Genomic DNA, 52,652 nt, shown 5'->3' with positions numbered 1-52,652 from the left:
GGCTCGACAACCTCTCTGGCAAAACCGGGTTGGCGATGCTCCGGTATCGCTCCGGTCCGATCGTGGCGGTGGTGGACCCGGACCACGCCGGGGAGTCCCTCGAGGCGGTCACCGGGATTCAGCGCTCCGTTCCCGTGCTGGCGAATTTGGAGACGGCATTGCCCTACGGCCCCGAGGTGGCGGTGGTTGGGTTGGCGCCCTCCGGTGGACGGCTGCCCATGGAGATGCGGGGCGATGTGGTCCAGGCCCTGCGGGCTGGGCTGAGCCTGGCCAGTGGTTTGCACAGTCGCCTGGCGGATGACCCGGAGTTCGCGGCGATTCCCTTGGCTCCAGGCCAGTGGATTTGGGATCTGCGCCATGAGCCAGCGGATCTTGAGGTGGCGACAGCCCGTTGCGCCGCCTTGCCCGGCCGGCGTGTGCTGGCGGTCGGCTCAGATATGGCCGTTGGCAAGATGAGCGCCTGCTTTGAACTGCAGCACTGCGGGCTGCAGCAGGGCCGGGACGTGCGCTTTGTCGGCACCGGCCAGGCAGGGATTTTGATCAGTGGCCAAGGTGTGGCCCTGGATGCTGTGCGCGTCGACTACGCCGCCGGTGCGGTGGAAGCGGCGGTGCTCAAGGCTGCTGAAGGGGCCACGGCCGACACCTTGGTTTTGGTGGAAGGGCAAGGGTCCCTCTGTCATCCGGGCTCGACGGCCACCCTGCCTTTGATGCGCGGCAGCCAACCCACGGCCCTGCTGTTGGTGCACAGGGCCGGACAGACCCATGTCCGCACCCGTCCCGGTGCCGCTTTGGTGGCAATTCCGCCGTTGCCAGAGGTGATTGCGGCCAATGAGGCCCTGGCCGCCTTGGCGCGCCCCGATGGATGGCGTCCCAAGGTGCGAGCGATCTGCCTGAACACTGCCCTCTTGAGTGAGGACCAGGCTGAGCAGGAACGCTCTTCTTTGCAGGCGCTGACAGGCTTGCCGGTCTGGGATCCCGTGCGTCAAGGACCCTTTGAGCTGCTGGAGGCCCTGGGCTAATGCCGCACTTTGCTCCAAATAGGGCGAATCCCCTGATCCTCAGAGAGAATCAGGGGATTCTGGAAGGGGCGAGCGAGGGGACTTGAACCCCCGAATGCCGGGACCACAACCCGGTGCCTTAACCACTTGGCTACGCCCGCCAGGGCGTGCGAATCCTACCAATGCAACAGTTCTCGATCGATGACTGCCTCCGCGGGTGATGGACGTTGGACCTGGGCGGCGGCGGCTGGTGTCGCCGTTCTGGCCTTGGCGGTGACGAACCCCGGGACAGAGGATTTCGAGTCATTTGCTGGCGATCAACTCGTGCGGGCTGCTTCCCGCGAGCTCTGCGCTCCTGGATCACTCCCTCTGTTGGCACGCTTGGTGATTCAGGATTGCCCCCAGCTGGTGGCGAGTCAGCGCACGGCGTTGGGTCAGTTGGCGGCGGCTTCGAGCCGCCGATACAACGCCGGTCTGTTCAGCATCTACACGACCGAGTTGGGCGGCCAGACCCTGTTGCCGGGACTCACCATCCCCCGCTATCGCGCTGTGACCTTGGGGGGCGCTGGCCAACTCTTGGTGGTTCAGAGTTCAGAGGGAGCGGCGCCGGGTTTGGCGCAGCGTTGATCGCATTCGGGATGGATTTAGGCATCGAGCAGCGGCTGCAATGTTTGGTGCCGCGGGCCCTGCTGGATCCCGAGCGCAGAGATCTGCCCTGCGGCGATGCCCAGGGATTACTGCCGGTCGAGTTGCGCTGGCAGGGCGATCAGCTCCGATCGATCGAACCTTGCAACCAGCCAGGGTTGCCCTTGGCGCTGACCCCCTTGGTGGACCCCCATGTCCATCTCGACAAGGCTTTCAGTTGGCCGGACTTTCCCAACTACAGCGGCCGGATGCAGGCGGCGCTGGAGCAGAACATGCAGGAGGGGCAAGAGCGCAGTGCTGAGCAGGTCCTGCAGCGCGGCGAGAGGGCCCTGGATCAGGCCTGGCGTTATGGCCTGCGGGGGCTGCGTAGTCACATCGACAGCGGTGGCCCCTGCGCGCGGCCCAGCTGGGATGCCCTGCTGCAGCTTCAGGAGCGATGGAGGGATCGGATCCGCTTGCAGTTGGTCGCCCTGGCCCCGCTTCCCCTCTGGGGCCAGGGCGAGGGTTTGGCGTCGGCGCGGCGGGTGTCGGCCGCGGGTGGGCTTCTCGGTGGTGTCTTGGGACCTCCATTCCCCAGTAGTGGCCGGGATGGGACGGACCTGGATGTGCTGCTGCGGTTGGCCGGAGAACTGGGCTGCGGCATTGATCTGCACATTGACGAGTCCTCCGAGGCCCCCGCCGCTGGGGTCCAGCTTCTGGTTCAACGGCTCGAACGGTTTCACCCGGGGGTGCCCATCACGTGCAGTCACGCCAGCAGCATGGGGTTGCTGACTGCGCGGCAAGCTCGGCCGCTGGCGCACCGGTTGCAGCGCCTGGGGGTGGCTGTTGTGGCCTTGCCCACCACCAACTTTTGGTTGTTGGGCCGTGAGCAAAGCGTGAGCTCTGGTTTCCGTCCCCTGGCCCCCCTGCGCCTGTTGCAGCAGGAGGGGGTCGCGGTGGCGCTGGGGGCTGACAACGTCCAGGACCCCTGGTACCCCGGCGGTGACTTCGACCCGTTGGATTTGCTGCGTCTGAGTTTTCGCGCCACCCACACCCCCCCTTGGGAGCGCCAGGGCCTGATGCCGTTCACGACAACGCCTGCGCGCCTGTTGGGGTTGGCCTGGGACGGGGTGCTGCGGGTCGGAGGACCGGCGGATCTGTTGCTGACCAGCGCCGGTAGTTGGCCGGAACTGCTGGCCCAGTCCCCGCAGCGCCGGGTGTTGCGACAGGGCCGTTGGTTGCCGCCACCGGAACAGGCCCATCCCGATCCTCGGCTTGCCAATTTGGTCTGATGCAGAGCACCTCTGACCTGCCGGGCTCCCTGCCCCCGGGCCTCCCTGATCCGGCGACGTCCGCCCAGCTCGAGGCCCTGGCCTCGGATCTTCGCGCCGCTGGATTGCCCTTGCTGCGGAGTGCGGGGGAGCTGGAGAGCCTGGCGGCGGATGGATTTGTGTATTCGCCCGTGCTTCAGCCCCTGCTCTGTGGTCTGCGCGCCCAGATCGGCGTTCAGGTGAATGCCCCTGAGCAGGTGCTTCAGGTGGCCGCGGCATGCAGCCGCCATGGGGTCAGCCTGACGGTGCGGGGTGCTGCGACGGGGAACTACGGCCAGTGCATTCCCTTGGCCGGTGGCTTGCTGCTGGAGACCAGTGGCCTGAACCGCCTGCGAGGGGTTGATGCCACCTCGGGGGTCTTCACTGCTGAACCCGGGATTGTCTTGGCGGAGCTCGATCGCCAGTTGCTCGCCCATGGCCGGGAGCAGCGTCTGTTGCCGAGCACGGTGCGCACCGCCAGCCTCGGCGGCTATGTGGCGGGAGGATCCGGCGGCATTGGTTCGCTGCGCTGGGGATTTCTGCGGGACCCCGGGCACCTGCTGGGGGTGGAGATGGTGACCTTGGAGGCCGAGCCGCGGCTGCTGCAGCTGGACGCCAGCGCCGCCCGTCCCCTGAACCACGCCTACGGGACCAATGGGATCTTCACGGCCTTGACCATGGCCTCCGCTTCGGCGGTGGCCTGGCGGCAGTGGGTGCTGGAGTTTGACGAGTGGTCATCGGCCCTGGCTGCGGCCCAGCAGCTATCCGCCTCTGCCTTGGAGTTGAAGGCCTTGTGTCTGCTGGAGGCCGCCGTCGCTGCGCGCTTGCCTTGGCCCCAGGGTTGCCCGGGCGCCACGGGCGAAGGCCATCGGGTGTTGCTCCTGGCGGCGCCGGATGCCACGAGCGTCCTGGAGTCCTGGACGCTTGAGCTCGGGGGGCGGCTGAGCTGGAGCGCTCCCCAAGGGCAGAGCCGGGGAATTCCGCTGCGGGAGCTGACCTGGAACCACACGACCCTGCATGTGCGCAGCCAGGATCCCGGTTGGACCTATCTGCAGCTGCTGTTGCCACAGCCGGAGGCCCCGGCTCTTGAGGCCCTAAGGGAGCGTTGGGGCGACGATCTGCTCTGGCATCTGGAGGCGGTCCGCAGCCAGGGCCGGCAGCGCTTCGCCTGTCTCCCGTTGGTGCGGTGGCGTGGGACCCGAGCTCTCCAGGACCTGATCGATCAGGCCCGAGAGCTCGGTTGCCTGCTCTTTAACCCCCATGTCATCAGCGTTGAAGACGGGGGCCTTGGGGTGGTGGATGCCGATCAGGTGGATGCCAAACGGGCCTATGACCCAGCGGGGCTGATGAATCCAGGCAAGTTGCGCGGCTGGACTTAGCAGCCGAGGCTGGCCCGGGTGTCGACTCCCGTGGTGGGATTGGTGCCAGACGCGCTGATGCAGAGGCTGCGCTGATCGGCGCGATCAAGCAGGGCATCGCTGAAGTCGGCGTTCTCCACCTGGGCGCCGGTGAAGGTGCTGCCGGAGGCGATCACCCCCACCAGGACGGCATTGCGCAAGTCGGTGCCGCTCATGTCGGTGCGATCCAGCAGCACATCCGAGAGGTCAGCGCCGTTGAAGTTGGCTTCGGGGAAGGCCCCCTGGGTCAAGATCGCGCCATGGAGGTCGGCCCCACTGAAGTTGGCGGCTTTGCCGACGGCCCCTGCGAAGGAGGTGTTGGCCAGTTGCTGACCAGAGAAGTCCTTTCCGCTTTGGTTGGTGAGGGTGTAGTCGACGGTGTCCTGAAACAGCGCCCGATCTTGCAGTCCCACACCAGCAGAGGTGTCGAGGGCCATGGTCATGGCCGGAGCCGACAGCAGCATCACCACTGCCCACAGCCAACTGAAGAGACGGATGTAGGTCATGGCGGTCATGGGGCCGGCTCTTCAGTCTGTCGGGTCGAGCAGTGGGAGGAGTGCCGCCACCAGATAAAGGGAACCGCAGGCGACCGGCAGCCCCTCCGATTGCACAAGCCACTCAAGGTTTTCACTCAGCTCGTTGGCCCCTTCCTCGATGCCTGGGAGCTCTGGGCGCAGCTCATCAGCACTCCAACTGGCGTGCTCTGGCAATGGGACGACGCGCACCTGGTCACCGGGTTCCAGCAGTTGGCGCAGTAGATCCGGGGCGTCCTTGTGCCGTTGCATTCCGATCAACCAGCGCCGCTGAGCGGGCTCGAGTTCTTGGCGTAGGGCCGCGGCGGCGGGGGGGTTGTGGGCCCCATCAATCAGCAGAGCCTGGCCGCGGAACTGACGGAGCTCGAGGCGACCAGGCCAACGGGCCTGCTGGAGGCCGCGGCGGACGGCGTCATCGGGGATGGCCCAGCCCTTCTCCCTCAGGGCTTCTGCTGCGGCGATCGCCACGGCGGCATTGCTGCGTTGCAGGTCGCCATGGAGTCCTAAGGCCGGGCCTCCATCAGCTTGGCCAGGGAGGGGATCTCTCCAGCGCAGCTCGCAATCTCGCGCCGTTGCTTGCGCTTGAAGCACCGCGGTCACCTCAGGGGCCTGGGGGCCGCTGACGGCGATGGCCCCTGGATTCATGACGGCAGCCTTTTCTTGGGCGATGGCCTCGAGGGTGGGGCCGAGGTGTTCGATGTGGTCCAGGCCGATGCTGGCGAAGGCCAGAACGTCTCGCCGCGGGTGGACCGTTGTGGCATCGAGCCGGCCGCCGAGTCCCACTTCAAGGACGGCCAGTTCCACCTCGGCTTCAGCAAACGCGACAAAGGCAGAGACGGTGATCAGTTCAAAGGGGGTGAGGTCGTGGCGTAAAGCCACGGGCTGCAGCCGTCGCAGAAGGCGTTTCAGCTCTTCCTCTGCAATGGTTCCCTTGGGAAGGCGGATTCGCTCACACCAACTCAGGAGATGGGGGGAGGTGTACAGCCCGCAGCGCACCCCGGCGGCGGTAGCGATTCGCTCGACCATCGTGGCGATGGACCCTTTGCCATTGGTTCCAGCCACCTGCAGGGCGACGAAGCGCTGCTCTGGATGCCCCAGTTCAGCGAGGGCTGCTTCGATTCGGTTCAGCCCCAGATCCACACCCCGGCGGCTGAAGGGAGCAATTAGCTCGCTGAAGGGGTCGGAGATGGACACGCCAGCAGAGCTTTCTCGAGTCGTTTGACCGCTAGGCGCAGATGCCGCGGTTGGATCGTCAGGGGGGGGACAAAACGCACCACATCGCTGCCGGCGGGTACCACCAGCAGGCCCTGGTCCATGGCGGCTTTGACCACGTCAATCGCCTTGGGGCCGTCGGCTTGCAGGACGAGGCCCTGCAGCAGTCCCCAGCCTCGAACACCTTTCACCAATTGGGGATGGTGCTTGGCGAGCTCCAGCAATAGCTGCTGCAGAAGCTCGCCCATCTGCTCGGCATGGGCCGGAAGGTTGCGGCGATGCAGTTCCGCGGCCACCGTCAGACCAGCGCGGCAGGCCATGGGGTTCCCGCCAAAGGTGCTGGCATGTTCACCGGGCTTGAGCTGATCCGCCAGGGCTTTGACGCAGAGGGCGCCGATGGGGAACCCGCCGCCGAGACCCTTGGCCAGGGTGAAGGCATCGGGCTCAACCCCGAGCTTTTGGTAGCCCCACAACCGTCCGGTGCGGCCAACGCCGACCTGGACCTCATCAAAGATCAGCAGGATTTTGTACTGATCACACAGGTCGCGCACCCGCTGGAAGAAGGTCACATCCCCGGGATTGACTCCCCCTTCTCCCTGCAGCGGCTCGAGCATGACGGCCGCTACGCGCGGACCGGCGGCCTCGCAGCGATGCAGCAGCGCCTCAAAGGCTGAGATGTCGTTGTAAGGGAAGTAGCGGAACCCCTGCACCATGGGCTCAAAGCCCTGGTGGTACTTGGGTTGTCCGGTCGCGGTGACCGCAGCAAGGGTGCGGCCGTGGAAGCTGGCATGGGCCGTGAGGATCAGCGGGCCCCGTTCGCTGCTGGTGTCGATGCCTCGCACCACATGACCATGCTTGCGGGCGAGCTTGATGGCCGCTTCGTTGGCTTCAGCGCCTGAGTTGCAGAAAAAGACCCTGTCGGCGCAGCTGTTGTCGCGAATCCAGCCGGCCAGTTGCTCCTGCTCGGGGATCCGATAGAGGTTGGAGACGTGTTGAAGCTTGCGCAACTGTCCACCAAGCGCCTTGCGCATGGCGCGGCTGCTGTGGCCCAGGGTGCAGACCGCGATGCCGGCCACGGCGTCGAGGTAGCGGCGACCCTGTTGATCCCAAACCCAGACACCCCGGCCGCGAACCAGCTCCAGGGGGAAGCGGCCGTAGGTGTTCATCACCGCCGTCTCAGCCGGCGATGTCGTGGGTGGGGGAGAAATAGGAGCGGTGGGACTTGAACCCACATGCCCGAAGGCGCTCGATTTTGAGTCGAGTCCGTCTACCAATTCCGGCACGCTCCCGCGCTTGCGACTCTAAAGGGCAGCGGGGATCAGCCGAGTCGGCGGATCGAGGCGCCGACCGCGTTCAGCTTCCCCTCGAAATCGGCGTAGCCGCGATCGAGGTACTCCAGCCCTTGGACCGTGGTGATTCCATCGGCGGCGAGGCCGGCCAGGACCATGGCGGCGGAGGCCCGCAGGTCCGAGCCCTGCACCGGAGCACCGCTGAGCCGTGGAACCCCTTCGATGAAGGCCGTATTGCCCTGGGTGCGAATGGCAGCTCCCATGCGCTGGAGCTCGGCGACGTGTTGCAGCCGGTTCTCAAAGATGTTTTCGGTGACGACGCTGTTGCCGTTGGCTGTGGCCAGGAGGCTCATGAACGGGGCCTGCAGGTCGGTGGGGAATCCGGGGAAGGGCTGGGTGCGTAGATCAACTGCCTGAATCGTGTCGGCACTGATGGTCACGTTGGTGCCGTCAATCTCCAACCGGCAGCCCACTTCCTCGAGCTTGGTCAGCACGGCGCCGAGGTGATCAGTCACGACTGGCGCAACGGTTAGGCAGGAACGCGTGATGGCTGCAGCCAGCAGAAAGGTTCCGGCTTCGATCCGATCGGGAATGACGGCGTAGTCCGCGCCGTGCAGCCGCTCGACCCCAACGATGGTGATCGTCGGGGTGCCAGCACCGCGAACCTTGGCGCCCATGGCCAAGAGCAGGCCTGCTAGATCGACAATCTCGGGCTCAAGGGCCGCGTTTTCAATGACGGTCTCGCCCTCGGCGAGGGCTGCCGCCATCATCAAGGTCTCGGTGGCGCCAACACTGGGGCAATCGAGGTGAATGCGTCCGCCAGTCAGGCGGTGGCTGCGGCCTGGGACCACGGCGGAGACGACGCCGTGCTCAATCGTGACCTGGGCGCCCAGGGCTTTGAGTCCTTTGACGTGCTCCACCACCGGGCGCGTGCCGATCTGGCATCCGCCGGGAAGGGGGACTCGAGCGATGCCGAGGCGAGCCAGCAGGGGGCCGATGCAGAAGAAGCTGGCGCGAAGGCTGTTGACCAGCTCATAGGGAGGTGAGGACTGGCTCAACCCCGAGCCGTCCATCTCAAGGGTGTCGCCGTTGTGGGAGGTGGCGACACCGAGGGAAATCAAGATGTCGGCCATCCCTCCGATGTCGGTGAGGGGCGGCACGTTGCGAAGGCGCAGCTGCTCCGTGGTGAGCAGGCTGGCGGCCATCAGGACCAGCGCAGAGTTCTTCGCTCCACTGACACGCAGCTCGCCGGACAGGCGGCGACCACCGGCAATTTCCAGTTGCGGCGTGAGAATCTGTTGAGACGGGACGAGAGTCGCGGTCATAGCTAAAGGCGTCCCGCCTGGGGGGCCTCATCCTGGCAACAACGAATGAGACCGGCAAGACGGCCGGCAAGCGAACTGGCTCGAAGCCGTTGCTGGCCTGGTTTGTGGCCGAATGATCCCCTGCCCTGAAGAGGGACCTTGATGGGGTACATTTCGCTGGTCGCGCCAAGCGGCGTCGCCCACCCCTGCGGATGTGGCGGAATTGGTAGACGCGCTAGTTTCAGGTACTAGTGGCAGCAATGTCGTGGGAGTTCAAGTCTCCCCATCCGCACTGAAAGCTCCTCCCGTTGGGGAGGAGCTTTTTTATTGCTGATCCTCGAGGCTGTTGCCAGCTTTGGGGTCGGTGCCCAACCCAGCGCTTCCTTCTGTTTTTGAGTCGATGCTCGTTCTGAAGATCACCAATGCCCCGGAAGTGGTGGCCTCCAAGATGGGGCGCTTCCTCGAAGCCCTCACCCCTGATGCCTTCGATCAAAAAACGATCGAAGACGTGCTGATTAAGGAATTGATCAAGAACCTGCAGGCTGAGGGCCTCAAGGGCGAGGTGGCCGCGGTGCGAGGTCTCGATCTTGATGACAAAAATATTGTTGTGGGCGAGGGGCTGCACGTGAGGCGTCACGAAACCTTCTGATGGAGCTGATCACCAGCCGCCGCAATCCCCTTGTTGGCCGGTTGCGTGCTCTGCATCAGTCGAAGGGTCGCCGCGAGCAAGGCTTGCTGCTGTTGGAAGGAACCCATCAGCTCCAAGAACTCCTCCGCCTTGGGCTGTTGCCCGAACAGTTGCTGGCGACCCCGGCTTGGCTGGAGCGCCATGGGTCCTTGCTGGAGGGCCTGGCTGACGACGCGTGTCTCCAGCCGGTCGGGGAGGCTGTCTTAGCGGCTGTGGCCACCACCGAAACCCCAGACGGGGTGGTGGCGACCCTCAGGCAAGAGGCGTTGCCAAAGACCCAAGGGCTGGGCTCGTTTGTTCTGGCCTTGGATCAACTTCAGGATCCCGGCAATCTCGGCACCTTGATGCGGACTGCCCTGGCCGCGGGTGTTGATGACCTCTGGCTGGGGGGTGGGGCCGATCCCTGCCAGCCCAAGGTCTTGCGTGCCTCGGCTGGGGCTGCCCTGGCCTTGCCCCATTGGCGTGGCCTCGATCGGGCGGCCTTGGGGGAGCGCGTGGCGAAGGCGCGCGCTGCAGGTCACCAGGTGGTGGCCAGCTTGGTGGATCCAGCCGAGACGCATCCCTATTGGGAGCTGGATTGGACTCGCCCCACGGTGCTGTTGCTCGGTAACGAAGGGGCTGGGCTTCATCCCGAGCTCGCGGCCCTGGCCAGTCACCAGGTGAACATCCCCCACAGCACGGCCGTGGAGTCCCTGAACGTCGGTGTGGCGGCCGCTCCCTTGCTGCTTGAGCGATGGCGGCAGCAACACAACTTGGGTTTGGGGGGCTGACAGGGGAGAATGCCCCCCAATTGGGCAGGCCTCAGGTGAGCGACGGCAGTTTCGACTTTGACGTCATCGTGATTGGCGCGGGCTATGGCGGCTTCGATGCTGCGAAGCACGCCGCTGAACACGGGCTGCGCACCGCGATCATCGAAAGCCGCGACATGGGCGGCACCTGCGTCAATCGCGGTTGCGTTCCCTCCAAGGCCCTGCTGGCCGCCAGTGGTCGCGTGCGCGAGTTGGCTGATGCGGAGCATCTCAAGGGGTTTGGCATCCACGCCGCTCCCGTCCGCTTTGAGCGCCAGAAAATCGCCGATCACGCCAACCAGCTGGTGGCGACGATCCGCACCAACCTGACCAAAACTCTGGAGCGCGCCGGGGTGACGATCATCCGCGGCACTGGCCGTCTGGAGGGTGCCCAGAAGGTTGGTGTGCGGGAGGTCAGCGGTGTTGATCGGGTACTGACCGGCCGCGACGTGATCATCGCCACCGGTTCGGATCCGTTTGTCCCCCCCGGTATCGAAACCGACGGCCGCACGGTGTTCACCAGCGATGAGGCCGTCAATCTCGAGTGGCTGCCCCGCTGGCTGGCCATTGTTGGTAGTGGCTACATCGGCCTGGAGTTCGCCGACGTCTATACGGCCCTGGGCTGTGAAGTGACGATGATCGAGGCCTTGGATCGGGTGATGCCCACCTTCGATCCCGACATCGCCAAGATTGCCGCCCGCAACCTGATTGACGGCCGTGACATCGACGCCCGCTCCGGGGTGTTGGCCAAGTCGATCAAGCCTGGTGCCCCGGTGCAGATCGAACTGGTGGATATGCAGACACGCGAGCCCGTGGAGACCCTGGAGGTGGACGCGGTCCTGGTGGCGACCGGCCGGGTCCCCACCAGCAAGGAGCTCAACCTCGAAGCCTGCGGCATTGAGACCAACCGCGGCTTTGTTCCCGTGGACGATCAGCTGCGGGTCCTGGTGAACGGTGCTCCGGTCCCCCACCTCTGGGCGGTTGGTGATGTGACCGGAAAGATGATGCTGGCTCACACCGCAGCGGCCCAGGGCACGGTGGCGGTGGACAACATCCTGGGTCACCCCCGCACGATCGACTACCGCTCGATTCCGGCAGCCACCTTCACCCACCCGGAGATCAGCTCGGTGGGTCTGAGCGAAGCCGACGCCAAGGAGTTGGCGGCTAAGGAGGGCTTTGAGCTGGGCTCGGTCCGCAGCTACTTCAAGGCCAACTCCAAGGCCCTGGCTGAGCTGGAGAGTGATGGCTTGATGAAGCTGCTCTTCAACAAGGCCACCGGTGAGGTGCTGGGCGCCCACATTTATGGACTCCATGCGGCCGATCTGATTCAGGAGATCGCTAACGCCGTGGCCCGCCGCCAGAGCGTGAAGCAACTGGCCAATGAGGTGCACACCCATCCCACCTTGAGCGAGGTGGTGGAAGTGGCCTACAAGCAAGCCGCCATGGCGGTCGCCGCCTGATTTCAATCACCCGATCGAGATGACCATGGAGATCCGCCGCAGGCCCCCGAACCCCAAGGTGAAGGTGGCCCACCTGGAGTACGCCTGTCCCCATGAGGAGGGCGAACCTCGCAACATCCTCGAGAAGATCGTCTGGGAGAAGGACCGCGAAGTGGCGGCGGCCCGTGATCGGGTCCCCCTGGATCAACTCAAAAACCAGGTCGCAGCTCTGCCCGCTCCCCGCGACTTCCTTGCCGCGCTGAAATCCGCCTGCCGCAAGCCGGCGGTCATTGCGGAGGTGAAGAAGGCCAGTCCGAGTAAGGGCGTGATCCGCGAGGACTTCGATCCCGAGGCGATTGCTAAGGGCTACGCCGCTGGGGGTGCCAGCTGCCTGTCGGTTCTGACGGACAAGCAGTTCTTCCAGGGGGGCTTTGAGGTTCTGGTGCAGGTGCGTCAGGTGGTGGACCTGCCGCTGCTGTGCAAGGACTTCATCCTCACGCCTTATCAGCTCTATCAGGCCCGGGCGGCTGGGGCCGATGCAGCTCTGTTGATCGCGGCGATCCTGAGCGACCAGGACATGGCCTACCTCCTCAAGGTGGCCAAGAGCCTCGGGCTGACGGCCCTGGTTGAGGTGCACGATGCGGCTGAACTGGAGCGGGTGCTGGCCCTCGAAGGCGCCCAGCTGATCGGGATCAACAATCGCGATCTGGCCACCTTCCACACCGATCTGGCGACGACCGAGCAGTTGATGGCGCGCTATGGCGAGCAGCTGCGCGCCAAGGGTTGCCTCTTGGTGAGCGAATCGGGGCTGTTTAACCGCGACGATCTCGATCGGGTCCAGAGCGCCGGTGCCGATGCGGTGTTGGTGGGTGAATCGCTGATGCGCCAAGACGACGTCACCCAAGCGCTGGAATCGTTGATTGGGGGCTGAGGCCAGCTGCCCGCTTGAAAACGGGCACAAAAAAGCCCCCGCCGAAGCGGGGGCTTGGTGATCTGAGGGGTGTCTGATCGGGATCAGACCTTGCGGGAGTAGTACTCCACCACCAGCAGTTCGTTGATTTCGAGAGCGACCCACTCGCGCTCGCACTTGCCGCCGACCTTGGCGGTGAACTTGTTCTTGTCGAGCTCGAGGTGAGGGGGGATGTTGGCGAGGCCAGGGAATTCCAGGTTGCCTTCAGCCAGCTTCCGGCTCTGCTTGCGCTCACGGATGGCGACCACGTCGCCGGCCTTGCACTGGTAGCTCGCGATGTCCACGACGCGGCCGTTCACGGTCACGTGGCCATGGTTCACCAGCTGGCGTGCACCGGGGACGGTGGGGCCGAAGCCAAGGCGGAAGCAAACGTTGTCGAGACGGTTCTCGAGCAATTTCAGCAGGTTGGTACCCGTGGAGCCCTCTTGGGCACGGGCCTTCTTGACGTAGCGAACCAGCTGACGTTCGGAAATGCCGTAGTTGAAGCGAAGCTTCTGCTTCTCTTCCAGACGGATGGCGTATTCGGAGCGCTTGCGACGGGCTTGGCCGTGCTGACCGGGGGGATAAGACCGCTTGGCGGACTTACGGGTGAGACCAGGGAGGTCTCCCAAGCGCCGCGTAATCCTCAGGCGAGGGCCGCGGTAGCGAGACATAGGAACTGATGTTCAGGTTGATCCAGACATGGCTTGCCTGAGAGCATGGAGTGGTGGTCCTTGGACCTCTCTCCACTGCAAGGCTTGATGCCACGCCAGTTGTCGATCTTATCGCTCGGCCTGAAGCGCCTATGAACGCCCTGCTTCAACGCCTGCTCCTGGCCCTGATTGGCTTCTATCGCCTGGCGATCTCGCCGCTGCTGGGTCCTCCCCGTTGCCGCTTCATCCCCAGCTGCAGCGCCTATGGCCTGGAGGCGATTGAGCGCCATGGCCCCTGGCGCGGCAGTTGGTTGACGCTCAAGCGCCTGCTGCGCTGTCACCCCTGGACGCCCTGTGGTTGTGACCCGGTGCCGGATTGATGGCGACTCTGGTGCTGGTGACCCGGGTGGGCTGCTGCCTCTGCGAAGGCCTGGAGGAGAAGTTGAGCGCTGCAGCGGTTTCTTTTGAAACGGTCGATGTCGACAGTGATCCCCAGCTGCTGGCCCGTTTTGATCTCGAAGTCCCAGTTCTGATTCACCGAACTCCAGATGGAGAAAGGGTTCTGCCTCGGCTTTCCCCCAGGGTGAGCGTCCCGCAGTTGGCCCCTTGGCTGGCCCAGCAGGGGGTCCTTTAACCCGGCTCCTTGAATTGTCTTGGTTGAGGCTCACGGGACTGGTCTCAGCGGCGACGTTTTCAGCGCAGAACCGACTTAAAACAGCGTTATCGCAACCCTCCTCCATGTCCCAACGGCTCCATACCCTGCTGCGACAGGTCGGGCTGGCGGTGCCACCTGGGCTTGGGAATGTCGAGTTGGAGGGGGTGAGCTGTGACTCGCGCCGCGTTGGCTCTGGGACCGTCTTTGTCGGATTGCCTGGCGCCACCGTGGATGGCGGTGCCTTTTGGCCGGAGGCGCTTCAGGCCGGTGCGGCCTTGGCCGTGATTGGTCGCGCTGCCGCTGAGGCCAGGCCCCCAGCCGATGGCGACGCGGTGTTGGTGGTCTCCGATCCGGTCTCTCGTTGGGCAGGTTTGCTGGCCGCCGAGTTTTGGCAGCAACCCAGCCAGCGGATGGCCCTGATCGGAGTGACGGGGACCAATGGCAAGACCACCACGACCTATCTGCTGGAGCATCTGGCCAGCCGATGCGGCTACCCAGCGGCACTGTTTGGCACGTTGATCAACCGCTGGCCGGGTCACAGCGTGACGGCACAGCACACCACCGCCTTTGCCGACGAGCTGCAGGCGCAGCTGGCCATGGCGGCTGAAGCCGGTTCGCGGATTGCGGCCATGGAGGTGAGCTCCCATGCCCTCGATCAGCAGCGGATTAGTGGCTGCCGCTTTGCCGGGGCGATTTTCACGAACCTGACCCAGGACCACCTCGATTACCACCCCTCGATGGAGGACTACTTCGAGGCCAAGGCCAAGTTGTTTGAGGCCCCCTTGTTGCGGTCTGACGCTCGGGCCGTGGTCAATGTTGATGATCCCTGGGGGATGCGCCTGGCCGAGCGCTTGGGCGATCGGTGCTGGCGTGCCTCCCTGGAGCCGGGCGCCTCAGCTGAGCTGCGGATGGAGGCGTTGCAGATGGGTTCCCAGGGGGTCAGTGGAACCCTGATCACCCCGGTCGGCAGCGGAGCGTTTTCCTCTCCTTTGCTGGGCAAGTTCAATCTGATGAACCTGCTTGAAGCGGTTGGGGTCCTGCTGCAGCAGGGGCTGCCCTTGTCCTCGATGTTGGAGGCCCTGGGGAGCTTCAAGGGGGTGCCGGGCCGGATGGAGCGGGTTCAGGTGGCCCGGGCGGAATGTTGCGATGCCGGTTTGCCCTCGGTCTTGGTGGATTACGCCCACACCCCCGATGGTCTCGAGAGTGCGCTGAATGCCTGCCGGCCCTTTGTTGAGGGACAACTGATTTGCGTGTTTGGTTGCGGTGGGGATCGCGACCGCACCAAGCGTCCCCAGATGGCGGCGATCGCAGCGCGGTTGGCCGATCAGGTGCTGGTGACCTCCGACAACCCCCGCACGGAAGATCCCCAGCAAATCCTCAAGGACGTCGTGGCTGGAATTCCTGAGGGAGCGCAGTTTCGAGTCGATGCGGATCGGGCCCAGGCCATCGCCGAGGCCATCGCCATGGCCCAGCCCAAGGACCTGATCTTGATCGCGGGTAAGGGCCACGAGGACTATCAAATCCTTGGCACCAAAAAGGTGCATTTCGATGATCGCGAGGAGGCCGAGAAGGCTCTGCGCAATCGGCCTTGTTAGCTGAGGTTGTTGAGTGCTGCGATCAGGCCTTCGATTTCCGCGGGGGTCGTGCAGATGTGGGTGCAGGCCCTCAGGCAATCCGGTGAATCCAGGCGGCGGATCCAGAGCCCGGCTTGACCCAAGGCATGGACCGCTTGGGAGGTCTCAATGCCCTCAAGCCGGAAGCTGACCAGTCCAGCAGGCGGTGGTTCTGGCAGCAGGGTTTGGCAGCCCGGGAGCGACTGCAGCCTTTCCCAGAGCTGCTGACTGCCCTGCCGGATCCTGTCCAGACGATCCTCGTCGCTTCCTTCCTCGGCCAACAACTGCAGGGATTGATGCAGTCCGCTGAAGAGGGGGATACAGGAGGTGGCGACTTCAAAACGGCGACCATCGCGGTGCCAGCTGCTGCCAGCGCTGCCCTCGTTCTCCAGGCTGCGCCAGCCAATCAAGGTGGGCTGACCTTGATCGAGGACGCGCTCAGAGAGGGCCACACCCCCTAGACCTTCTGGCCCGCAGCACCATTTGTGTCCAGTGAAGGCATAGATGTCGGCGGCCCTTGCCGCCTCCGCGACGGGAAGGCTTCCCATGGACTGGGCTGCATCCACCAGCAGCCAAGGTTGTTTGGGGTGTTGCTCGAGCTGAGCGGCGACCGCCGGGATGGGCATCACCGCCCCGGTGTTCCAGAGCAGGTGGGAGAGAACCACGAGCCGGGTACGGGGGGTTTGGGCTGCTTCGAGCTGCTGCAGCACAGCGGACTCCAGTTCCGCCTGAGCTGTGGTCTGGCAGAGCGCGAGGACCGGCAATGTGGCCAGGCTGAGCTGGTGGCGGCGAGCCAGTTCCTGGCAGGCGGCGACGACTCCTGGGTGCTCGCAGTCACTGATCAGCAGTTCATCGCCGGCCTCCCAGGGCAATCCCCAGAGCGGCAAGACACAGCCGCTGGTCACGTTCTCCGTCAGGGTCATCCGATGGGGGCCGACTCCGCACCAGCCGGCGAGGGCCCGGCGCAGCCGGCTCGTCTCCTGCTCGATGAACGGCCAGACATCGGTTGTGAATGGCCCGAGCTCCTGAATCGTTCTCCAGCTCTGGTTGATCGCCTCCAGCGATGGGGTCGGCAATGGCCCCTGACCGCCGTAGTTGAAGTAGGTCTTGTTGGTGAGGGCTGGGCAGAGATCGCGAAACATCTGGTTATCCCCTCAGTACCCCAGGCTGCGCATTCCTGGCCTTGGTGATCCCATCCCGGATGCAGGAAGCCCGCCGCCGCTGGTTGGAGCGGTGCGGGGTTGATGCCGCGTGATCCAGGCCAGGAGGCCGATGACAATGATCAAGGCGATAAAGCGCACGGCTCTCCCCGTGGCTGTCATCGGGCGAATCACGCGCATTGATCGAGGTTCATTCCCTGGTTGATCCTGCCGCGATGGAGGCGGAGTAGCCGGAAGCGTTCGCGGCTACTGAACACCTGATAGACGACCTGACCTTGTTTTGCGGCCGCGGGCTGGCAGTCCACCTCGGAGGGATGGATCCCCGAGTGCAGAAGGTCACCATTGTTGAATTGATACCAATAACCGCCCATCGCACCGCCCCTGTTAGGGACGATCCAAGCCAAGGCCTGAGCGATGTCAAGGTCGAATGTTTCATCAGGATCTCTTCCCCTGGTCTTTCTCTGACTTGTGCCGGATAAGGGGGGGGAGCCGCGATCTCCCGATGAATCCGTTTCGTGGACGGCCCCAGAAGCACCTCAACCTCGAGCAACCCTCCACCATCGTCTTGCTCACGCTTGGCGTTCTCGTCGGCTGTTTCCTGGTGCCTTCACTGGCCCAGGTCTTGGCCTTGACCCTGATCTGTTATTTGGCCTATCTCCGCTTTGGCCGCGTCTAAGCGGGCAGCTTGAGAACAGCGATATTCATCCCCACTCCAGCACTGATGCCGATCACATTCGAGAGGCCCAGCACGCCGCTGATCAGGGCCCAGGTGGCCCAGAAGGTCCAGGTGGCAGCCAGGCAGAAAAACAACAGCGAGACAAGCAGCGCTGGGATCCGCAGGGGGTGCCCCACCGTCAGAAAGCGAGCCAGGAACTCAGAGACCTTCCGGTAGATCTTGAACATGCAGCGGCTGGCCTGGGCTTCTGGCGCTCTGGTGTTTTAACGGTTGGCCTGAGTGCTTGCTAGCGCCTGCCTCGCAGCCAGGGCAGGAGCAAGAAATCCATCACGGCGAAGCTCATCAGGCAGGGCAGGAATCCGCGTTCCACGATGTGGCAGATGGGTCTAGTGACATCGATTTGGCAGATCCACAGCTTGGCGAACCAAAACAGGGCAATCTTGATGGCGAAGTTGCGCCAGGACCGAGTGCTGGGTCGGAGCATTTGGCTTCAACTTGGAGGCGTGATGCCCTGGGTGACGAAGTAAACCGAGACGTATAACCCTGCAAACACCAGCAATAAGCCAATCACCACAAGCCGTCCGTCCATGCCTGCCCTCTGCGTTGTGGGTTTGAACACTACTGGTGACAATCCCTTGTTGGTTTTGAACCTGCGAGCTCTAATGGCGCATCGGCACGCGTCTGATGGACTTTGAACCCACAACCGATGGCCTCGGTTACAAGGTTTGCCTTACCAAAGATGGCCACACGGCCTGTGCCTTCGTCAGCAGCGCCCATCTGATTGAAGACAAGCGGCGTCAGCTTGAAGCCTCGATCAAGGCGGATGCCGAGCGGACGTCCCGCTAAGAGGCTTTCCCTTCTTCGATCAGGTCCTTGAGCCAATGGGCCGCTACGGCCCGTGAGATCGAGCGGCTGATCAACAGGTCGCAGATCAATTCCCAGAGGGGTTCGCGTCCGGTCTGGGCATAGTCCTTGGAAAACGCCAGGCGTTCCTCAGTGCTTCGGCAGGAACGCAGGGCGTCAATCAGACTCTCCCGCTGACTGGTCGAGAGTGTGTCTGCGGGCATGGCAGTCAACTCGGGCTCGTGTCTACAGGACCTGGCCGACCATGACGGCAGCCAAGGCTGAAAACACCGTAATGCTCAGGGCGGTCAAGGGATTTTGTCCTTGGGCGACTGCATAGGTCGTAATCACACCAGCGCCAAGGCCAGCAACCAGCAGTTGCGTTGTGAGGGAAGGGCGTTGATCCATGGCGGCTTGGATGCGTTCCAAGCAGCTTGGGCTGGTCTTTCAATTCGGGGAGATCGGCCAGCGGACTTCTTTACCTGGAGTTGGTCTTCTTTACCCGCTGCAATGTGTCGAGGCGGGGCGGGCCCGGCCGCTGCTGGCCCACTGTTGCAGTTGCTCCAGTTGTTCGCGGGCGGTGCGAGACAAGGGCACCAGTTGTGCGGCTGCGCTGCTGAGGTCGGCTTCACCGAATTCACGGGATTCGCTGAAGGCCTGGTGCATCGCTTCGATCACCACCTGCTCGAGCTCCGCTCCGGAGAATCCCTGGGTGCGATCCACCACGACATCCAGGGGGATTCGATGCTCTGGGCGCCTGCGCCTGAGTTGCAAATCAAGGATGGTGCGGCGTTCCTGGGCGTCAGGTAGATCGAGCAGGAAGATCTCATCAAAGCGGCCTTTGCGAAGCAGTTCCGCAGGAAGTTTGTCCACACCATTCGCGGTGGCCACGACAAAAACAGCGGTGCTCTTCTCCGCCATCCAGGTCAGCAAACTCGCCAGCACCCGTTGGCTCGTGCCCCCATCGCTGCGGCCATCGGCACTGCCAAAGCCCTTGTCGATCTCATCAATCCAGAGCACGCAAGGTGCCATCGCTTCGGCCCGTTGAATCATGTCCCGGGTCCGGGCTTCGGATGCGCCGACCAGGCCGGCAAACAGCCGTCCAACATCCAGGCGCAGTAGCGGCATGCTCCAGCTATGGGCAATGGCCTTGGCCGTCAGTGATTTCCCGGTGCCCTGGGGCCCCACCAACAGCACGCCCCGTGGGAGCGGCAGGCCGTAGCGGCGCGCCTCATCGCTAAAGGCCATGTGGCGCTGCTCGAGCCAGCGCTTAAGGGCATCCAGTCCACCGATGTCTGCAGGAGTGGCCTCGGTTGGGCAGTACTCCAGCAGTTCGCTGCGGGCGATCGCCTGGCGTTTTTCTTCGAGTACCTCATCGAGGTCCGCCCCTCCCAGCTGGCCCCGGCTGGCTAGGCCCCGGGCGGCGACCTGGCGGATTCGCTGTTCACTGAGTCCGCTGCAGCTGTGGGTCAGCAGCTCCAGCAGATCGGCGCCGATGGGCTGTCCGCTTGCCTGGGCGATATTCCCCAGCAACGTCTGGATCTCCTGTTGGTTGGGTAGGGGGAGATCCAGCAGGGTGATGCACTCCTCCAATTCCCGAGGAAGCTGCCATTCAGCCGCTGTGATCACCAGGGTTTGCGGCTGTTGGCGCAGGCTCGATGCCAGGTTGCGGAGCTTGCGGCAGATGCTGCTGTCGTCGGCGTAGCGATGGAAGTCATGGAGCACCAGCAGGGCTGGCTGCTCGGCTGGTAGAGCGCTGAGGCTTTCGAGGGCACCCAACGGATTGCGAGCAGCCTCTCCATCGCGGCCGGCCCATCCCTTGAGCCCGCTAATGAAATCCCAGCGGGCCAGGGATCGCTGATCCAGGCGTTTGGCGGCGTCGCTGAGCAGGTTGGCGATCCGTTCTTCCTCTTGGCTGCGGATCCAGAGGATGGGCGTCCGTGCCCGGATCAACAGATCAAGGTGGTCCGCCCAGGCCTGACTCATGGGTTCAGTTTCTTCAGGGCAGCCCAGCGGGGATCGATCGGTTCGTCTGCGACCGCTGCGTTCAGGTTGGGTCCAGGACAGTCCGATCCGCAGCGATTCACGACCGGCAGCTGGAGATTCAGTTGTTCAAAGACCCAGTGCTCGGGATCGAAATCCGCTCGGGGATCCATGCTTTCGGTGAGCTCATCGGGGTCGAGCTCAATCACAGCACCGCCCGCCTCGAGCACGCTTTCGAGATCCATCCCCTGCTCCCTAGCCTGCTCTCCAAGCCAGAGCACCTCGTGGGTTTCAAAGCTCAGGGGGTGATTGAACTGCTGGAGGCAGCGGTCACAGCAGAGGGTGACGATGGTGCTGGCTTCGCCGTCCAACTCGAGAATATTGCCGCGATGGACTGCGCGTAGTTGTCCGCGGACGGGAGTCAGGCTTTCCAGCTCACTGAGCCGTTGATTGATCCTCCACTGCTTGCCCTGCTCAAGAAGGGAGAGCTCCTGGAGCGGGACTGGAATGAGCGGATCACCGGTCTGGAGGCCGTCGCCCATGCCCTATTTCTTGCCCTTGGGTTCAAACGGCATGCGACTGCTGCCAGTGACCGTCGCCGTCACGGTTTTCGCTTCGGCAGCCCTTTGCTGATCGAGGATCGTCTGCAGGTTGTCGGGCAGTGCCTCACGAGTGAGCAGGAAGGTCTGGACTGCCTGGAAGACGTTGGCAATCACCATGTAAAGCAGCACCCCAGCAGGCAAGGGGAAGAACAGGAACATCCCGGTGATCATCACGGGGGTGATCTTGTTGGCCGTGGCCTGTTGGGGGTTAGCGGGCATGCCCATCCCCGAAAGGATCTGGCTCAGGAAGAGGGTGATGCCAAAGCCGCCCACCAGGATCGCGATATCCCAGTTGATGGCGCCATCGGTGTAGAAGCCGACTTGGCCCAGAGCCTTGATGAACAGGAAGCCGCTGCGGGCTGCCAGGCCAGGGATCTTGGCCTCGACGGTGGCGTCCCCAGCGGCGATGGCATGGATGGCGCCGTTCTGATCCACGCTGACCACCCCTTCACCCTTGGTGACGGACCAGGTGGGGGCAAACGAGGAACCGTTCTCGACACCGCTCAACACCGACGAGAAGCTCGAGCCGTCCTTGGTGTGCAGGCTGACGGTCTCGGTGTCACCCACTCCAAGCTTGGTTCCCTTTTCCAGGCTGGCGATCACGGGGACGTGATCGGTCGTGGTCACGAAAATGGAATGACTGGCACTGTTGAAGGGCTTGGGCTCAACAGCGGCGATCTGATCGGCCGGCAACACCTTCAGATTCAAGGTGTAGGGGACATCGGCGAACGGTGATCCCCGCAAAGTCGCGAAGAGTGCAAACAGGATCGGCATCTGCACCAACAAGGGCAGGCAGCCGGAGAGGGGGCTGCCGAACTCCTTCATCAGGGAGCCCAGCTCCTCCTGTTGCTTTTGGGGGTTGTTGGCGTACTTGGCTTTGATCTCGGCCTGACGCTTTTGCATCACCGGCTGAGCGATTCGCATGCGGCGGGCATTGCGAATCGAGCCGGCGCTCAGGGGGAAGAGAGCCAGGCGAATCACCACCGTTAGGGCAATGATCGCGAGCCCATAGCTCGGTACCAATCCATAGAAGAAATCCAGGATTGGCAGCAGCAGGTTGTCGGAGATGTATCCGATCACGGCGTCGCTAACGGAGGGGGTTGGGGGAGTGGTTCAGTGTCTCAGGCAGCGGCGTCGCTACCGAAACCGGCGGTGCCAGCGCTCTTGGCGGCGGGACCGGATTTCAGCCGTGCCTCGATGAACGCTTGGGCATCGCGGTAGCGGGGCACAGCGCGCATCTCGAGCTTCATCCCATCGCTGAGCACCAGGACCATGTCACCCCAGAAGCCGAAGCCCCGGGAGACCGAGCGGACCTCACGAATTTGGCTGTAGACCACCTGGGTGCGGTCGCGGCCGAGCCAGCCGCCGGTGACCTCAACCCGTCGGCTCGTGATGCGGAAGCGCAGCCAGAGGGCCCGGACCACAGCACCCACGGCAAAGGGCAGGCCGATCAGGGTGAGTCCGAAGAGCATGTTGCTGATCAGATCTCCTTTGGCAGGCCCGCCCTCATAGAAGACCTCTTCGTTGATGCTGGCCCCCGGGGCCACGGGAGCGGGTTGGGAGGCAGCGCTCATGGTCTCAGTCCTGCCTTGGCAATGAGTTCACAACATTCTCCCAGGAGGAGTCGCTCTTCCGCGTCCGCGCTTCCGGGTTTCAGGGAGATCAGCAGCCAAAGTCCCTCTCCCTGAGTGGGGATTTCAGGAAGTTGCCGGCTGAGATGGCCGTGCAGGAGCCGGCGCAGGCGGTTGCGTTGAACGGAGCGCTTGCTGACCTTGCTACTGACGACAACACCCAGGCGGCAGCTCAGGGGGCTTTGGTCCCTTGGATCGGCTTTCAGGAGCTGGGGTTCGGCCCTCATCGTCCGCAGGACCATCCATTGCCCATGGATTCGCCGCCCCTTTTGGTAGATCCGATCAAAGACAAAACGCCCCCTCAGCCTGTGTTCCCGAGAAAGCGCCATGGCTTGGGGCTACGCGGGGTTGGCTGAGGGGGCGGTGGGACTTCGGTGCTAGGGCCGAAGCGTCTTTGGAAATGGACGGGATCAGACCGACAGACGGGCCCGACCGCGCTTGCGGCGGGAGCGGATCACGCGACGGCCGGTATGGCTCCGCATACGAACACGGAAACCGGACACCCGTTTGCGCTTACGGCTGGTTCCTTCAAGGGTGCGCTTGGTCATGGCTCCGGCTCGGCTGCGCCTTCAACGTCGATCCGTCAACTTATCAGTTGGAGTGACTCAGAAATCCGAGGTGGCGTCCACCTGGATCAGCCAGCTGCCTAGGTAGCCAGAGATTGGGACGGCACCGGGAGCTTGAGCCAAGGCGTTGAACTGGAACATTCCCGCGCTGCGTGGATTGATCACCTGCATGTAGACCCCGATCGTCTTGCCAACCGGAACAGGGGTGTCCGGGAAGATTTCGATCGAGCGTCCATCGGCGGTGACTTCAACCGTCGCGGGAATGGTCTCTTCGCACCGCGTGCGTTTGGTCATGCTGCCCGATTTCATGTAGCAGAGCTTGATTTTTTGGGGATCAAGCGTTGTATCGAAGGTCTGCGGTACCGAAATCGCCAGCTTCAAGATCGCTGTTTTGCGATCCTTCGGCTTCAGCAAAAAATAGTATTCAGCGCGTTGTTGACGAACGGTATTCGTCGTGAAGTAGTAGAGCTTTCGGTAGTCCTTGGTGTTATCCCAGCGGAACTCCATGATGCTCGGGGTCCCTTGCGCCAGCGCCTTTTGAGGAGCGAGACCCAGCTGGGCTCCAGTCAGGGCTGCACCACAGCCAGCCAGGGCCGCAAGTTTGAAAGCAGTCCGTTTGAAGGACACCCGGTTGCGATTGATCATGGTTCCTCAAACATTGCCCGTTAGGGCCATTCTCAGGGGGTAAGGGGTTCAGACCGGGGCCGGTGGGCGGCCAAGCAGCTGGCAGTTGTGACCAGATGCGACTGCCTAGGTATCGGCGAGGTCAGGAATTGGCGAGGTCTGGTCTGAGCCGTGCCGCTTCCCGCAGGTAAGCGTGGCGGGCGGGTTGCGTCAGCCAGACATGGGCTAACAGACGAATGCAGCGCTCCAGGTCGCCAGCTACAGCCATTTGCTGGCAATCCAGCAGGGCCACACCGTCCCAGCCGGGCCGCTGCCGGGCGATGGCAGCGGGGAAGCAGGCGTCGAGATCGGCGGTAACCGAAAAGGTGAGCGACAGGATTTGTTCGCCTTTCAAGTTGTTCCGCTCTGCCAAAGCATCGAGCAGCTCTTCCACCGCCTCTTGGATGGCCTCACGGCTGTTGCTCGTCACTGTGGTGGCACCCCTGAGGGCACGGAGCGATTGCTCAGGGCTCATGGACGATGCAACCAAAGGGGTTGGCCACTGCTGCTCAGTTCCAGCTTGAGCCACTGCAGGGCCAGGGAGAAGAGAGAGCGGCCAGGGATGACCCCTGCGAACCGGTTTTTCTCTTGTCCAAAGGTGATGGGCTTGGTCTTTTCAAGATCCAGCTCGGCCAGTTCACAGGCCAGGCGCCGGGCCTGCTCCTCATCGCCCAAAGCATCCACGAGGCCCAGATCTTTGGCCTGGGCACCGCTAAAGACGCGTCCATCGGCAAAGCGACGAACCTCTTCTTCACTCAGACCGCGCCCTTCAGCAACGGCGCTGACGAACTGACCGTAACTGGAGTCGATTAACTCCTGAAGGAGCTGCCGCTCGCCAGCACTCAAGGCGCGGTCAGGGGAAAGGATGTCCTTGTACAGACCGCTTTTGACGGTCTCGAACTGGATGCCGATCCGCTCCAGCAGGCGCGAGAGGTTGTTGCCCCGCAGGATCACGCCGATGGAACCGGTGATGGAGCCAGGGTTGGCCACGATCTTGTCGGCTGCAACACCGATGTAGACGCCGCCGGAGGCAGAGATGTTGCCAAAGCTGGCGATCACCTTGCAGTGCTTCTCACGCAGGCGCAGCAGGGCGGCATGGATTTCTTGGCTGTCCCCAACGGTCCCGCCGGGGCTGTCGATGCGCAGCAGCAGGGCGGGGAATTCCCGTTTCTCGACTTCCCTTAGGGCCTTGAGGACGCGCTTGCGGGTGCCGGAGGCGATGGGCCCTTCAATGGCAATGCGCGCGAGTTTGCGGCGTGACTTGCGTCGCCAGGGCCAGGGCATCGAGTCGATCTGCAATCGCTGGATCTTAAAAAGGAGCCTGTGGGCGGTTGGAGCCGGTGAACCTGCGCTGGCTGGCAATGGTGCTCCCCTTTGCGCTCTGGGGGACCGCGATGGCGGCGATGCGGCCCCTGCTGGATGGGGCTAGTCCCCTGACCTTGGCCTGGATGCGGCTTCTTCCTGCAGGTCTGGTGGTCTTGGTGGCAGCCCAAGTCTTGGGGCGATCCCTGACGGTTGATCGCCGCGATTGGCTTTGGTTTGCGCTGTTCGTGGTGGTGGATGCCACGGCCTTTCAGGGCTTGCTCGCCCGGGGCCTTGGCGGAACCGGTGCTGGCCTGGGTTCGGTGTTGATTGACTCCCAGCCGCTGCTGGTGGCCCTGTTGGCCCGGAGCCTGTTTGGTGAGGCGATCAACCCTGTGGGTTGGGTGGGCCTGCTCGTGGGCTTGCTCGGCATCCTTTGTCTGGGACTGCCGGAGTCCTTGCTTCGGCAGTGGTGGTTGATGGGACCGGAGGTGTTTGGCGAGAAAGCATGGAGCCACGGTGAGCTCTGGATGTTGGCCGCGGCGTTGGCCATGGCCTTAGGGACGGTCTTGAGCCGCTATGCCTGCCGCCACAGTGATCCGGTGGCAGTGACCGGCTGGCATCTGGCGCTAGGGGCTTTGCCACTGCTGGCGGGCGCGGCCCTTGAGCCGCTCTGGAATCCCGTGGCCCTGGGCCCGTGGCCGCAGTGGTCAGCGATGGGCTGGCTGCTGATGGCCTATGCGGCCCTGTTTGGCAGCGCCCTGGCCTACGGACTGTTCTTCTGGTTTGCGAACCATGAAGAGCTGACCAGCTTCACGGCCCTCACGTTTTTGACCCCCGTCTTCGCGCTTCTCTGTGGAGTGGCCCTGCTCCAGGAGCAACTGAGCCCCCTGCAGTGGCTCGGCGCGGCCCTGGCGTTGTTGAGTGTGGTTCTGATTAATCGACGCACCCAGCTCTGGCAGCCCGATCCAATCGAGCAGGAACTCATTCCATGAGCACGCGGTCGCTTTCGATCCTGGTGGTCGCTCCTGCGCTGGGTCCCCTGGGGAGCGGGAAGTCTGGGGGTGTGGAGCTCACCCTGGTGAGCCTGGTGAGTGGGCTGCTCGATCGCGGCCATCGCCTGACGGTGGCCGCGGCCGCGGGCTCTCGCCTGCCCTCCAGTTGCGCGGGAGCCGCTCTGTTGGCTGAAAGCGGTGCGCCCCAAGAGAGCTGCCAGCACGCTCCACGCGCTTCTGATATGTGGATCCCAGCCCAGGGACTCCTGCCACGGCTCTGGCAGAGGGCGCTGCAGGAGCCCATCGATGTGGTGCTGAACCTCGGCTACGACTGGCTGCCGTTTTGGCTGACTCCTCTGGTTGAGGTGCCGATTTTTCACCTGGTCAGCATGGGCTCGGTGAACCAGGTCATGGATGGGGCCATTGCCGAGCTGGCCCGATGGGATCAACGGCGGCTGGCCTTCCACACCGCCACCCAGGCGGCCGATTTCGACCTGCCGCAGCCCCCAGTGGTGGTGGGCAATGGTTTTGATCTCGCGGACTACACCCTTTGCCTGGAGCCCGAGCCCCTCCTGGGTTGGGTGGGCCGGGTGGCCCCTGAAAAGGGGTTGGAGGACGCGGCCGCGGCGGCGGCTGAAGTGGGCCAACGCCTGGCGGTTTGGGGCCTGGTGGAGGATCCCGGTTATGCCGAGCGGGTCCAGGCCTCCGTTCCGCCCGGAACCTTGGATTGGCGTGGCTTTTTGCCCACCGCTTCCCTCCAGGCGCAGCTAGGCCGCTGCCGCGCTCTGCTCAACACCCCGAAGTGGAATGAGGCCTACGGCAACGTCGTCGTCGAGGCCATGGCCTGTGGTGTACCCGTTGTGGCCTACCGCCGGGGCGGTCCAGGGGAGTTGGTTCAGCCCGGAGTGAACGGCTGGTTGGTGGAGCCCGACCAGCCGTCCGCCTTGGCCGAAGCGCTGGAGCAGGTCGATCAGATTGATCGCCGTCAGTGCCGGCAATGGGTGGAGCGGCAGGCCTCCAAGGCTGTTCTGGCGGAACGGCTCGAGCAGTGGCTCGTAGACGGCTTGATCAAGAAAGGGCGATAGGGTCAGGCCTGTCGCGATCCGCTGTGGTGCCTCGGAACGGCAAGCCCTGGTTGGTGCTCTTGCTGGTTGCGGTCTTCGGCCTGTTGCTGTTCGTCTGGCGGCTCGGCACGACCGGTTTGGTGGATGAGACGCCGCCACTGTTTGCCGCTTCCGCTAAGGCCATGGCGGAGACAGGGGATTGGCTGACCCCACGGGTGAATGGTTTACCCCGCTACGACAAGCCGCCCTTGGTCTATTGGCTGATGGGGTTGGGTTACGCCCTGCCGGGTCAGGAACTGTGGAATCCGCTGGGGACCTGGGCGTCCCGCCTGCCGTCGGCCCTCAGCTCCATCGGTCTGATGCTGCTGCTGGCGCTGACCCTGCTGCGCCGCCCCCAGCCCTCCCCGCAGGGCCACTGGCCTGATGCCCAGCAACAGGCCATCACCGCGATGGCGGCGGCCTTGGCGTTTGGACTTTCGCCGCTGGTGCTGCTCTGGAGCCGCATCTCCGTGAGTGATGCCCTCTTCAGTGGCTTGTTGTCGGCGGCGTTGCTGCTGTTCTGGTGGCGCTATGCCGGGCTTTGCCGTTGGTGGCTCCCATGGCTGGTGCTGGGTCTGGCCATGCTTGCCAAGGGTCCCGTGGCGGTGGTCCTGGCCGGCCTGACGGCGCTCCTCTTTGCCCTGCTGCAGCGGGATCTACCCGGCCTTTGGGTCCTCTGGAGACCCTGGCGTGGATTGGCCCTGACCGGGGCAGTGGCCTTGCCTTGGTACGCCCTGGAGCTCTTGGTGGAAGGGCAGCCCTACTGGGACAGCTTTTTTGGCTACCACAACCTTCAGCGCTTCACCGGCGTGGTCAACAACCACCTGCAGCCCTGGTGGTTTTTCTTTCCGGTGTTGGTGGTGGCCTCGCTGCCCTTCACCCCGTTGCTGTTGGCAGGCTTAGCCGGAGCCCTGCGTCCCAGGCCCGTTGCTCCCGAACAGTCACTCCAACGCTTTGCAGCCTGCTGGCTGCTGGCTGTCTTTGTCTTTTTCACCGCAGCGGCCACAAAGCTCCCCAGCTACTGGATCCCCGCGACGCCGGCCGCTGGCCTCTTGATCGCCTTGGCGGCGCAAAACCTGCGGGCGGGATGGCGCTCCGCTGCTCTGAGGGCTGCCACCCTGGCCCTGGTGGGTCTGCTGACGGTCGGTTTGGCCGCCGGGAACCTCTGGGTTCCCCTGATCAATGAACCGGAGATGCCGACCTTGTCCTCGGCGCTCTTGGCGAGTGGTGCCATTCAGCGGGCTGCGCTCTGCTTCGGACTGGGCGGGGTGGCGGCACTGCTGCTCTGGTGGGGGCCCTCCAGTTCCCGCAGGGGCTGGCTGTTGGTTCAGCAGCTGGGGATGGGGGCATTTGTCTTGACGGCCCTGGTGCCCATGGTCGAGTTGGGAGATCGCCTGCGTCAGCTCCCCGTGCGCCGGATGGCGGCCCTTGTGCTCGAGCAGCAGCGGCCGCAGGAACCCCTGGCGATGGTGGGCATCCTGAAGCCCTCCCTGCACTACTACACCCAGCAAGTCGTGGTGTACGAGGGGATTCAGCCCAATGGTCCGCTGAACCTGAACGACCGCTTGGCCCGTGAGGAGCGGCGCGGTCAACGACCGACGCCGGCGTCCCCTGGATCCAGCGTTCTGGTGGTGATCGATGGCCAGACCGCAACGCTGCCCCACTGGCGCGGGGTTCAGCACCAGCGTCTCGGAGCGATCGGTCTCTATCAGCTTTGGCGGGTTCCCCGCTTAGCCCTGGCCCAGTGGTCCCAAGATCTGGGGGCACAGGCTGGCCTTGCTACGGATTGGCAGGATCCGCGCCCTGAGCGCTACTGATCAGCCTCTGTCTCCTGGCTCGAAGTCCCCATGGCGACACCGTTATCCATGGTGTCCCGTTGGCAGAAGCTGCAGTGTCCCCAACGCTGCAGCTCCCCGCAGGGTGAGGGCCGGTTGCACTTGGGACAGGAGCCCATGCCAAAGACATCGACTCGGCTGGGATGCTCAGCCCAGACCTCCTCTTCCAGACCGCTGCCGGCTGGGGGCAAGGGGGTGCTTTGGTGCTGCTGAAACTGCAGATCTTTCACAGCAAAGCCTGCTCCGCGCAGGGCGCCGAGTAGCTGGTGCTTGTTAAACCGCAGGGCCTGGAGCCATTGGGGGTGATTGGCTCCCACCACGAGCCGTCCGCCGTGCAACCGCAGTGGCCGGCAGTGGGGAGCGAGTTGGGGGCCGGCGATTCGCGGCCAGGCCTGCCAGAGGCCCGCCAGGCTCCCCTCGTCTTTCCACTCCCGCTGCAGGCTGCTGAGGGATTCCCCCAGGCCTTGAATCGGTGGCCTCGGCGGCGGCACCAAGAGGTTCACATCCCCCTGGCGGCGCGTCTGGTTGCGGGGGGCGATGCCCATGGATCGAACCTAGTGGAATTGGCGCTGTGCAGGGCGGCTCACACTGGTTAGTCTCGGCCTCAGCTCTGCTTGCTTCATGGGCTTTTTTGATCGCCTCGGCCGGCTGGTTCGTGCCAATGCCAACGCAGCCCTGAGTGCGGCTGAAGATCCCGCAAAAATCCTCGAACAGTCGGTCGCGGATATGCAGGCCGATCTGGTCAAACTTCGCCAGGCCGTCGCCACGGCCATTGCCAGTCAAAAGCGAATCCAAAACCAGGCGGATCAGGCCGATGCCCAGGCCAAGACCTGGTACGAGCGTGCTGAGTTGGCCCTGAAGAAGGGGGAAGAGGATCTCGCGCGTGAAGCCTTAGGGCGACGCAAGACTTGCCAGGACACCGCCACGGCCCTGCAAGGGCAGTTGCAGAGCCAATGCGGCCAGGTGGATCAGCTCAAGAAGAGCCTGGTGCAGCTCGAGAGCAAGATCGCCGAAGCCAAGACCAAGAAAGACATGCTCAAGGCACGGGCCCAAGCGGCCCAAGCCCAGGAACAACTGCAGAGCGCCGTCGGCAATCTCGGCACCAATTCCGCCATGGCGGCCTTTGAGCAAATGGAGGAGAAGGTGCAAGCCCTGGAGGCCCGTAGTCAGGCAGCCGCTGAACTGGCCGGAGCGGATCTTGAAAGTCAGTTCGCTGCCCTGGAAGGAGCCCCCGAAGTGGATTCCGAGCTTGAGGCCCTAAAAGGCAAGCTTTCGGGTTCCTCCGCGGCCCCGTCCTTGCCCGCCGGCACTGAAGGGGTTCAGCCGGTCAAGGTGAGTGAGGTTGATACGGAGCTTGAAGAGCTCAGGCGTTCGATCGACAACCTCTAAGCCCTCCATACAATCGCCTCACCCATGTCTGCCGCCGTGTCCGTTATTCAGCTCACCGATGCCAACTTCCAGGCCGAGGTGCTGGAGTGCTCGACCCCGGTGCTGGTCGATGTTTGGGCCACCTGGTGCGGCCCCTGCCGCCTGATGGCCCCGCTGATGGATTGGGCGGCTGAGGAGTACGCCGGTCGTCTGACCGTGGGCAAGTTGGAAGCGGATCCCAATCCCTCCAGCCGCGACCGGATGCAGGTCCAGGGACTGCCCGCCCTGTTGCTCTTTAAGGACGGCCAAGAAATTGCCCGCCACGAGGGTGCCATGGCCAAGTCCCAGCTCCAGGGTTTCTTGGATGCCCAGCTCTGATCCGTTCACGATTTCTGAACGGGTTCGTGGCCTAGGTAGCGGCGTTTTTGCCCGCAACGACAAACGCAAGGTGGCCTATCGGGCCCGGTCCGAGGCCGGGCTGGCCCCCCTACTTGATTTGTCGTTGGGGTCGACGGATCTTCAACCCCCCCCGGTGGCGATTGAGGCGATCCGTCAACGTTTAGGGGAGCCAGATAGTTCTTCCTATTGCCTTCACGGCGCGACCGCCCCCTTGCGCGAGGCGGTCGCCGCCTGGGCCCAGCGTCGCTTTGGTGTGGCTGTGGATCCAGCCACTGAGGTCCTGTTTCTGGTGGGTTCCCAGGAGGGAACAGCCCACCTGCCGCTGGCGGTGCTCAACCCCGGGGATTCCGCCCTGCTGCTTGATCCCTTTTATCCCTCCCACCTGGGGGGGCTGCGCTTGGCTTCTGCCCAGCCGCGTTTCCTGCGGCTCGAGAAGGAGCGGGGCTTTGCTCCCAACTTTGATCAACTGAGTGATTCCGAGTGGGATGCGCTCAAGTTGATGGTCCTGGGGTTCCCCCACAACCCAACGGCGACCACCGGCGAGCAGGCCTGGGTCGATGAGGCGGCCTCGAGGGCTGTCCGCCATGGTCTGGTCTTCGCCCACGACAACCCCTATGTCGATCTAGCCCTCGAGGGGGAGGCACCGTCCCTGCTCCGTTCACCCCATTGGCGCCAGTGCGGCATTGAGTTCTTCTCGTTCTCCAAGGGCTGGTGTCTTGGTGGGTTCCGGATGGCCTTCGCGATCGGCGCCGCTCCGCTGATCCAAGCGCTCCGCCAACTCAAGGGTGTGGTGGATTTCAACCAGTCCTTGGCCCTTCAGGCTGGGGGAATCGCGGCCCTTGCGCAGGCGCCAGATTGGCCCGAGCGGCTGAAACCGATCTACCGGGAGCGCAGGGACCGGATGATGGCGGCCTTGGCGGGGGCGGGTTGGCCCGTTCGCTGTCCGTCGATGGCGCTCTATCTCTGGCTTGCCTTGCCCGAGCAGGCTCGTCTGCGCGGTTGGAACTCCGAGCAGTTCTGCGGGCAGTTGCTGGACGCAACGGGGGTCTGCCTAACCCCTGGTAATGGCTTTGGCGAGGGGGGAGAGGGGTTTGCACGCCTGGCCTTGGTGCATGACATGGCGGCCCTGGAGGCTGGCGCCCAGCGCATGGGGGCATGGCTACAAAGCCTTTAAGCGCCGGAGTTCTGGCGCGGCAGTTGCGTCACTCTCCCGGGGACTACCCCCTGCCGTGGAGGATTCAGGTGCGACGAATCTGCGCCAGCACCGAGATTGAGCTGGACCGTTGGATCAAGCACGATCCGATGGGGTCAGCAGCACGCGTGGTCCTGGCCCGCCGCCAGGGCTTCGGTCATGGGCAACAGGGACGCCCGTGGTCGTCTCCAGCCGGTGGGATCTGGCTCAGTGCCGCCTTGCCTTGGCACTCGGATCCGGAGGCGGCGGCCTCCCTGGCCTTGGCGGTTGCCGTGGGTTTGGCGCTTGAGTTGGAGGACCTGGGACTGGCACCCGCCATCAAGTGGCCCAATGATTTGCTGGTGTCGGGCCTCAAGCTCTGTGGTTTCCTGCCGCGGCTGGCCTGGCGCGCTGGCCGCCTTCGCTATGCCCGGGTGGGCTTGGGATTAAACGGCTCCAATGCTGTCCCTGCTGGAGCGGTCAGCCTGCATCAGCTGCTGGGGCAGCAGCGGCCCGCGGAGTTGGGAGCCCGCGTCCTTCAGGCCCTGGAATGGGCCGTAGCAGCGGCGGACCAGCCGGAACTGGTGCGGCGTCAGGCTGAGCAGCGGTTGTGGAATTCCGGAGGGTTTGAGCACGATGGCCAGCAATGGACCGTCAGAGGACTCAGCCGTGATGGTGGCCTGCAACTCCAAAACGCCTCGGGCGCGATGGTCCTGCGGCGGCGTTTTTAGGGCTTCCTAGTCTTGGCTTCATTCGTGCCCCGGTGGCTGTGATCCTCATCCCACGGCTCCGTTGGCTGCTGCTGACGCCCTTGCTGCTGGCTGGACCTGTGGCGTCTGAGCCCGGTGGACCGTTGGCTCCGCCGCCCATACCGGCTCCAGAGCCCGCCCTGCGTCCATCGCTTCAACAGCTTCAGGCTGTCCCTCCCCCCAAGCGCTTTGATCAGTCCCTCGATGCCTTGGTGCGTCAGGGCATTGTCACCCCCTCAGAGCGCCGAGCCCTGCGGCGGGGAGGCATGGATCTGCAGCCGCTGGATGTGGGGGCCTTCCAAAAGGGCTGCCGGAGTGGGGCACTCTCCGCCCGTGAATGCCGTGGTGGCATAGCCCTGCGTTGGGGGTTGCGGCAGGAGGGATCGCGGCGTCCTCCCTTGTCGGTCCCGGTGTCGGCCCTATTGGGCGGACGCTTTGACATGGCGAAGGTGTTTCGGGTCACTCCGCGGCCGGCACCGGTTGCGGGCAATGGCAACCGGCGTTTGCTGTTGCCGATCCTTGGCTCTGCCTTCAAATCCAGCGGTTTTGGCTGGCGTCTGCATCCTCTGCTGGGGGGCTGGCGTCTCCATGCCGGAGATGACCTGGCGGCCCCAGAGGGCACCCCGGTGGTCGCGGCCTTGGCCGGTCGGGTGGTGAGCAGTGGTTTGGCTGGTGGCTACGGCTTGGCGGTGGAGGTGGAGCACCAACGGCCGCGGCGGCGCAGCCTCTATGGCCATCTCTCGGAGCTCTATGTCCGCGCCGGTGATCGTGTGCTCCAAGGGGAGGTGTTGGGCCGGGTGGGCAGCACGGGCTTGAGCACCGGCCCTCACCTGCATTTCGAGCTGCGTCAGCCGGTTTCTGGTGGCTGGGTGGCCGTGGATCCCGGGGAGTTCGATGCTGGATCTGCCCTGCGCGGGAGCGATGCGGTCGCCCTGCTGATGGGGCAGCTGATCAGCAGCCTGGAGCGTCCTAGCGGTTAAACCTGGGAGCCAGCGCCTGAGCTCACCAGGCGACCGTCGTGGAAATGGACCACCCGTTGGGCCCGTGCTGCCACGTCGTGTTCGTGGGTGACCAGCAGGATCGTTATTCCCTGCTGCCGGTGCAGCTCGTCAAAGAGGTCCAAAACCTCGGCAGTGGTGCGGGAATCGAGCGCTCCAGTGGGTTCGTCCGCCAGCAGAAGATTGGGTTGGTTGATGATCGCGCGAGCCAGAGCGACACGCTGCTGCTGGCCGCCCGAGAGTTGGTTGGGCTTGTTGTAGAGCCGCTCACCAAGGCCGATGCGCTCGAGGGCATGGATGCCGCGTTCCTCGCGCTCCTCGGCCGTAACTCCCGCGTAGACCATGGGCAACATCACGTTCTCGAGGGCCGTGAGCTCCTGGAGAAGATGAAACTGCTGGAAGACAAATCCCAGCTCGCGGTTTCGAAGATCGGCCAGTTGATCGTCTGTGAGCTCCTCGACGGCGGTGCCGTTGAGGAGATAGCTGCCGCTCGTGGGTCGATCGAGGCAGCCCAGGATGTTCATCGCTGTGCTCTTGCCTGAACCGGAGGTGCCCATCACGGCGACGTACTCCCCGCGGCGAACGCTCATGGTCAGATCATCGAGAGCGACGACCGTTGTGTCTCCGCTGCCGTAGGTCTTGCGGATGTGCTCGAGTTCGGCAATGACCGGCCCGGTGCCGCTTGTCATCAGCCAACCGGGAGGCCCGCGGCCGAGGCCAGGGCTTTCTGGAGCATGGGTGTGCCAGAGACGGCTCCACTGGCCCAGTTGAAGAGGGGGTTGGAGAGGATGCCGCCAACGGCGGTCACCACCACACAGGAGACCAGTGCGGCGCGCAGCGGTTGCAGTCCAGCCAGGCTCCAGTTCAAGTCGGGGTAGGCCTTGACCACTTCAGAAGCCTCATGGGGCTCCTTGACCACCATCATCTTGATCACAGAGATGTAGTAGTAGATCGAGACCACAGAGGTCAGCAGACCCACCACCACCAGGAGATATTGCTGGTCGGCCCAGCCGGCAAAGAAGAGGTAGATCTTGCCGAAGAAGCCCAGCATCGGGGGAATGCCTCCCAAGGACAGCAGGCAGAGGCTTAGGCCGAGGGTGATCAGGGGGTCCTTTTGGTACAGGCCGGCGTAGTCGCTGATGCGATCACTGCCAGTGCGAAGGGAGAACAGGATGATGCAGGCGAAGGCGCCCAGGTTCATGAAGAGGTAGGCCGCCATGTAGAGGACCATGGCGGCGTAGCCGTCTTCCGTGCCGCAGACCAAGCCGATCATCACGAAACCGGCCTGACCAATCGAGCTGTAGGCCAGCATCCGTTTCATGGAAGTCTGGGCCAGAGCAACGACGTTGCCTAGGACCATGCTCAAGATGGCTAGGACCGTGAACAGCAATTTCCACTGGGCTTCGAACGGCTCGAAGCAGCCCACCAGGATCCGCAAAGCAAGAGCAAAGCCAGCGGCCTTAGAACCCACTGAGAGGAACGCCACCACCGGGGTCGGAGATCCTTCGTAGACGTCAGGGGTCCACTGGTGGAAAGGCACCGCGGCGATCTTGAAGGCGACCGTTGCCAAGACGAACACCAACGCCAGGGCGGCGACTGGTGAGGCACTGGTTTGTAGGGCCAGCCCCACGGCCTCCAAGCTGGTGCTGCCGCCTGTCAGGCCGTAGAGGAGGGAGGCGCCGTAGAGAAAGACGGCTGCTGCTGCTGAGCCGACAAGCAGGTATTTCAGTGCTGCTTCAGAGCTGCGGGCATCGCGCTTCATGTAGCCCGACAGCAGGTAGCTCGCGACCGAGAGGGTCTCGAGGGAGACGAAAATGCTGACCAGATCGGTGGCGCCGCAGAGCAGCATGGCCCCGAGCGTGGCAGCCAAGAGGATCGAGGCGTATTCACCAACCGGTGTTCCGGCCCGCTCGACATAGCGCCAGCTGATCAGAAGGGAGACCAGCGTTGAGGCGGCGACCACGGCCCGGAAGGCGATGGCCAAGTTGTCGGCGAGGAAGGCGCCCAGGAATGAGGGCTCCAGTGGCGCCGCATCCCATTGCAGGGCGAGCAGGCCCAGGGCTCCGCCCAGACCGATGTAAGAGAACAGTGGAACCCAGCGTGCAGCAGCTTTCTCGCCGGCCAGATCCACGAGCAGGCAGGCCACCATCGCCAGTAAGACAGCACCTTCTGGCGCGATGGCACCTGCATTGAGTTGCAGCGATGTAATGCCACTCACCGCTGGTGCAGCCGCAGTTGCAACGGTGTCGGCGGCAGCCAGAAGAGAGAGCACAGCTGTTGGAACACGCCCGTTGGGCTGGACTGTAGCTGCGCTGGCGTCATCCTTCGGCGTTTCTCGACGGGGTTGACCGCCGATGCGATAAAGAGGGAAGCGGTTCACCGCCTGCCTGTGGCGCACACCCTCGTCATCGTTGAAAGCCCCACCAAGGCCCGCACCATCCGCGGGTTCTTGCCGAAGGACTTCAAAGTTGAAGCCTCAATGGGGCACGTGCGTGACTTGCCCAACAACGCCAGCGAGATCCCCGCGGCTCACAAGGGTGAGAAGTGGGCCAATCTCGGCGTGAACACCACCAACGACTTCGAGCCGCTTTACGTGGTGCCGAAGGACAAGAAGAAGGTGGTGAAAGAACTCAAGGACGCCCTCAAAGGCGCCGATCAACTCCTCTTGGCTACGGACGAAGACCGGGAAGGGGAATCCATCAGCTGGCACCTGCTGCAGCTGCTGAACCCGAAGGTTCCGGTCAAGCGGATGGTGTTCCACGAGATCACCAAAGAGGCCATCGGCCGGGCCCTCGACCAGACCCGTGAGCTCGACATGGAGCTTGTCCATGCCCAGGAAACACGGCGGATCCTGGATCGCCTGGTGGGCTACACGCTCTCTCCTCTGCTCTGGAAAAAGGTCGCCTGGGGCCTCAGTGCAGGCCGGGTTCAGTCCGTGGCCGTCCGGTTGCTGGTGCAACGCGAGCGGGCTCGCCGAGCCTTCAAGAGCGGCAGCTACTGGGATCTCAAGGCTGAGCTGGCCAAGGGCAGCAGCAGTTTTGACGCCAAGCTCACCCATCTCAAGGGCGAGCGCATTGCCGGTGGGTCGGATTTCGACGAAAACACCGGTGGGCTGAAGGCCGGTAGCAAGGTTCGTTTGCTGAGCGAAGCCGACGCCCGCAGCCTGCGTGAAGCGGTCTTGGCGGCCCCTTGGCGGGTGTCGTCCGTGGAGGAAAAGCCCACCACCCGCAAGCCGGTGGCGCCCTTCACCACCAGCACCCTGCAGCAGGAGGCCAACCGCAAGCTGCGTCTCTCGGCCCGCGAGACCATGCGCACGGCCCAGGGGCTGTACGAACGTGGCTTCATCACCTACATGCGCACCGACTCGGTGCATCTCAGTGACCAGGCCATCAATGCGGCCCGCAATTGCGTCGCTGACAAGTACGGCAAGGACTACCTCAGCGGTTCACCCCGTCAGTTCTCCACCAAGGCCCGCAACGCCCAGGAGGCCCACGAGGCGATCCGGCCCGCCGGTGAAAGCTTCCGCGACCCCTCGGCCACCGGCCTGGATGGCCGTGATCTGGCCCTCTATGAGCTGATCTGGAAACGCACCGTTGCCTCCCAGATGGCGGAGGCCCGTCTAACCATGCTCAGCGTTGAGCTCGAGGTCGACGGCGGAAACCTGGGGCCTGCCAACTTCCGGGCCAATGGCAAGCGCATTGATTTTCCTGGTTTCTTCCGTGCCTACGTCGAGGGAAGCGATGACCCCGATGCCGCTTTGGAAGGTCAGGAAGTGCTGCTGCCGAGCCTGAAAACCGGCGACAGCCCCAGCTGTAAAGCGGTGGAAGCATTGGGCCACCAAACCCAGCCCCCCGCTCGCTACAGCGAAGCGGCCCTGGTGAAGATGCTCGAGAAGGAGGGCATCGGTCGCCCTTCCACCTATGCATCGATCATCGGCACGATTGTTGACCGCGGTTACGCGACGCTGCAGAACAACTCGCTGACCCCCAGCTTCACGGCGTTTGCAGTCACAGCCCTGCTGGAGGAGCACTTCCCCGATCTGGTGGATACGAGCTTCACCGCGCGGATGGAGGGCACCCTCGACGACATCTCGACCGGCAAGGTGCAGTGGTTGCCCTACCTCGAAAGTTTTTACAAGGGTGACCAGGGTCTCGAGACCCAGGTTCAGCAACGCGAAGGGGACATCGATCCCACCGCCTCGCGAACGATTGCTCTTGAAGGTCTGCCCTGTGTGGTGCGGATCGGCCGCTTTGGTGCCTACCTGGAGACCAAGCGCGTGGCTGATGACGGCAGTGAAGAGCTGCTGAAGGCCACCCTCCCCAATGAGATCACCCCTGCGGATCTCGACTCTGAAAAAGCGGAGCTCATTCTCAAGCAGAAAGCGGATGGTCCCGAATCGCTGGGTGAAGATCCCGAGACCGGCGATTTGGTCTATCTGCTGTTTGGTCAGTACGGGCCCTACGTGCAGCGCGGCCAGGTCAGCGACGAGAACCCCAAGCCCAAGCGCGCCTCCCTGCCCAAGGGCACCAAACCCGAGGATCTCACCCTTGAGGACGCCCTCGGCTTGTTGCGTCTCCCCAGGCACCTGGGGGAACACCCCGATGGCGGCAAGGTGGAGGCCGGCTTGGGCCGCTTTGGCCCCTACGTCGTTCACCACAAGGGCAAGGGGGAAAAGGACTACCGCTCCTTGAAGGCCGAAGACGATGTCCTGATGGTGGGCCTCTCCCGCGCCCTGGAATTGCTAGCCATGCCCAAGCGGGGCCGTGGTGGCCGCACAGCGCTGAAGGACATCGGCACCCCCGAGGGAGCCGATGAGGCGATCCAGCTCTTTGATGGCCCCTATGGCCTTTACGTCAAGCAGGGCAAGGTGAACGCCTCACTTCCCGAGGGGACGACAGCCGACACCATCACCCTGGAGCAGGCGGTGGAATTGCTGGCGGCCAAGGCCGCGGCTGGCAAGGGCAAGGGCCGCAAGACCGCGGCGAAGTCCACGACTGCCAAGAAGCCAGCCGCCAAGAAGCCAGCCGCCAAGAAGCCAGCCGCGAAGAAAGCTCCGGCCACCACCAAGACAGGTCGCCTGCGGGCCAGCGCTGTGAGGATCGTGAAGGCGGCTGATAGCTGATGGCGCATCTGCGCTGGGGTTCGCTCGTGCTCCTGGCAGCCGCCCTCTCCGGTTGCCAGGGCACGCCCCTGGGCGATCAGCTCTCCCGCAGTTTCTCGGACCCCCTCCCTGCTGCACCGGCCCCATCCCCTGCGCCCCCCAGCCAACCGGCTGCCCCTGCACCGGCCGCCAAGAAGGATGAGCCGCCGGTGGTGCAAAAGCCCACGCCGAAGCCTCCTCAGACCCCGGCTGCTCCTCGTCGGAGCTCCCCTCCGGCCCCCTATCGGGTCACGATCAAGTTGCCCGCCGCTGACCCCTCCGCCCCTGCGGAGGTGCTGACCCAGGCCTTGCGCGCCGCTGGTTTGGCCTTTGAAGTGGAGACCATTGAGCGCGTTTCCGACGGGACAACGCCAACACGTACCCCTGCGCCTGATCCGCGCTAGGCCGGCCTCTACCCATGTCCTTGAGTCGCCGTCAGGCCCGACAGCTCACCGATACGGCCTATCTGGCGGCCGCCACGGCGTTGCTCTGGGTTGGCCTGTACTACCTCCCGGTCGGAGGCGCTCTGTTTCGCTTGGCCTTACCTCTGCCCCTGGCCCTGCTTCAGCTTCGCCACAACGGGCGCTGCGCGGTGGAAGGCGTCACCGTGGCGGCCCTGCTGCTGGTGGCCTTGATGGGGCCGATTCGCGGCCCGTTGGTGCTCTTCCCCTATGGGTTCCTAGCCCTTTGGCTCGGTTGGTGTTGGAGCCGGCGCCTGAGTTGGTACCTGAGCTGGGGCGTGGGTCTGTTGATCGGCAGTGGCGGCTTCCTGGTGCGGGTGGCGGTGCTTTCGATCCTGTTGGGCGAGAACCTGTGGGTGCTGATCACCTCCGCGGCCTCCCAGGTTCTCGATCGCCTGCTGGGCTTGGTTCACATCGGTGGTGGTCCGGATCTGGTTCAGGTGCAGCTGATGGCCCTTGCCCTGGTGCTGCTTCAAAACCTGATCTACGTGCTGGCCTTGCATGCGGTGGCCCTTTGGATCTTTCCCCGGCTGAAGAGTCCGATCAGTGAGCCGCCTGCGCTGCTGCGCCCCCTGCTCGCCCTCGATCCCCTTTGACTCTGGAGCGCCTGAGCGGAGCGTGCGACGTCGCCGAGCGGTGGTGCGAGCTCCTGGCTACGGCTGCGGCCCAGACTCGGGTCTTGTTGCTGTTGGCCGGCACGGATACGGCTGCGGTGCCTGGGATCTCGGCGGCGGGAGCGACACCGGACTCCCGCCGTTTCACGGCGGCAGCGGATGCGGAGTTGCTCTGGCAGGGCCCCGCCGCCCGGCGGCCCCATGCCTTGCCGCCCCTGCCGGCGGGTGTCACACCGGCGTTGATTGCTTGGGCCGTGCTCCAGGGCCTGGATCTGGAGCCTTTGGTGCTGAATCTTGGCGCTCCGGTTGCGCCGGCCATTCCCCATCTCCAGCTGAACCAGTCCCCCGCCCGCTGCCTCAGCACTGGGGCGGCGATGGATCTCGATCGGGTGCAGGCGCTCTGGTTGTGGGGAGAGCGCTGGGGCCGTGGCTTGGCACGCTCCGGCCAGCCGGTGCTGCTCAGCGAGTGTGTCCCCGGGGGGACGACGACGGCTCTGGCGGTGCTGGAGGCCCTGGGGGTGCCCTCCACGGGCCTGGTGAGTGGCAGCGTTCGTCAACCTGATCACCAGCTCAAGCGGCAACTGGTGCAGCAGGGTTTGGAGGCGGCCCAGCTCGGCCCATTGGCCAGCCCTAAGGCTGTATTGGCGGCGGTTGGTGACCCGATGCAGGTGGTGGCTGCTGCCTTGCTGAAGCGGGCGGCCTTGGCGGGGACGCCAGTGCTCTTGGCGGGCGGTAGCCAAATGGCGGCGGTCTTAGCCCTGGCGTTGGCGGCATGCACCCCGCTGGAGCGCCAGCAACTGGCCACCCAGGCGGCCGTGGTGACCACCGCCTGGGTGGCCTATGAAGCGGCCAGCGATTTTGAAGGGTTGATGGCCCAGCTGGCACAGCGCTTTGCCATCGAGCCGTTGGCCTTTGCGACGGGTCTGCGCTTTACGGGCAGCCGCCGGCAGGAGTTGCTCGACTACGAGCGGGGCTATGTCAAGGAGGGGGTCGGCGCTGGTGGTTTGGCGGCCCTCTGGCAGCTCAGCGGCCGCTCACTTCAGGCGCTGCAGCAGGCCTGTGAGCAGGCCTGTGACCAACTCCAGCACCCGGCTTAGGTTCAAAGCGCTTTGCCCTCGGTTGTGACCTCCCGCCGCCAAGTCCTGCAACTGATGGGTTCGGTGGTGGCCCTCGGAACCGCTGGCGGCTGCGCGCCTGCCCGTTCCGGCCAGCCGCAACTGTTGAACGTGACAGGGGATTTGCCCAAGGCCTGGCTGCAGGAGCTGCCGTCCCCCTGGCAGCCTCGAAGCTTGGATCGTCCTGAGCAGGTTCTGAGCTTGGTGGACAGCTCGGCCCTCCAGGAGGAGGCTTTGGCGGGGGCTGCGCTACTGGCTTTGGGTGATGGCTGGGCCCAACAGCTCGATCGAGCCAGGCTCCAGCCCCTTGAGGCATCGGCCCTGCTGGAGCAGCTGGCCCCGATCGCCCAGGCCCCGAGTCGTTTGTTCGCGGCTGAAGGCAATGTGCCCTTGGCCTTTCCCTGGGCCTTTGGAACCTGGCTGCTGGTGCTGCGCAGCCGCCCCGACCTCTGGCGTCAGCGCCAACGGGGTTGGTCACTGCTGTTGGATCCAAGCCTGCGGGGCAAGGTGGTGCTGCCCTCCAGCCCGCGGGTGGTGATCGAGTTGGCTCTGCGTCAATTGGGACTGTCCAGCGCCGATCCCCAATCCCTCACCAATCCAGCGCTGCCTAACCAGGTCTCTCAGCTGGTGGACCAGGCCCTGGCCCTTGATGAGCGGGACGGACTCAATCTGCTCTTGGCCGGGGAGGCGGATGCGGCTGTGGTCCCCAGTCATCGGGCGATTCCCCTGCTGAAGAAGGATCCACGCCTCTCGGCACTGTTGCCGGAGTCCGGCTCCCCACTCTGGTGGCAGCTCTTGCTGCGTCTGGCCCCCCGTGACAGTGCATTGGTGGATCCGCCGCTGCCCTTGGAGTGGATTCGGGATGGCCTCTCGCTGCCCCTGCTTGATCGCCTGCTGGCGGCCGGTTGGGTGCCGCCGCTTCCGCGTCAACAGCTGGAGCCTGTGCTGCGGCGCTGGCCTGAACGACTGCGGCCGTTGTTGCTCCCGAGCGACGCCGTCTTGCAACGCTGCAACAGCCTGCCGATGTTCAGCCCGGTTGAGCGCAGCCGTTGGCAAACCCTCTGGGATCAGGCCCTGAGCCGTTAACCCCAGAGCCTGCGCCGCGGTGCAGCAGCCAGCCGTTGATGGGTCTCCGCGAGCAGCTCCGGAATCGGGAGGTCGTAGGGACAGCGGGGCAGGCAATCGCCGCAGGCTTCGCAGGCGGAGGCGTTCACGCTCTCCCACCAATGCCCAGCGCGTCCGATCAGGTTGTAGCGCTCTTGGGCGAAGGCGCTCATGCCGTGGCCCAGGTCCAAATTGCGGAGGCGCAGGAGCTCGGGGATCGGCACCTCATTGGGGCAGGGAAGACACGCGCGGCATTGCTGACAGGCGGTTGCAGCCAGACGGGTTTGACCGGCTTCCCAGGCCCGCTCCAGGACCTGGCGATGGCTGTCCCGCAGCCAGCTTCCCTGTTCAGAGCGAAGGCGGTGTGCGAGGGCTAGGTCGCTGGCTTGGGCGGCCCCCAGGGTCAAGCTGGAGATGCCCGCATCGAGCAGGAAGCGATAGGCCAATTCCAGGGGCTCAAAGGGATCGCAATCGGCGCGGAGCTGCTCGGGGGGGGCATAGAGGCGGCCCCCTTTATCTGCTGGAGAGATGGCCAGGACCCCGATTCCCTCCCGCAGGGCCGCCTGGGCGAGGGGGAGTCGGGTTTGATCAAACCAGTGCAGATGGAGACTGCAAAAGTTGAAGCGGCCTGAGGCAAGCGCCGTTTCAATGATCCCTAGCTCACCGTGGCTGGAAAACCCCACCTGGGTGACGAGCCCCTCCCCCAGGGCCCACTGCAGTAGCTCGGCTCCAGCTCCCTTGAGGGCCCAATCCAGGTGATCAGGGCGGTTGAGTCCGTGAACCGCCAGGTTGTCGAGCCGCGTCAGGCCTAGGCGCTGGAGGATCCCGAGGAGTTGCGTCTTTCCATCCTCGAAGCCGATCTCTGGCAGCAGCTTGCTGGTGATCACCAGTTCTTCAGGCCCATGCCGTTGGCGGCGTGCGCTCAGGGCCTCGCCGAGGAAGGCTTCCGCCGGGCCGTAGGCCGGGGCGGTCTCGATGTGGTTAATCCCCGCTGCAAGAGCTGCATCGAGCACTTCCGCCATCTGCTGCGGGCTCGTGGTGGCCCGCATCGTGCCGAGGCAGAACGGGGAGACCAGCGGTCCCCGGCCAAAAGGGCGGCGTTCAGCCAGGGTCTTCCTCCGTTTGGTCGGCGGAGCGCTCCGCTTCCGCCTGGGCTTGGCTGATATTCCTCACCAGTTCAGCCGGACTAATGCCATCGAGGAAGCGACGGAAATCGGCGGCATCTTCTGCATCGGCTTCCGCATCCACAGGGATGGAGGCATCGGCCACCACTTCCTCCAGCATCCAGATCCCGCTGCCGGTGCGGACGGCCAGGGCAATGGCATCGCTGGGCCGGGCGTCGAGCTCGAGTTCTTCTTCGCCCGCCGTCTGCAGTTTGAGCACGGCGCGAAAGGTGCTGTCCTCAATGGTGTGAACGATCACCTTGGTGAGTTCCAGGCCCCCGGCCTGCAGCAGTTCCACCATGAGGTCATGGCTCAGGGGTCGGGGCGGGGTCTGATCGCTGAGCCCCGCCATGATGTTTTGGGCTTGGGCCTGGTCGATCCAGATCGGGACCTGACGGCGCCCCGACGGATCGCGAAGCAGCACGATCGGACTTCGACTGGCGGCGTCAAGGGCAATGCCGGCCACACGCATTTCGACCATGGCTTGCCCGTTCTCCCTTCTGCCCGATTATGGCCAGTGTTGATCGGGCCACCTCATGTTCACTGGGCTGGTTCAGGCCACCGGACAACTGCAGCGCAGCAGCGGCGGCGTGACGCTGCGGATTCCTCCGGGTGCTGATCTCGATCCTGCCCAGTTAGCCCTGGGGGACAGCGTTGCGGTCGATGGGGTCTGTCTGACGGTGACCGAGCACTCTGCCCATGGGTTCCGTGCTGACGTCAGCGAGGAAACACTGGGTCGCACGACCCTCGCGGTGAAGGCCGACCGAGGGGGTTGGGTCAACCTGGAGCCGGCCTTGCGTCTTCAGGACCGCCTTGGGGGTCATTTGGTCAGTGGCCACGTCGATGGCTTGGGCCATGTGGTGGCGGTGGAGCAGCAAAGCGCCTCTTGGAAGCTGGCCCTGCGTTGGGAGGATCCGGCCTTTGGTCGCTACATCTGCGAGAAGGCCAGCGTCGCCGTTGATGGCATCAGCCTGACGGTGGCGGGCTGCAGCGCGGACGGGGCTGAGTTTTGGATTGCGGTGATTCCCCACACCTGGGGCAGCACGACCTTGCAGCATCTGCAGCGGGGGACGGCTGTGAACTTGGAGGCGGATCTCCTCGCTAAGTACACCGAACGCTTGTTGCAGTCCGGTTCAGCGGGGGGCACTCCTTCGGTGGCGCCCATTAGTGATGCCTGGCTGAAAGACCACGGCTGGAGCTGACAACGCCAGAAGCCATGCCTACCTTCCGGGGGTTCGTGTTCCTGCTGAACACTTCATGGCTTCTGACGACAATTCCGATCTGGCGGTAGGCGCCCTGCGCAGCTTCACCGTCGCCGAGGGCATCCTGCTGCTGGTGCTGGGTGTTCTGGCCCTGATCTTCCCGATGATTGCCTCCGCCTGGGTCACGGTGGTGGTGGCTCTGGCCTTTCTGGTTGGTGGACTCATCGGCTGGGTGAACAGCCTCAATCGCTCCCGGCAGCTCAGCAAATGGCACTGCTTCTGGCGGCTCGTGGTCTCCACCTTGTTCGTGGTGACCGGCGCTTGGATCATCCAGCAGTTCAGTGCTGGTGTGGAGCCGGCTGCAGCTCAAGTTGCGGCCTTGGCCTTCGCCATTGGCATCGTCTTTTTGGTGGAGGGTGTGGTGGCCAGCATCGTCTCTCTCTCCCACACCGAGATGGCTGGCTGGGGCTGGGGTTTGGCCAACGGCATCGTCACCTTCGTCCTCGGCCTGATCATTGTTTCGATGAAGGGCCTTGGTTTGCTGAGCGTGCTCGGCATCCTGGTCGGGATCAGCTTCCTGTTCAGCGGGATTGACCTTCTGGTCTTCAGTGCCGCCTTCCACGCCCCCGACGAGCGCTGAGCGCCTGGTCGCGCTTCAAAGGGTTTCGTTTGCGCTCCCGTCCTGCCCAAGGGGAAGGAGCCAAATGGAGCCCGTTTCTTTGTGGATTTCGATTTTGAACTCTTGGCCGGGTTCAAGGCCCATGCGCCTGGTGTAGGCGTTCCCGATCAACAGGTTTCCATTGCCGTGGACCTTGGTGCGGAATTCGGCTTGTCGGCCTTTGGTGCCGCTTCCGCCGCCGCTTTGGCTAGGAAGTTTGTAGCCCTTGGCTTCGACGAGGGCGCGGTAGAAGCTTTTTTTCAGAAGACGGCCGCTGGGTCCGACGTAGCCGCAGGCCCTGGCGATCTGATCTTCTGGGCGATTGCTGAGGGAGCGAGCTTTATCAAGCAGCGCCTTGCCTTCCAGCATCTGGGTTGGCTTTGTTGTCTTCTCTTCGACGAACACCGGTGCAGTGAGGCGCTGGCGGCCCGATTGTGCCGATCCCTAGCAATGCTTCGCAAGGGCAACTTGCAAGAACTGTGATCAAACAGCTCCACTACAGCAGATAAAGGATTCCGTAGAGGACCACCCAGATGCCATCGACAAAGTGCCAATAAAGCTCAGCGGCCTCCAAGGGAAAGAGGTTCTCTGAGCTGACACGACCGCCCTCACGGCATTGCCACCAGACGATCAGGATCATCAGACCGCCCAAGGTGACGTGCAGGCCGTGGAAGCCGGTGATCGCGTAGAAGGTGCTGGCAAAGAGGTTGTCGGTGAGGCCAAAGGGGAGCTCGAAGTACTCCTTCATTTGCCCTGCCAGAAAAGCGAAGCCGAGGGCTGCACTGATCAGCAACCAGCGCTGGCCTAAGGCCCGTTGGTTGCGCTTCATCGCCGCGCCCGCGCGATGGAAGGTGAAGCTGCTGACCAGCAGCAGCAGGGTGTTGATGGTGGGCAGCACCAGCTCCAGTTCGTAGGTGGCCCCGGATGGCAGCGGATTAACGGCCCGGAAGGTCAGGTAGGCCGCAAAGAACCCGGCGAAGGTCATGCCATCGGCGACCAGAAAGGTCGCAAGGCCGAACATTCGGAAATCGCCATGGTGCTCTTGATGCTCTTGGTGCTCGACACCCTGTTGTTCGCTCAGGGACTCGCTGGGGCTCAGGCTTGTCATGGTGTTCAGGAGCGCTGGTCAGAGTCGCCGAGCTTCCAGAGCTCAGAGCCCGAAGTGGCGGCCAATTGGAGTTCACCGGCGGGGGTGCCGTAGCCATAGGGCTCCTGCACCAAGGGGGCTTCCCCTTTCCAGTTCTCGACCGGTGGGGGAGAACTGGTGAGCCACTCGGGGGTGAGGGCGTTCCAGGGGTTGTCACCAGCAGGGGCGCCGTTGAACGCACTCATCACGACGTTCAACAGGAAAGGCAGGGTGCTGATCGCCATCAGCAGTGCCCCCACGCTGCTGAGTTGGTTAATCAGTTCGAACTGGGGGTCGTATTCGGCCACACGCCGCGGCATTCCATTCAGTCCAAGCCAATGCTGCGGAGCGAAGCAAAGGTTGAAGCCGACGAAGGTGAGAAGAAAGTGCAGTCGTCCAAGGTCTTCATTGAGTAAGCGCCCGGTCACCTTGGGATACCAGTGGTAGATCGAGGCAAAGATCACAAAGACCGTTCCTCCGTAGACGATGTAGTGAAAGTGGGCGACGACGAAGTAGGTGTCGTGCACGTGGATGTCGAAGGGGACCTGGGCGAGGGCGACGCCCGTAATCCCGCCAAAGACAAAGTTGATGATGAAGCCGCAGGAGAACAGCATTGCGCTGTTGAGGGCAATGCGGCCGCCCCACATCGTGGCCAGCCAGTTAAAGAATTTGATGCCCGTTGGTACGGCAATAAACGAGGTGGCGATGGTGAAGAACAGCCGCATCCAAGGAGGCGTGCCGCTGGTGAACATGTGGTGGGCCCAGACGATCAGACCCAGGAAGACAATGCCCAAAATCGAGTACACCATCGTTGTGTAGCCGAACAGGGGCTTGCGGCAGTGGATGGGGAGGATTTCGCTTACCAGGCCGAAGGCTGGCAGCACCATGATGTAAACCGCCGGGTGGGAATAGAACCAAAAGAGGTGCTGATAAACCACCGCATTACCACCCAGGCTTGGGTTGAAAAAGCCGGTGTGAGCAATGATGTCGAAGCTCAGCAACACCAGTGTTCCAGCGAGGACTGGTGTTGAGAGAACCACCAAGATGCTGGTGCCGAGCATGGCCCAGCAGTACATCGGCAGCTGCATCAGCTTCAGTCCCGGACGCCTCAATTTGAGGATCGTGGCGATGAAGTTGATGCCTCCAAAAATGGAGCTGCCGCCCAGCAACAGCACACTCAAGATCCAGATGATCTGACCGGTTGCCGGGGTCGTGATGCTGAGGGGTGGATAGGCGGTCCAGCCCGACTGGGGGGCACTGGCGATGAAGTAACTGCTGATCAAGAGCAATCCCGCAGGTGGGATCAGCCAAAAGGCCACCGCATTGAGCCTGGGGAAGGCCATGTCGCGGGCACCCACGTAGAAGGGGATCAGGTAGTTGCCGAAGGCGCCATTGACCACTGGGACGATCCAGAGAAAGATCATCACCGTCCCGTGGAGGGTCAGGACTTCGTTGTAGGTCTCTCGCGGCAGGAAGTCAGAAATCGGTGTGAGCAACTCCGTTCGAATTGCTCCAGCGAGGGCTCCACCGATGAGATAGAAGATGAAGCCGCAAACCAGATACTGCAGTCCGATCACCTTGTGATCGGTGCTGAAGCTCAGATAGCGGAGCCAGCCCTGGGGTTGCAGAGGAGTGCTGTGCTCGGGGGTCAGGCTGATTGTCATGACTGCACCGGTGTTTGTGGAGCTGCGTTGGCAATCGGACTGTTTTGGTTGACCCAGGCTTCGAAGGTCTCGGGCTCATCGACGATCACGGTCGAGCGCATGCCGCCGTGGTACGGGCCACAAAGCTCGGCGCAGACGATCGGATAGCGGCCAGGGCGAGTGGCGGTGAAGCTCAAGAGGGTGGGCTGCCCCGGAATGATGTCTTGCTTGAGCCGGAATTCGGGGACCCAGAAGGCGTGGATTACGTCGTTGGCCTTCATGTTCAGAGCCACCGGCTGTCCCATGGGGACGTGCAGCTCGCCGCTGGTGATCTCGGCGCCGGGGTAGTGAAAGATGAAGGCGAACTGCATCGCCGTCACATCGATCGGTAGTGGCGCCAATGCACCGTCACTCTCGAGACTGACCGGACTGATGCCACCCCAGGTGCGGGACTCCTGCATCTCTCCGCCCATGGCGTGCATGCTGTGGTCATTGAGCGGCGCCATGCCGCCCATGCGGTCGTAGATGTCGTAGCTGTAAATGCCGACAAACAGGACCACCACAGCAGGAATGGCGGTCCAGAGGATTTCGAGAGGGAGGTTCCCCTCCACGGCCTCTCCATCACCGCTTTCGCCGGGCTTTCGCCGGAACTTCACCAAGCTGTAGACGATGAGTCCAGCAATCCCAACAAAGAGGATTGTTCCGATGCTGAAGAGCACCTTGAACAGCTCGTCGTAGACCGGCGCGTTTGCACTGGCGTCCACCGGGAGCAGGTTGACGTTCTGCCCGATCCAGAGACCCATCAGAACGAGGGCCATGCCGGTGATCAGGGTGAGGATTGCGGCTGGAATCCGCATAGTCCTGGAATCGATCGCGTTCAGCCTATGGAGGGTTGGCCATTGGCGCGGCGTTCGTGGTTCTTTGCAGTAATCCGCCGCGGGTCGGTGAGGGAATGCTCACCCGTTGATCACTGTTGGTGTCGCTTTTGGACTGCTGATTGCTGTCGTCAGCGAAGCCGGTGAGACGTCATTAGTTTGACGCCAATCGCCCTTCTCCACCTGAGATGTTCGGCGCCACACAGCCCAGCAAACGAGACGGCCTCGCCACACTCTGCGCCCACCTTCTGGTGGCTCTGATTGCGCTGGTGGTCATCGGCGGAGCGACGCGCGTGATGGAGGCGGGCCTGGCTTGCCCCGACTGGCCCCTCTGCTACGGCTCCTTCTTGCCGGGTCGTCAAATGAACCTCCAGGTCTTCCTGGAGTGGTTCCATCGCCTCGATGCCTTCGTTGTCGGGGTGGGCCTGCTCGTGCTCACCGTGGTGAGTTGGTGGTGGCGACGCGATTTGCCCAGAGGCTTTCCCCTGGGGGCCAGCTTGAGCCTGCTGCTTGTGGCCGTCCAAGCGGGACTGGGGGCGTTAACGGTGACCTTGCTGTTGCCGTTCCCTGTGGTGACGGCTCACTTGCTGACCGCCTTGGTGCTGGTGGCCCTCTTGAGTGGTTTGAGCGAATTGCTGAGGGCGGGTTCGCTGGCTCGGGCTTCGGGAGGCTCCCTGGTATGGGCTGGTTTGGCCGCTGGCCTTGCGCTTGCGGTGCTCGTCCAGTGCCTGTTGGGCGGGTTGATGGCCAGTCAGTGGGCGGCGGGCCGTTGCTTGACGGCTGGTGAGGGGTGCTCTTGGCTCTTCCTGCACCGCCTTGGCGCTCGGCCGGTGGGTGTCTTCGTACTCCTTGGTTCGGGGCTCCTGCTGTGGAAGCGTCCCAGCGATCGCCCCTTGGCTTTGGCTGCAGCCTTGCTGGTGCTGCTTCAGATCGCACTGGGAGTGCTGAGTTTGCGCCTCAGCCTGTCTGTCCCGGCGGTGACGGTTGCCCACCAGCTCGGGGCCGCTCTGCTGGTGGCCGTCCTGGCGGCCTTGACCGTTCGTAGTTGGCCGGAGGTCCTTCGTGGCTAATTCACTGACCCTGACCCGAGAGGAGATTGTTCCCTCCAGGAAGCGACTCAAGTTGCCGCCCTGGTTGGAGATCGCCAAGCCGCGGTTGATTCCCTTGCTGTTGGCGACCACTCTTGGTGGGATGGCGATGTCGGAGGGTTGGCCCCTGCCTCCCTTGCGCATGGCCTGCACCTTGGGTGGTGGCGCCTTGGCGGCGGCCGCGGCGGGGGTTCTGAACTGTCTTTGGGAGCAAGAGCTCGATGGCCGTATGCAGCGGACCAGTGGCCGCGCTCTCCCTTCTGGCCGCCTCTCCATCACGACGGCTTTCGCCATCGCCGTCACCCTGACCCTCACGGCAGCGACGCTCTTGGTGGGGGGCGTGAATTGCCTGGCCGCCAGTTTGTCGCTGCTGGGACTCTGCAGTTACGTGCTGCTCTACACGGTGCTCCTGAAACCACGGACCACCCAGAACATTGTGATCGGCGGCGTCGCTGGTGCTATTCCCCCGCTTGTGGGTGCCGCCGCAGCAACGGGACACCTGGGCTTGGGCAGTTGGTGGTTGTTTGCTCTGGTGATGTTTTGGACGCCAGCTCATTTCTGGGCGTTGGCCTTGCTGCTGAAGGAGGACTACCGCGCCGTTGGGATTCCGATGCTCCCTGTGGTCAAGGGCAGTGGTGCCACGGCTGAGGCGATTCGCTGGTACGCCCTGGCGACTGTGTTGCTCAGTCTCTTTGGTGTTTGGGCCTTGCCCGGAGGTGGTCTGCTCTATGGGCTACTGCTGCTTCCGTTCAATGCCCGGCTGCTTCAGATGACCTGGAACTTGCATCAGGACCCCGACGATCTTCAGCGGGCGAAGGGATTGTTTCGCTGGTCGATCTTCTACCTCTTTGGTGTTTGTCTGCTGCTTCTGCTGGCGCGGATGCCGGCTGGCGAACAGTTTTCGCAACAGGGCTTTGCCTTGCTCGGTTGGAGTGGGTCCGGCAATGCAGGTTTCACCCTGGTCGCATCGCTGGTGAGCAACGCTTTCTAGATTCAATCTCCTTAATGCTTCAGTGAGGTCGGCGGCGGTGACTCATCCAGTGATTGATCTGGAAAACGTCTCCAAGCGCTATGGCAAAGGCGAGAAGGCCGTTGATGCTCTGAACGGTCTCAACTTGAAGGTCCCCGCAGGCAGCTTGTTTGGGTTGCTCGGCCCCAATGGGGCGGGTAAAACCACCACCCTGCGCATCCTCGCAACCTTGCTGGCTCCGTCCAGCGGCCGCGTTCAGGTGGCTGGTCTCGATGCTCTAGTTGACCCCAGGGGCGTTCGCGAGCGCTTGGGTTATGTGGCCCAAGAGGTCGCCCTCGACAAGATTTTGAGCGGCCGCGAGCTGCTCCAGCTGCAGGGGGATCTGTATCACCTGCCCCGCTCAACGAGGGATCAGCGCATTGCTGAGCTGATTGAACTGCTGGGGATGGCCGAATGGATCGACCGCCGTAGCGGCACCTATTCCGGCGGGATGCGCCGCCGCCTGGACTTGGCCTCTGGACTCCTGCATCGCCCCGATGTGTTGGTGCTCGATGAGCCGACCGTCGGCCTGGATATCGAGAGTCGCGCCGCCATCTGGACTGTGTTGCGTCAACTGCGGGACCAGGGGACCACGGTGTTGCTGAGCAGTCACTACCTCGAGGAGGTCGACGCCCTGGCCGATCAGTTGGCGATCATCGAGGGTGGCCGGGTCATCGCCGCTGGTCCTCCTTCGGAACTCAAGGCGGCCCTCGGCGGCGATCGCGTCACCTTGCGGGTTCGGGAGTTCAGCGATGAACCGGAGGCCCTTCGGGTTCAACAACTGCTGCTGGCCTGCCCCGGAGTGCGCCAGGTGGTGGTCAACCGTGCCCAGGGCTTCTCTTTGAACCTGGTGGTCGAAAACGATGGAGTGGTGGAGCAACTCCGGCGTCAGCTGGCTGAGGCCGAACTGCCGGTCTTCGCCTTGGCCCAGAGTCGCCCCAGCCTGGATGACGTCTACCTGCAGGCAACGGGTCGCACGTTGATGGATGCTGAATTGGCCGTGGCCGGTGTGCGTGATCCCAAGGCGGAACGCAAGCAGTCGATGCGTTGACCTCTGCTTTGTTTCGGGATTTCCCGTGGATGGACTTTTCTGTTTTCTGACATGACCAGCGCTTCCTCCTCTTTGCTCAGTCCGGCCCCCAGCGCCAGCGCTCCGCGTTCGGCCATGGCTGATCTGATCCAGGAAACCCTGGCCCTGACCCGCCGTCTGTTTCTGCAATTGGCGCGTCGTCCCTCCACCTTGGTGGCAGGGGTGCTGCAACCTCTGATATGGCTGGTTCTCTTTGGTGCGCTCTTCGCGAATGCCCCAGAGGGGCTCCTGCCAGAAGGCATGAGCTACGGACGCTTCCTCGGTGCCGGTGTGATTGTCTTCACCGCGTTCAGTGCGGCACTGAATGCGGGCTTGCCGGTGATGTTTGACCGGGAGTTCGGTTTCCTCAATCGTTTGCTGGTCGCTCCTTTGCGCTCCCGCAGCTCGATTGTCTTGGCGTCGGTGCTCTACATCACGGCGCTGAGCTTGGTGCAGAGCGTCGCGATCATGGCTACCGCCTGGCTTTTGGGCTACGGCTGGCCGGGTGGTGGTGGATTGGTGTTGGTGCTGCTCACCTTGTTGCTCTTGGTCTTTGCTGTCACCGGCCTGAGTTTGGGTTTGGCCTTCGCTCTGCCGGGCCACATCGAGCTGATTGCCGTGATTTTCGTGGCCAACTTGCCACTGCTGTTTGCCAGCACGGCCTTGGCTCCGATTTCCTTTATGCCGGCTTGGTTGGGCTGGCTAGCGGCCGTAAATCCCCTTACCTTCGCCATTGAGCCGATTCGCGCCGCTTACGCCGGTCACTTCTCCCTTACTGCTGTGGTGTTGCATGCCCCCTACGGGGATCTGACTGCCGCAGCCTGTCTGGGGGTTTTGGCTGCCCTGGCGTTGGGTTTGTTTCTGCTGATCCGCCCCTTGCTGGATCGCA

General features: G+C 63.7%; 62 protein-coding genes and 3 tRNA genes (2 of these 65 running past the window's edge). 33 read left to right on the top strand and 32 right to left on the bottom strand.

The features are described 5' to 3' along the window. Positions 1 to 1,019, top strand: the 3' portion of a protein-coding gene (locus MY494_RS05050; RefSeq protein ID WP_247911640.1) for a DUF1611 domain-containing protein. 43 nt of this gene lie to the left of the window's left edge; the window shows 1,019 of its 1,062 coding nt (coding positions 44–1,062); the start codon falls outside the window, past its left edge; its stop codon occupies positions 1,017 to 1,019. 67 nt (positions 1,020 to 1,086) lie between these two features. On the opposite strand, the gene MY494_RS05045 is transcribed toward MY494_RS05050, so the two are convergent. After that, positions 1,087 to 1,159 (bottom strand) — tRNA-His (locus MY494_RS05045). Positions 1,160 to 1,199: 40 nt separating this feature from the next. Between MY494_RS05045 and MY494_RS05040 the strand changes: the two genes are divergently transcribed. The 3 genes from MY494_RS05040 to MY494_RS05030 are packed head-to-tail and all read left to right on the top strand — an operon-like array spanning position 1,200 to position 4,311. Then, positions 1,200 to 1,625 carry a DUF4359 domain-containing protein gene (locus tag MY494_RS05040; RefSeq protein WP_247911639.1) on the top strand — a complete coding sequence of 142 codons (426 nt, stop codon included), beginning with the start codon at positions 1,200 to 1,202 and terminating at the stop codon, positions 1,623 to 1,625. Further along, entirely contained in the window at positions 1,622 to 2,914 is a 1,293-nt protein-coding gene (locus MY494_RS05035) for an amidohydrolase family protein (protein WP_247911638.1), read from the top strand. The genes MY494_RS05040 and MY494_RS05035 overlap by 4 nt, the downstream gene beginning before the upstream one ends. Continuing rightward, positions 2,914 to 4,311: an FAD-binding oxidoreductase gene (locus MY494_RS05030; RefSeq protein ID WP_247911637.1), complete on the top strand. Its 1,398-nt coding sequence runs from the start codon at positions 2,914 to 2,916 to the stop codon at positions 4,309 to 4,311. The genes MY494_RS05035 and MY494_RS05030 overlap by 1 nt, the downstream gene beginning before the upstream one ends. On the opposite strand, the gene MY494_RS05025 is transcribed toward MY494_RS05030, so the two are convergent. The 5 genes from MY494_RS05025 to murA form a co-directional block, all read right to left on the bottom strand. Further along, positions 4,308 to 4,835, bottom strand: a complete 528-nt coding sequence (locus MY494_RS05025) for a pentapeptide repeat-containing protein (protein WP_247911964.1) — start codon at positions 4,833 to 4,835, stop codon at positions 4,308 to 4,310. The genes MY494_RS05030 and MY494_RS05025 overlap by 4 nt on opposite strands. A gap of 21 nt (positions 4,836 to 4,856) precedes the next feature. Further along, positions 4,857 to 6,056, bottom strand: coding sequence for a folylpolyglutamate synthase/dihydrofolate synthase family protein (locus MY494_RS05020; protein ID WP_247911636.1), 1,200 nt, complete (start codon positions 6,054 to 6,056; stop codon positions 4,857 to 4,859). Beyond that, positions 6,026 to 7,240 carry an aspartate aminotransferase family protein gene (locus tag MY494_RS05015; RefSeq protein WP_247911635.1) on the bottom strand — a complete coding sequence of 405 codons (1,215 nt, stop codon included), beginning with the start codon at positions 7,238 to 7,240 and terminating at the stop codon, positions 6,026 to 6,028. The genes MY494_RS05020 and MY494_RS05015 overlap by 31 nt, the downstream gene beginning before the upstream one ends. A 41-nt stretch (positions 7,241 to 7,281) precedes the next feature. Further along, positions 7,282 to 7,363, bottom strand: a tRNA-Leu gene (locus tag MY494_RS05010). A gap of 29 nt (positions 7,364 to 7,392) precedes the next feature. Further along, the gene (gene murA, locus MY494_RS05005; RefSeq protein WP_247911634.1) at positions 7,393 to 8,688 is read right to left on the bottom strand and encodes a UDP-N-acetylglucosamine 1-carboxyvinyltransferase; all 1,296 of its coding nucleotides are present in this window, start codon (positions 8,686 to 8,688) and stop codon (positions 7,393 to 7,395) included. 187 nt (positions 8,689 to 8,875) lie between these two features. Here murA and MY494_RS05000 point away from each other — a divergent pair. From MY494_RS05000 to trpC, 5 genes are all read left to right on the top strand, one after another. Further along, positions 8,876 to 8,959 (top strand) — tRNA-Leu (locus MY494_RS05000). A 108-nt stretch (positions 8,960 to 9,067) separates the two neighbouring features. Next, entirely contained in the window at positions 9,068 to 9,316 is a 249-nt protein-coding gene (locus MY494_RS04995) for a hypothetical protein (RefSeq protein WP_247911632.1), read from the top strand. Continuing rightward, complete coding sequence (locus MY494_RS04990; protein ID WP_247911629.1) at positions 9,316 to 10,125, top strand: RNA methyltransferase; 810 nt, start codon at positions 9,316 to 9,318, stop codon at positions 10,123 to 10,125. Before MY494_RS04995 ends, MY494_RS04990 begins: the two co-directional genes overlap by 1 nt. 35 nt (positions 10,126 to 10,160) lie before the next feature. Further along, positions 10,161 to 11,603: a dihydrolipoyl dehydrogenase gene (lpdA, locus tag MY494_RS04985; RefSeq protein WP_247911628.1), complete on the top strand. Its 1,443-nt coding sequence runs from the start codon at positions 10,161 to 10,163 to the stop codon at positions 11,601 to 11,603. Positions 11,604 to 11,628: 25 nt separating this feature from the next. Beyond that, a complete protein-coding gene (gene trpC / locus MY494_RS04980) occupies positions 11,629 to 12,513 on the top strand; it encodes an indole-3-glycerol phosphate synthase TrpC (protein WP_247911963.1) in 885 nt (294 codons plus the stop codon). 83 nt (positions 12,514 to 12,596) lie between these two features. Here the strand turns inward: trpC and rpsD are convergent, their stop codons facing one another. Beyond that, complete coding sequence (gene rpsD / locus MY494_RS04975; protein ID WP_247911626.1) at positions 12,597 to 13,205, bottom strand: 30S ribosomal protein S4; 609 nt, start codon at positions 13,203 to 13,205, stop codon at positions 12,597 to 12,599. A gap of 131 nt (positions 13,206 to 13,336) precedes the next feature. Here rpsD and yidD point away from each other — a divergent pair, with 131 nt between their 5' ends. The 3 genes from yidD to MY494_RS04960 all read left to right on the top strand — a co-directional run bounded on the left by yidD (position 13,337) and on the right by MY494_RS04960 (position 15,434). Beyond that, on the top strand, positions 13,337 to 13,564 hold the full coding sequence (yidD, locus tag MY494_RS04970) for a membrane protein insertion efficiency factor YidD (protein ID WP_247911625.1): 228 nt from the start codon (positions 13,337 to 13,339) through the stop codon (positions 13,562 to 13,564). Beyond that, positions 13,564 to 13,818 (top strand): glutaredoxin family protein, encoded by a 255-nt coding sequence (locus tag MY494_RS04965; protein ID WP_247911624.1) that lies wholly within the window; start codon positions 13,564 to 13,566, stop codon positions 13,816 to 13,818. The genes yidD and MY494_RS04965 overlap by 1 nt, the downstream gene beginning before the upstream one ends. A gap of 104 nt (positions 13,819 to 13,922) precedes the next feature. Further along, positions 13,923 to 15,434 (top strand): UDP-N-acetylmuramoyl-L-alanyl-D-glutamate--2,6-diaminopimelate ligase, encoded by a 1,512-nt coding sequence (locus tag MY494_RS04960; RefSeq protein WP_247911623.1) that lies wholly within the window; start codon positions 13,923 to 13,925, stop codon positions 15,432 to 15,434. Here the strand turns inward: MY494_RS04960 and MY494_RS04955 are convergent. The 3 genes from MY494_RS04955 to MY494_RS04945 are packed head-to-tail and all read right to left on the bottom strand — an operon-like array spanning position 15,431 to position 16,983. Next, complete coding sequence (locus tag MY494_RS04955) at positions 15,431 to 16,594, bottom strand: aminotransferase class V-fold PLP-dependent enzyme (protein ID WP_247911622.1); 1,164 nt, start codon at positions 16,592 to 16,594, stop codon at positions 15,431 to 15,433. The genes MY494_RS04960 and MY494_RS04955 overlap by 4 nt on opposite strands. 12 nt (positions 16,595 to 16,606) lie before the next feature. Beyond that, the gene (locus MY494_RS04950; protein ID WP_247911621.1) at positions 16,607 to 16,792 is read right to left on the bottom strand and encodes a hypothetical protein; all 186 of its coding nucleotides are present in this window, start codon (positions 16,790 to 16,792) and stop codon (positions 16,607 to 16,609) included. Then, positions 16,783 to 16,983 (bottom strand): hypothetical protein, encoded by a 201-nt coding sequence (locus MY494_RS04945; RefSeq protein ID WP_247911620.1) that lies wholly within the window; start codon positions 16,981 to 16,983, stop codon positions 16,783 to 16,785. Before MY494_RS04945 ends, MY494_RS04950 begins: the two co-directional genes overlap by 10 nt. Before the next feature lie 131 nt (positions 16,984 to 17,114). Between MY494_RS04945 and MY494_RS04940 the strand changes: the two genes are divergently transcribed. Further along, the gene (locus MY494_RS04940) at positions 17,115 to 17,288 is read left to right on the top strand and encodes a hypothetical protein (RefSeq protein WP_247911619.1); all 174 of its coding nucleotides are present in this window, start codon (positions 17,115 to 17,117) and stop codon (positions 17,286 to 17,288) included. Here the strand turns inward: MY494_RS04940 and MY494_RS04935 are convergent. Both MY494_RS04935 and MY494_RS04930 read right to left on the bottom strand, forming a co-directional pair. Next, a complete protein-coding gene (locus MY494_RS04935; RefSeq protein WP_247911618.1) occupies positions 17,285 to 17,515 on the bottom strand; it encodes a hypothetical protein in 231 nt (76 codons plus the stop codon). The two genes, MY494_RS04940 and MY494_RS04935, sit on opposite strands and share 4 nt — an antisense overlap. A 59-nt stretch (positions 17,516 to 17,574) precedes the next feature. Next, positions 17,575 to 17,772, bottom strand: a complete 198-nt coding sequence (locus MY494_RS04930) for a hypothetical protein (RefSeq protein WP_247911617.1) — start codon at positions 17,770 to 17,772, stop codon at positions 17,575 to 17,577. A 200-nt stretch (positions 17,773 to 17,972) separates the two neighbouring features. On the opposite strand from MY494_RS04930, the gene MY494_RS04925 reads away from it, so the two are divergent. After that, complete coding sequence (locus tag MY494_RS04925; protein ID WP_185188151.1) at positions 17,973 to 18,134, top strand: hypothetical protein; 162 nt, start codon at positions 17,973 to 17,975, stop codon at positions 18,132 to 18,134. Here MY494_RS04925 and MY494_RS04920 read toward each other — a convergent pair. From MY494_RS04920 to sppA, 11 genes are all read right to left on the bottom strand, one after another. Beyond that, complete coding sequence (locus MY494_RS04920; protein WP_247911616.1) at positions 18,131 to 18,355, bottom strand: RNA recognition motif-containing protein; 225 nt, start codon at positions 18,353 to 18,355, stop codon at positions 18,131 to 18,133. The two genes, MY494_RS04925 and MY494_RS04920, sit on opposite strands and share 4 nt — an antisense overlap. A gap of 22 nt (positions 18,356 to 18,377) precedes the next feature. Then, complete coding sequence (locus MY494_RS04915) at positions 18,378 to 18,539, bottom strand: hypothetical protein (RefSeq protein ID WP_247911615.1); 162 nt, start codon at positions 18,537 to 18,539, stop codon at positions 18,378 to 18,380. A gap of 90 nt (positions 18,540 to 18,629) precedes the next feature. Beyond that, on the bottom strand, positions 18,630 to 20,117 hold the full coding sequence (locus MY494_RS04910; protein WP_247911614.1) for an AAA family ATPase: 1,488 nt from the start codon (positions 20,115 to 20,117) through the stop codon (positions 18,630 to 18,632). Next, positions 20,114 to 20,656, bottom strand: coding sequence for a DUF177 domain-containing protein (locus tag MY494_RS04905; RefSeq protein WP_247911613.1), 543 nt, complete (start codon positions 20,654 to 20,656; stop codon positions 20,114 to 20,116). Before MY494_RS04905 ends, MY494_RS04910 begins: the two co-directional genes overlap by 4 nt. 3 nt (positions 20,657 to 20,659) lie before the next feature. Beyond that, complete coding sequence (gene yidC / locus MY494_RS04900) at positions 20,660 to 21,796, bottom strand: membrane protein insertase YidC (protein WP_247911612.1); 1,137 nt, start codon at positions 21,794 to 21,796, stop codon at positions 20,660 to 20,662. Positions 21,797 to 21,837: 41 nt separating this feature from the next. After that, positions 21,838 to 22,290 (bottom strand): PH domain-containing protein, encoded by a 453-nt coding sequence (locus MY494_RS04895; RefSeq protein WP_247911611.1) that lies wholly within the window; start codon positions 22,288 to 22,290, stop codon positions 21,838 to 21,840. After that, positions 22,287 to 22,676, bottom strand: a complete 390-nt coding sequence (gene rnpA / locus MY494_RS04890) for a ribonuclease P protein component (protein ID WP_247911610.1) — start codon at positions 22,674 to 22,676, stop codon at positions 22,287 to 22,289. The genes MY494_RS04895 and rnpA overlap by 4 nt, the downstream gene beginning before the upstream one ends. A gap of 81 nt (positions 22,677 to 22,757) precedes the next feature. After that, the gene (gene rpmH, locus MY494_RS04885; RefSeq protein WP_071778002.1) at positions 22,758 to 22,895 is read right to left on the bottom strand and encodes a 50S ribosomal protein L34; all 138 of its coding nucleotides are present in this window, start codon (positions 22,893 to 22,895) and stop codon (positions 22,758 to 22,760) included. A 57-nt stretch (positions 22,896 to 22,952) separates the two neighbouring features. Next, a complete protein-coding gene (locus MY494_RS04880; protein WP_247911608.1) occupies positions 22,953 to 23,558 on the bottom strand; it encodes a DUF2808 domain-containing protein in 606 nt (201 codons plus the stop codon). Between the two features lie 121 nt (positions 23,559 to 23,679). Continuing rightward, a complete protein-coding gene (aroH, locus tag MY494_RS04875) occupies positions 23,680 to 24,051 on the bottom strand; it encodes a chorismate mutase (RefSeq protein WP_247911607.1) in 372 nt (123 codons plus the stop codon). Next, positions 24,048 to 24,860 carry a signal peptide peptidase SppA gene (sppA, locus tag MY494_RS04870; protein WP_247911606.1) on the bottom strand — a complete coding sequence of 271 codons (813 nt, stop codon included), beginning with the start codon at positions 24,858 to 24,860 and terminating at the stop codon, positions 24,048 to 24,050. Before sppA ends, aroH begins: the two co-directional genes overlap by 4 nt. Positions 24,861 to 24,937: 77 nt before the next feature. Between sppA and MY494_RS04865 the strand changes: the two genes are divergently transcribed. From MY494_RS04865 to MY494_RS04855, 3 genes are read left to right on the top strand one after another with little or no spacing between them, the layout of a single operon-like run. Then, positions 24,938 to 25,873, top strand: coding sequence for a DMT family transporter (locus MY494_RS04865; protein WP_247911962.1), 936 nt, complete (start codon positions 24,938 to 24,940; stop codon positions 25,871 to 25,873). Then, positions 25,870 to 26,958 (top strand): glycosyltransferase family 4 protein, encoded by a 1,089-nt coding sequence (locus MY494_RS04860; protein WP_247911605.1) that lies wholly within the window; start codon positions 25,870 to 25,872, stop codon positions 26,956 to 26,958. The genes MY494_RS04865 and MY494_RS04860 overlap by 4 nt, the downstream gene beginning before the upstream one ends. A 26-nt stretch (positions 26,959 to 26,984) precedes the next feature. Then, positions 26,985 to 28,793, top strand: a complete 1,809-nt coding sequence (locus tag MY494_RS04855; protein WP_247911604.1) for a glycosyltransferase family 39 protein — start codon at positions 26,985 to 26,987, stop codon at positions 28,791 to 28,793. Here the strand turns inward: MY494_RS04855 and MY494_RS04850 are convergent. After that, positions 28,787 to 29,356: a DUF721 domain-containing protein gene (locus tag MY494_RS04850; RefSeq protein WP_247911602.1), complete on the bottom strand. Its 570-nt coding sequence runs from the start codon at positions 29,354 to 29,356 to the stop codon at positions 28,787 to 28,789. The two genes, MY494_RS04855 and MY494_RS04850, sit on opposite strands and share 7 nt — an antisense overlap. 76 nt (positions 29,357 to 29,432) lie before the next feature. Between MY494_RS04850 and MY494_RS04845 the strand changes: the two genes are divergently transcribed. The 5 genes from MY494_RS04845 to MY494_RS04825 are packed head-to-tail and all read left to right on the top strand — an operon-like array spanning position 29,433 to position 33,478. Continuing rightward, positions 29,433 to 30,200, top strand: a complete 768-nt coding sequence (locus tag MY494_RS04845) for a PspA/IM30 family protein (RefSeq protein WP_247911600.1) — start codon at positions 29,433 to 29,435, stop codon at positions 30,198 to 30,200. A gap of 24 nt (positions 30,201 to 30,224) precedes the next feature. Beyond that, entirely contained in the window at positions 30,225 to 30,557 is a 333-nt protein-coding gene (locus MY494_RS04840) for a co-chaperone YbbN (RefSeq protein WP_247911599.1), read from the top strand. Continuing rightward, on the top strand, positions 30,544 to 31,752 hold the full coding sequence (locus MY494_RS04835) for an aminotransferase class I/II-fold pyridoxal phosphate-dependent enzyme (RefSeq protein WP_247911598.1): 1,209 nt from the start codon (positions 30,544 to 30,546) through the stop codon (positions 31,750 to 31,752). The genes MY494_RS04840 and MY494_RS04835 overlap by 14 nt, the downstream gene beginning before the upstream one ends. After that, positions 31,734 to 32,480: a biotin--[acetyl-CoA-carboxylase] ligase gene (locus tag MY494_RS04830; RefSeq protein ID WP_247911596.1), complete on the top strand. Its 747-nt coding sequence runs from the start codon at positions 31,734 to 31,736 to the stop codon at positions 32,478 to 32,480. The genes MY494_RS04835 and MY494_RS04830 overlap by 19 nt, the downstream gene beginning before the upstream one ends. 38 nt (positions 32,481 to 32,518) lie before the next feature. After that, positions 32,519 to 33,478, top strand: a complete 960-nt coding sequence (locus MY494_RS04825; RefSeq protein ID WP_247911961.1) for a M23 family metallopeptidase — start codon at positions 32,519 to 32,521, stop codon at positions 33,476 to 33,478. On the opposite strand, the gene MY494_RS04820 is transcribed toward MY494_RS04825, so the two are convergent. Continuing rightward, entirely contained in the window at positions 33,475 to 34,185 is a 711-nt protein-coding gene (locus MY494_RS04820) for an ABC transporter ATP-binding protein (protein ID WP_305852212.1), read from the bottom strand. The two genes, MY494_RS04825 and MY494_RS04820, sit on opposite strands and share 4 nt — an antisense overlap. After that, a complete protein-coding gene (locus MY494_RS04815; RefSeq protein WP_247911959.1) occupies positions 34,185 to 35,756 on the bottom strand; it encodes an NAD(P)H-quinone oxidoreductase subunit N in 1,572 nt (523 codons plus the stop codon). The genes MY494_RS04820 and MY494_RS04815 overlap by 1 nt, the downstream gene beginning before the upstream one ends. A 129-nt stretch (positions 35,757 to 35,885) precedes the next feature. Between MY494_RS04815 and topA the strand changes: the two genes are divergently transcribed. From topA to MY494_RS04790, 5 genes are read left to right on the top strand one after another with little or no spacing between them, the layout of a single operon-like run. Next, positions 35,886 to 38,618: a type I DNA topoisomerase gene (gene topA, locus MY494_RS04810; RefSeq protein WP_247911595.1), complete on the top strand. Its 2,733-nt coding sequence runs from the start codon at positions 35,886 to 35,888 to the stop codon at positions 38,616 to 38,618. Further along, complete coding sequence (locus tag MY494_RS04805) at positions 38,618 to 39,040, top strand: hypothetical protein (protein ID WP_247911594.1); 423 nt, start codon at positions 38,618 to 38,620, stop codon at positions 39,038 to 39,040. Before topA ends, MY494_RS04805 begins: the two co-directional genes overlap by 1 nt. A gap of 14 nt (positions 39,041 to 39,054) precedes the next feature. Beyond that, complete coding sequence (locus tag MY494_RS04800; protein WP_247911593.1) at positions 39,055 to 39,693, top strand: DUF2232 domain-containing protein; 639 nt, start codon at positions 39,055 to 39,057, stop codon at positions 39,691 to 39,693. Continuing rightward, positions 39,690 to 40,808 carry a nicotinate mononucleotide-dependent phosphoribosyltransferase CobT gene (gene cobT, locus MY494_RS04795; protein WP_247911591.1) on the top strand — a complete coding sequence of 373 codons (1,119 nt, stop codon included), beginning with the start codon at positions 39,690 to 39,692 and terminating at the stop codon, positions 40,806 to 40,808. The genes MY494_RS04800 and cobT overlap by 4 nt, the downstream gene beginning before the upstream one ends. A 24-nt stretch (positions 40,809 to 40,832) precedes the next feature. Then, on the top strand, positions 40,833 to 41,912 hold the full coding sequence (locus MY494_RS04790) for a hypothetical protein (protein ID WP_247911590.1): 1,080 nt from the start codon (positions 40,833 to 40,835) through the stop codon (positions 41,910 to 41,912). Here the strand turns inward: MY494_RS04790 and MY494_RS04785 are convergent. After that, complete coding sequence (locus MY494_RS04785; protein ID WP_247911588.1) at positions 41,909 to 42,979, bottom strand: aldo/keto reductase; 1,071 nt, start codon at positions 42,977 to 42,979, stop codon at positions 41,909 to 41,911. The two genes, MY494_RS04790 and MY494_RS04785, sit on opposite strands and share 4 nt — an antisense overlap. A 52-nt stretch (positions 42,980 to 43,031) precedes the next feature. Continuing rightward, positions 43,032 to 43,574, bottom strand: coding sequence for a bifunctional nuclease family protein (locus tag MY494_RS04780; protein ID WP_247911587.1), 543 nt, complete (start codon positions 43,572 to 43,574; stop codon positions 43,032 to 43,034). Positions 43,575 to 43,629: 55 nt separating this feature from the next. On the opposite strand from MY494_RS04780, the gene MY494_RS04775 reads away from it, so the two are divergent. Continuing rightward, a complete protein-coding gene (locus MY494_RS04775; protein ID WP_247911586.1) occupies positions 43,630 to 44,295 on the top strand; it encodes a riboflavin synthase in 666 nt (221 codons plus the stop codon). A 55-nt stretch (positions 44,296 to 44,350) separates the two neighbouring features. Further along, positions 44,351 to 44,935, top strand: a complete 585-nt coding sequence (locus tag MY494_RS04770) for a DUF308 domain-containing protein (protein WP_247911585.1) — start codon at positions 44,351 to 44,353, stop codon at positions 44,933 to 44,935. Between the two features lie 15 nt (positions 44,936 to 44,950). On the opposite strand, the gene MY494_RS04765 is transcribed toward MY494_RS04770, so the two are convergent. The 4 genes from MY494_RS04765 to MY494_RS04750 form a co-directional block, all read right to left on the bottom strand. After that, positions 44,951 to 45,322: an AbrB family transcriptional regulator gene (locus MY494_RS04765; protein WP_247911584.1), complete on the bottom strand. Its 372-nt coding sequence runs from the start codon at positions 45,320 to 45,322 to the stop codon at positions 44,951 to 44,953. A 127-nt stretch (positions 45,323 to 45,449) separates the two neighbouring features. Next, positions 45,450 to 46,061: a cytochrome c oxidase subunit 3 gene (locus MY494_RS04760; protein WP_247911583.1), complete on the bottom strand. Its 612-nt coding sequence runs from the start codon at positions 46,059 to 46,061 to the stop codon at positions 45,450 to 45,452. 5 nt (positions 46,062 to 46,066) lie between these two features. Continuing rightward, a complete protein-coding gene (gene ctaD, locus MY494_RS04755; RefSeq protein WP_247911581.1) occupies positions 46,067 to 47,743 on the bottom strand; it encodes a cytochrome c oxidase subunit I in 1,677 nt (558 codons plus the stop codon). Next, entirely contained in the window at positions 47,740 to 48,579 is an 840-nt protein-coding gene (locus MY494_RS04750) for a cytochrome c oxidase subunit II (RefSeq protein ID WP_247911580.1), read from the bottom strand. The genes ctaD and MY494_RS04750 overlap by 4 nt, the downstream gene beginning before the upstream one ends. 206 nt (positions 48,580 to 48,785) lie before the next feature. On the opposite strand from MY494_RS04750, the gene MY494_RS04745 reads away from it, so the two are divergent. The 4 genes in view from MY494_RS04745 to MY494_RS04730 are tightly spaced (at most 51 nt apart) and all read left to right on the top strand, a layout consistent with a single transcriptional unit that may run on beyond the window. Further along, positions 48,786 to 49,667: a heme A synthase gene (locus MY494_RS04745; protein WP_247911578.1), complete on the top strand. Its 882-nt coding sequence runs from the start codon at positions 48,786 to 48,788 to the stop codon at positions 49,665 to 49,667. Next, positions 49,660 to 50,676 (top strand): heme o synthase, encoded by a 1,017-nt coding sequence (locus tag MY494_RS04740; protein WP_247911577.1) that lies wholly within the window; start codon positions 49,660 to 49,662, stop codon positions 50,674 to 50,676. Before MY494_RS04745 ends, MY494_RS04740 begins: the two co-directional genes overlap by 8 nt. A 49-nt stretch (positions 50,677 to 50,725) precedes the next feature. Further along, positions 50,726 to 51,745, top strand: a complete 1,020-nt coding sequence (locus MY494_RS04735) for an ATP-binding cassette domain-containing protein (protein WP_371820711.1) — start codon at positions 50,726 to 50,728, stop codon at positions 51,743 to 51,745. Between the two features lie 51 nt (positions 51,746 to 51,796). Next, positions 51,797 to 52,652 carry the 5' portion of an ABC transporter permease gene (locus MY494_RS04730; RefSeq protein ID WP_247911575.1) on the top strand. The gene runs 11 nt beyond the window's last position, so only the first 856 of its 867 coding nucleotides appear in the window; it begins with the start codon at positions 51,797 to 51,799; its stop codon lies off the right edge, out of view.

The organism is Synechococcus sp. A10-1-5-1 (genome assembly GCF_023115425.1).
GTDB lineage: Bacteria > Cyanobacteriota > Cyanobacteriia > PCC-6307 > Cyanobiaceae > Vulcanococcus.
Note: the sequence above shows the minus strand (reverse complement) of the source record. Positions and strands in the feature narration are given on the sequence as shown.

What these genes read in the sequence shown, in the direction of transcription:
- MY494_RS05040 (WP_247911639.1), top strand. Translation starts at nt 1,200, where the DNA reads ATGACTGCCTCCGCGGGTGATGGACGTTGGACCTGGGCGGCGGCGGCT.
- MY494_RS05030 (WP_247911637.1), top strand. Translation starts at nt 2,914, where the DNA reads ATGCAGAGCACCTCTGACCTGCCGGGCTCCCTGCCCCCGGGCCTCCCT.
- MY494_RS05025 (WP_247911964.1), bottom strand. Translation starts at nt 4,835, where the DNA reads ATGACCTACATCCGTCTCTTCAGTTGGCTGTGGGCAGTGGTGATGCTG.
- MY494_RS05015 (WP_247911635.1), bottom strand. Translation starts at nt 7,240, where the DNA reads ATGAACACCTACGGCCGCTTCCCCCTGGAGCTGGTTCGCGGCCGGGGT.
- murA (WP_247911634.1), bottom strand. Translation starts at nt 8,688, where the DNA reads ATGACCGCGACTCTCGTCCCGTCTCAACAGATTCTCACGCCGCAACTG.
- MY494_RS04995 (WP_247911632.1), top strand. Translation starts at nt 9,068, where the DNA reads ATGCTCGTTCTGAAGATCACCAATGCCCCGGAAGTGGTGGCCTCCAAG.
- MY494_RS04990 (WP_247911629.1), top strand. Translation starts at nt 9,316, where the DNA reads ATGGAGCTGATCACCAGCCGCCGCAATCCCCTTGTTGGCCGGTTGCGT.
- trpC (WP_247911963.1), top strand. Translation starts at nt 11,629, where the DNA reads ATGGAGATCCGCCGCAGGCCCCCGAACCCCAAGGTGAAGGTGGCCCAC.
- rpsD (WP_247911626.1), bottom strand. Translation starts at nt 13,205, where the DNA reads ATGTCTCGCTACCGCGGCCCTCGCCTGAGGATTACGCGGCGCTTGGGA.
- yidD (WP_247911625.1), top strand. Translation starts at nt 13,337, where the DNA reads ATGAACGCCCTGCTTCAACGCCTGCTCCTGGCCCTGATTGGCTTCTAT.
- MY494_RS04965 (WP_247911624.1), top strand. Translation starts at nt 13,564, where the DNA reads ATGGCGACTCTGGTGCTGGTGACCCGGGTGGGCTGCTGCCTCTGCGAA.
- MY494_RS04960 (WP_247911623.1), top strand. Translation starts at nt 13,923, where the DNA reads ATGTCCCAACGGCTCCATACCCTGCTGCGACAGGTCGGGCTGGCGGTG.
- MY494_RS04955 (WP_247911622.1), bottom strand. Translation starts at nt 16,594, where the DNA reads ATGTTTCGCGATCTCTGCCCAGCCCTCACCAACAAGACCTACTTCAAC.
- MY494_RS04950 (WP_247911621.1), bottom strand. Translation starts at nt 16,792, where the DNA reads ATGCGCGTGATTCGCCCGATGACAGCCACGGGGAGAGCCGTGCGCTTT.
- MY494_RS04945 (WP_247911620.1), bottom strand. Translation starts at nt 16,983, where the DNA reads ATGGGCGGTTATTGGTATCAATTCAACAATGGTGACCTTCTGCACTCG.
- MY494_RS04940 (WP_247911619.1), top strand. Translation starts at nt 17,115, where the DNA reads ATGAATCCGTTTCGTGGACGGCCCCAGAAGCACCTCAACCTCGAGCAA.
- MY494_RS04935 (WP_247911618.1), bottom strand. Translation starts at nt 17,515, where the DNA reads ATGTTCAAGATCTACCGGAAGGTCTCTGAGTTCCTGGCTCGCTTTCTG.
- MY494_RS04930 (WP_247911617.1), bottom strand. Translation starts at nt 17,772, where the DNA reads ATGCTCCGACCCAGCACTCGGTCCTGGCGCAACTTCGCCATCAAGATT.
- MY494_RS04925 (WP_185188151.1), top strand. Translation starts at nt 17,973, where the DNA reads ATGGACTTTGAACCCACAACCGATGGCCTCGGTTACAAGGTTTGCCTT.
- MY494_RS04920 (WP_247911616.1), bottom strand. Translation starts at nt 18,355, where the DNA reads ATGCCCGCAGACACACTCTCGACCAGTCAGCGGGAGAGTCTGATTGAC.
- MY494_RS04915 (WP_247911615.1), bottom strand. Translation starts at nt 18,539, where the DNA reads ATGGATCAACGCCCTTCCCTCACAACGCAACTGCTGGTTGCTGGCCTT.
- MY494_RS04910 (WP_247911614.1), bottom strand. Translation starts at nt 20,117, where the DNA reads ATGAGTCAGGCCTGGGCGGACCACCTTGATCTGTTGATCCGGGCACGG.
- MY494_RS04905 (WP_247911613.1), bottom strand. Translation starts at nt 20,656, where the DNA reads ATGGGCGACGGCCTCCAGACCGGTGATCCGCTCATTCCAGTCCCGCTC.
- MY494_RS04895 (WP_247911611.1), bottom strand. Translation starts at nt 22,290, where the DNA reads ATGAGCGCTGCCTCCCAACCCGCTCCCGTGGCCCCGGGGGCCAGCATC.
- rnpA (WP_247911610.1), bottom strand. Translation starts at nt 22,676, where the DNA reads ATGGCGCTTTCTCGGGAACACAGGCTGAGGGGGCGTTTTGTCTTTGAT.
- rpmH (WP_071778002.1), bottom strand. Translation starts at nt 22,895, where the DNA reads ATGACCAAGCGCACCCTTGAAGGAACCAGCCGTAAGCGCAAACGGGTG.
- MY494_RS04880 (WP_247911608.1), bottom strand. Translation starts at nt 23,558, where the DNA reads ATGATCAATCGCAACCGGGTGTCCTTCAAACGGACTGCTTTCAAACTT.
- aroH (WP_247911607.1), bottom strand. Translation starts at nt 24,051, where the DNA reads ATGAGCCCTGAGCAATCGCTCCGTGCCCTCAGGGGTGCCACCACAGTG.
- sppA (WP_247911606.1), bottom strand. Translation starts at nt 24,860, where the DNA reads ATGCCCTGGCCCTGGCGACGCAAGTCACGCCGCAAACTCGCGCGCATT.
- MY494_RS04865 (WP_247911962.1), top strand. Translation starts at nt 24,938, where the DNA reads ATGGTGCTCCCCTTTGCGCTCTGGGGGACCGCGATGGCGGCGATGCGG.
- MY494_RS04860 (WP_247911605.1), top strand. Translation starts at nt 25,870, where the DNA reads ATGAGCACGCGGTCGCTTTCGATCCTGGTGGTCGCTCCTGCGCTGGGT.
- MY494_RS04850 (WP_247911602.1), bottom strand. Translation starts at nt 29,356, where the DNA reads ATGGGCATCGCCCCCCGCAACCAGACGCGCCGCCAGGGGGATGTGAAC.
- MY494_RS04845 (WP_247911600.1), top strand. Translation starts at nt 29,433, where the DNA reads ATGGGCTTTTTTGATCGCCTCGGCCGGCTGGTTCGTGCCAATGCCAAC.
- MY494_RS04840 (WP_247911599.1), top strand. Translation starts at nt 30,225, where the DNA reads ATGTCTGCCGCCGTGTCCGTTATTCAGCTCACCGATGCCAACTTCCAG.
- MY494_RS04835 (WP_247911598.1), top strand. Translation starts at nt 30,544, where the DNA reads ATGCCCAGCTCTGATCCGTTCACGATTTCTGAACGGGTTCGTGGCCTA.
- MY494_RS04830 (WP_247911596.1), top strand. Translation starts at nt 31,734, where the DNA reads ATGGCTACAAAGCCTTTAAGCGCCGGAGTTCTGGCGCGGCAGTTGCGT.
- MY494_RS04820 (WP_305852212.1), bottom strand. Translation starts at nt 34,185, where the DNA reads ATGACAAGCGGCACCGGGCCGGTCATTGCCGAACTCGAGCACATCCGC.
- MY494_RS04805 (WP_247911594.1), top strand. Translation starts at nt 38,618, where the DNA reads ATGGCGCATCTGCGCTGGGGTTCGCTCGTGCTCCTGGCAGCCGCCCTC.
- MY494_RS04800 (WP_247911593.1), top strand. Translation starts at nt 39,055, where the DNA reads ATGTCCTTGAGTCGCCGTCAGGCCCGACAGCTCACCGATACGGCCTAT.
- MY494_RS04785 (WP_247911588.1), bottom strand. Translation starts at nt 42,979, where the DNA reads ATGCGGGCCACCACGAGCCCGCAGCAGATGGCGGAAGTGCTCGATGCA.
- MY494_RS04780 (WP_247911587.1), bottom strand. Translation starts at nt 43,574, where the DNA reads ATGGTCGAAATGCGTGTGGCCGGCATTGCCCTTGACGCCGCCAGTCGA.
- MY494_RS04775 (WP_247911586.1), top strand. Translation starts at nt 43,630, where the DNA reads ATGTTCACTGGGCTGGTTCAGGCCACCGGACAACTGCAGCGCAGCAGC.
- MY494_RS04770 (WP_247911585.1), top strand. Translation starts at nt 44,351, where the DNA reads ATGGCTTCTGACGACAATTCCGATCTGGCGGTAGGCGCCCTGCGCAGC.
- MY494_RS04765 (WP_247911584.1), bottom strand. Translation starts at nt 45,322, where the DNA reads ATGCTGGAAGGCAAGGCGCTGCTTGATAAAGCTCGCTCCCTCAGCAAT.
- MY494_RS04760 (WP_247911583.1), bottom strand. Translation starts at nt 46,061, where the DNA reads ATGACAAGCCTGAGCCCCAGCGAGTCCCTGAGCGAACAACAGGGTGTC.
- ctaD (WP_247911581.1), bottom strand. Translation starts at nt 47,743, where the DNA reads ATGACAATCAGCCTGACCCCCGAGCACAGCACTCCTCTGCAACCCCAG.
- MY494_RS04750 (WP_247911580.1), bottom strand. Translation starts at nt 48,579, where the DNA reads ATGCGGATTCCAGCCGCAATCCTCACCCTGATCACCGGCATGGCCCTC.
- MY494_RS04745 (WP_247911578.1), top strand. Translation starts at nt 48,786, where the DNA reads ATGTTCGGCGCCACACAGCCCAGCAAACGAGACGGCCTCGCCACACTC.